This is a genomic window from Pseudomonas parafulva (assembly GCF_002021815.1).
Lineage (GTDB): Bacteria > Pseudomonadota > Gammaproteobacteria > Pseudomonadales > Pseudomonadaceae > Aquipseudomonas > Aquipseudomonas parafulva_B.
The window spans coordinates 269,667-326,599 of record NZ_CP019952.1 but is presented as its reverse complement, the minus strand read 5'-3'; the positions used below and the strand labels follow the sequence as shown (position 1 = coordinate 326,599).

Annotated in this window: 51 protein-coding genes, 2 tRNA genes and 1 pseudogene (2 of these 54 cut by a window edge); 36 read left to right on the top strand and 18 right to left on the bottom strand. The window is 62.3% G+C overall.

Annotated features, from left to right (window positions below; translation table 11 throughout):
• Window positions 1-1,194, bottom strand: partial view of an OFA family MFS transporter gene (locus B2J77_RS01410; protein WP_078477843.1) — the 5' portion only. It extends 468 nt beyond the left edge of the window; the window shows 1,194 of its 1,662 coding nt (coding positions 1-1,194); it begins with the start codon at window positions 1,192-1,194; the stop codon falls past the left edge of the window.
• A 284-nt stretch (window positions 1,195-1,478) separates the two neighbouring features.
• On the opposite strand from B2J77_RS01410, the gene B2J77_RS01405 reads away from it, so the two are divergent.
• From B2J77_RS01405 to B2J77_RS01380, 6 genes are all read left to right on the top strand, one after another.
• Entirely contained in the window at window positions 1,479-3,734 is a 2,256-nt protein-coding gene (locus tag B2J77_RS01405) for an AsmA family protein (protein WP_078477842.1), read from the top strand.
• Window positions 3,731-4,795, top strand: coding sequence for an A/G-specific adenine glycosylase (mutY, locus tag B2J77_RS01400; RefSeq protein ID WP_078477841.1), 1,065 nt, complete (start codon window positions 3,731-3,733; stop codon window positions 4,793-4,795). Before B2J77_RS01405 ends, mutY begins: the two co-directional genes overlap by 4 nt.
• The gene (locus tag B2J77_RS01395; protein ID WP_058639172.1) at window positions 4,795-5,067 is read left to right on the top strand and encodes an oxidative damage protection protein; all 273 of its coding nucleotides are present in this window, start codon (window positions 4,795-4,797) and stop codon (window positions 5,065-5,067) included. The genes mutY and B2J77_RS01395 overlap by 1 nt, the downstream gene beginning before the upstream one ends.
• Before the next feature lie 91 nt (window positions 5,068-5,158).
• A tRNA-Phe gene (locus B2J77_RS01390) sits at window positions 5,159-5,234 on the top strand.
• Between the two features lie 224 nt (window positions 5,235-5,458).
• Window positions 5,459-6,439 (top strand): polyphosphate kinase 2, encoded by a 981-nt coding sequence (ppk2, locus tag B2J77_RS01385; protein WP_078477840.1) that lies wholly within the window; start codon window positions 5,459-5,461, stop codon window positions 6,437-6,439.
• Between the two features lie 87 nt (window positions 6,440-6,526).
• The gene (locus tag B2J77_RS01380; protein WP_058639911.1) at window positions 6,527-6,970 is read left to right on the top strand and encodes a hypothetical protein; all 444 of its coding nucleotides are present in this window, start codon (window positions 6,527-6,529) and stop codon (window positions 6,968-6,970) included.
• A 631-nt stretch (window positions 6,971-7,601) separates the two neighbouring features.
• On the opposite strand, the gene gabP is transcribed toward B2J77_RS01380, so the two are convergent.
• Window positions 7,602-8,987: a GABA permease gene (gene gabP / locus B2J77_RS01375; RefSeq protein ID WP_078477839.1), complete on the bottom strand. Its 1,386-nt coding sequence runs from the start codon at window positions 8,985-8,987 to the stop codon at window positions 7,602-7,604.
• 638 nt (window positions 8,988-9,625) lie between these two features.
• Between gabP and B2J77_RS01370 the strand changes: the two genes are divergently transcribed.
• From B2J77_RS01370 to B2J77_RS01350, 5 genes are all read left to right on the top strand, one after another.
• Entirely contained in the window at window positions 9,626-10,399 is a 774-nt protein-coding gene (locus B2J77_RS01370) for an ABC transporter ATP-binding protein (protein WP_058606102.1), read from the top strand.
• A gap of 11 nt (window positions 10,400-10,410) precedes the next feature.
• Window positions 10,411-11,163: an ABC transporter substrate-binding protein gene (locus B2J77_RS01365; RefSeq protein ID WP_058639938.1), complete on the top strand. Its 753-nt coding sequence runs from the start codon at window positions 10,411-10,413 to the stop codon at window positions 11,161-11,163.
• Between the two features lie 54 nt (window positions 11,164-11,217).
• Window positions 11,218-11,913, top strand: a complete 696-nt coding sequence (locus tag B2J77_RS01360; RefSeq protein WP_058606101.1) for an ABC transporter permease — start codon at window positions 11,218-11,220, stop codon at window positions 11,911-11,913.
• Window positions 11,910-12,599, top strand: coding sequence for an ABC transporter permease (locus tag B2J77_RS01355; RefSeq protein WP_078477838.1), 690 nt, complete (start codon window positions 11,910-11,912; stop codon window positions 12,597-12,599). Before B2J77_RS01360 ends, B2J77_RS01355 begins: the two co-directional genes overlap by 4 nt.
• 113 nt (window positions 12,600-12,712) lie before the next feature.
• On the top strand, window positions 12,713-13,918 hold the full coding sequence (locus B2J77_RS01350) for a methyltransferase (RefSeq protein ID WP_078477837.1): 1,206 nt from the start codon (window positions 12,713-12,715) through the stop codon (window positions 13,916-13,918).
• A gap of 426 nt (window positions 13,919-14,344) precedes the next feature.
• Here the strand turns inward: B2J77_RS01350 and B2J77_RS01345 are convergent, their stop codons facing one another.
• Window positions 14,345-14,635, bottom strand: a complete 291-nt coding sequence (locus B2J77_RS01345) for a DUF3077 domain-containing protein (protein WP_058639967.1) — start codon at window positions 14,633-14,635, stop codon at window positions 14,345-14,347.
• 599 nt (window positions 14,636-15,234) lie between these two features.
• Between B2J77_RS01345 and B2J77_RS01340 the strand changes: the two genes are divergently transcribed.
• The 5 genes and pseudogenes from B2J77_RS01340 to B2J77_RS01320 all read left to right on the top strand — a co-directional run bounded on the left by B2J77_RS01340 (window position 15,235) and on the right by B2J77_RS01320 (window position 17,322).
• The gene (locus tag B2J77_RS01340; RefSeq protein WP_078477836.1) at window positions 15,235-15,483 is read left to right on the top strand and encodes a hypothetical protein; all 249 of its coding nucleotides are present in this window, start codon (window positions 15,235-15,237) and stop codon (window positions 15,481-15,483) included.
• Between the two features lie 98 nt (window positions 15,484-15,581).
• A tRNA-Thr gene (locus B2J77_RS01335) sits at window positions 15,582-15,657 on the top strand.
• A gap of 163 nt (window positions 15,658-15,820) precedes the next feature.
• Window positions 15,821-16,021: pseudogene (locus tag B2J77_RS21570) on the top strand (integrase); the annotation flags it as partial.
• 455 nt (window positions 16,022-16,476) lie between these two features.
• Window positions 16,477-16,788, top strand: coding sequence for a type II toxin-antitoxin system HicA family toxin (locus B2J77_RS21745; RefSeq protein WP_323368212.1), 312 nt, complete (start codon window positions 16,477-16,479; stop codon window positions 16,786-16,788).
• A gap of 87 nt (window positions 16,789-16,875) precedes the next feature.
• Window positions 16,876-17,322 carry a type II toxin-antitoxin system HicB family antitoxin gene (locus B2J77_RS01320; protein WP_058638931.1) on the top strand — a complete coding sequence of 149 codons (447 nt, stop codon included), beginning with the start codon at window positions 16,876-16,878 and terminating at the stop codon, window positions 17,320-17,322.
• 297 nt (window positions 17,323-17,619) lie between these two features.
• On the opposite strand, the gene B2J77_RS01315 is transcribed toward B2J77_RS01320, so the two are convergent.
• Window positions 17,620-18,777: a sensor histidine kinase gene (locus tag B2J77_RS01315; protein WP_078477834.1), complete on the bottom strand. Its 1,158-nt coding sequence runs from the start codon at window positions 18,775-18,777 to the stop codon at window positions 17,620-17,622.
• Window positions 18,770-19,582, bottom strand: a complete 813-nt coding sequence (locus B2J77_RS01310) for an alpha/beta fold hydrolase (RefSeq protein ID WP_078477833.1) — start codon at window positions 19,580-19,582, stop codon at window positions 18,770-18,772. Before B2J77_RS01310 ends, B2J77_RS01315 begins: the two co-directional genes overlap by 8 nt.
• A 337-nt stretch (window positions 19,583-19,919) precedes the next feature.
• Here B2J77_RS01310 and B2J77_RS01305 point away from each other — a divergent pair, with 337 nt between their 5' ends.
• Window positions 19,920-20,126 (top strand): DUF3079 domain-containing protein, encoded by a 207-nt coding sequence (locus tag B2J77_RS01305; RefSeq protein ID WP_078477832.1) that lies wholly within the window; start codon window positions 19,920-19,922, stop codon window positions 20,124-20,126.
• Between the two features lie 70 nt (window positions 20,127-20,196).
• On the opposite strand, the gene B2J77_RS01300 is transcribed toward B2J77_RS01305, so the two are convergent.
• On the bottom strand, window positions 20,197-22,497 hold the full coding sequence (locus tag B2J77_RS01300) for a TonB-dependent siderophore receptor (protein ID WP_078477831.1): 2,301 nt from the start codon (window positions 22,495-22,497) through the stop codon (window positions 20,197-20,199).
• A 140-nt stretch (window positions 22,498-22,637) separates the two neighbouring features.
• Between B2J77_RS01300 and B2J77_RS01295 the strand changes: the two genes are divergently transcribed.
• Both B2J77_RS01295 and B2J77_RS01290 read left to right on the top strand, forming a co-directional pair.
• On the top strand, window positions 22,638-23,360 hold the full coding sequence (locus tag B2J77_RS01295; RefSeq protein WP_058638936.1) for a response regulator: 723 nt from the start codon (window positions 22,638-22,640) through the stop codon (window positions 23,358-23,360).
• Window position 23,361: 1 nt separating this feature from the next.
• A complete protein-coding gene (locus tag B2J77_RS01290; RefSeq protein WP_078477830.1) occupies window positions 23,362-24,729 on the top strand; it encodes an ATP-binding protein in 1,368 nt (455 codons plus the stop codon).
• 69 nt (window positions 24,730-24,798) lie between these two features.
• On the opposite strand, the gene B2J77_RS01285 is transcribed toward B2J77_RS01290, so the two are convergent.
• Window positions 24,799-26,118: an OprD family porin gene (locus B2J77_RS01285; protein ID WP_078477829.1), complete on the bottom strand. Its 1,320-nt coding sequence runs from the start codon at window positions 26,116-26,118 to the stop codon at window positions 24,799-24,801.
• 460 nt (window positions 26,119-26,578) lie between these two features.
• Between B2J77_RS01285 and B2J77_RS01280 the strand changes: the two genes are divergently transcribed.
• A complete protein-coding gene (locus tag B2J77_RS01280) occupies window positions 26,579-28,681 on the top strand; it encodes a TonB-dependent receptor (RefSeq protein WP_078477828.1) in 2,103 nt (700 codons plus the stop codon).
• A gap of 74 nt (window positions 28,682-28,755) precedes the next feature.
• Here the strand turns inward: B2J77_RS01280 and B2J77_RS01275 are convergent, their stop codons facing one another.
• The gene (locus B2J77_RS01275; protein ID WP_078477827.1) at window positions 28,756-28,953 is read right to left on the bottom strand and encodes a hypothetical protein; all 198 of its coding nucleotides are present in this window, start codon (window positions 28,951-28,953) and stop codon (window positions 28,756-28,758) included.
• A 177-nt stretch (window positions 28,954-29,130) separates the two neighbouring features.
• Window positions 29,131-30,237 (bottom strand): agmatine deiminase, encoded by a 1,107-nt coding sequence (gene aguA / locus B2J77_RS01270; protein WP_058605942.1) that lies wholly within the window; start codon window positions 30,235-30,237, stop codon window positions 29,131-29,133.
• Between the two features lie 268 nt (window positions 30,238-30,505).
• On the opposite strand from aguA, the gene rfbC reads away from it, so the two are divergent.
• Genes rfbC through B2J77_RS01250 form a run of 4 tightly spaced genes read left to right on the top strand, consistent with a single transcriptional unit; the run spans window position 30,506 to window position 34,763 of the window.
• Entirely contained in the window at window positions 30,506-31,051 is a 546-nt protein-coding gene (gene rfbC, locus B2J77_RS01265; RefSeq protein WP_058638940.1) for a dTDP-4-dehydrorhamnose 3,5-epimerase, read from the top strand.
• A 42-nt stretch (window positions 31,052-31,093) separates the two neighbouring features.
• Window positions 31,094-32,908 carry a sensor histidine kinase gene (locus B2J77_RS01260; protein WP_078477826.1) on the top strand — a complete coding sequence of 605 codons (1,815 nt, stop codon included), beginning with the start codon at window positions 31,094-31,096 and terminating at the stop codon, window positions 32,906-32,908.
• Window positions 32,905-34,308, top strand: a complete 1,404-nt coding sequence (locus B2J77_RS01255; RefSeq protein WP_078477825.1) for a sigma-54-dependent transcriptional regulator — start codon at window positions 32,905-32,907, stop codon at window positions 34,306-34,308. Before B2J77_RS01260 ends, B2J77_RS01255 begins: the two co-directional genes overlap by 4 nt.
• A complete protein-coding gene (locus B2J77_RS01250) occupies window positions 34,308-34,763 on the top strand; it encodes a YiiD C-terminal domain-containing protein (RefSeq protein WP_078477824.1) in 456 nt (151 codons plus the stop codon). The genes B2J77_RS01255 and B2J77_RS01250 overlap by 1 nt, the downstream gene beginning before the upstream one ends.
• Window positions 34,764-35,005: 242 nt before the next feature.
• On the opposite strand, the gene cysQ is transcribed toward B2J77_RS01250, so the two are convergent.
• Window positions 35,006-35,824, bottom strand: coding sequence for a 3'(2'),5'-bisphosphate nucleotidase CysQ (cysQ, locus tag B2J77_RS01245; RefSeq protein WP_058637088.1), 819 nt, complete (start codon window positions 35,822-35,824; stop codon window positions 35,006-35,008).
• The gene (gene nudE / locus B2J77_RS01240; RefSeq protein WP_058605999.1) at window positions 35,821-36,387 is read right to left on the bottom strand and encodes an ADP compounds hydrolase NudE; all 567 of its coding nucleotides are present in this window, start codon (window positions 36,385-36,387) and stop codon (window positions 35,821-35,823) included. Before nudE ends, cysQ begins: the two co-directional genes overlap by 4 nt.
• Before the next feature lie 63 nt (window positions 36,388-36,450).
• Between nudE and yrfG the strand changes: the two genes are divergently transcribed.
• Complete coding sequence (yrfG, locus tag B2J77_RS01235) at window positions 36,451-37,113, top strand: GMP/IMP nucleotidase (protein WP_058605998.1); 663 nt, start codon at window positions 36,451-36,453, stop codon at window positions 37,111-37,113.
• Between the two features lie 59 nt (window positions 37,114-37,172).
• Here yrfG and lysM read toward each other — a convergent pair whose 3' ends face one another.
• On the bottom strand, window positions 37,173-37,613 hold the full coding sequence (gene lysM / locus B2J77_RS01230; protein WP_058605997.1) for a peptidoglycan-binding protein LysM: 441 nt from the start codon (window positions 37,611-37,613) through the stop codon (window positions 37,173-37,175).
• A 191-nt stretch (window positions 37,614-37,804) separates the two neighbouring features.
• Between lysM and fdhD the strand changes: the two genes are divergently transcribed.
• The 3 genes from fdhD (at window position 37,805) to B2J77_RS01215 (ending at window position 41,661) form a co-directional block, all read left to right on the top strand.
• Window positions 37,805-38,635, top strand: a complete 831-nt coding sequence (gene fdhD, locus B2J77_RS01225; protein WP_058637086.1) for a formate dehydrogenase accessory sulfurtransferase FdhD — start codon at window positions 37,805-37,807, stop codon at window positions 38,633-38,635.
• 5 nt (window positions 38,636-38,640) lie between these two features.
• On the top strand, window positions 38,641-40,986 hold the full coding sequence (locus B2J77_RS01220; RefSeq protein ID WP_058605995.1) for an FdhF/YdeP family oxidoreductase: 2,346 nt from the start codon (window positions 38,641-38,643) through the stop codon (window positions 40,984-40,986).
• Between the two features lie 195 nt (window positions 40,987-41,181).
• The gene (locus B2J77_RS01215) at window positions 41,182-41,661 is read left to right on the top strand and encodes a glycine zipper domain-containing protein (protein ID WP_058605994.1); all 480 of its coding nucleotides are present in this window, start codon (window positions 41,182-41,184) and stop codon (window positions 41,659-41,661) included.
• Between the two features lie 224 nt (window positions 41,662-41,885).
• Here B2J77_RS01215 and B2J77_RS01210 read toward each other — a convergent pair whose 3' ends face one another.
• The 3 genes from B2J77_RS01210 to hslO all read right to left on the bottom strand — a co-directional run bounded on the left by B2J77_RS01210 (window position 41,886) and on the right by hslO (window position 45,079).
• On the bottom strand, window positions 41,886-42,323 hold the full coding sequence (locus B2J77_RS01210; protein WP_058637084.1) for an acyl-CoA thioesterase: 438 nt from the start codon (window positions 42,321-42,323) through the stop codon (window positions 41,886-41,888).
• Window positions 42,324-42,458: 135 nt separating this feature from the next.
• Window positions 42,459-44,000, bottom strand: coding sequence for a phosphoenolpyruvate carboxykinase (locus tag B2J77_RS01205; protein WP_023535742.1), 1,542 nt, complete (start codon window positions 43,998-44,000; stop codon window positions 42,459-42,461).
• Between the two features lie 179 nt (window positions 44,001-44,179).
• On the bottom strand, window positions 44,180-45,079 hold the full coding sequence (hslO, locus tag B2J77_RS01200; RefSeq protein ID WP_058637083.1) for an Hsp33 family molecular chaperone HslO: 900 nt from the start codon (window positions 45,077-45,079) through the stop codon (window positions 44,180-44,182).
• 105 nt (window positions 45,080-45,184) lie between these two features.
• On the opposite strand from hslO, the gene B2J77_RS01195 reads away from it, so the two are divergent.
• Window positions 45,185-45,979, top strand: coding sequence for a phosphatase PAP2 family protein (locus tag B2J77_RS01195; RefSeq protein ID WP_058604727.1), 795 nt, complete (start codon window positions 45,185-45,187; stop codon window positions 45,977-45,979).
• Between the two features lie 24 nt (window positions 45,980-46,003).
• Here the strand turns inward: B2J77_RS01195 and B2J77_RS01190 are convergent, their stop codons facing one another.
• Entirely contained in the window at window positions 46,004-46,405 is a 402-nt protein-coding gene (locus tag B2J77_RS01190; protein WP_058637081.1) for an RNA-binding S4 domain-containing protein, read from the bottom strand.
• A 109-nt stretch (window positions 46,406-46,514) separates the two neighbouring features.
• Between B2J77_RS01190 and B2J77_RS01185 the strand changes: the two genes are divergently transcribed.
• Together B2J77_RS01185 and rimK are read left to right on the top strand one after the other, a co-directional pair.
• A complete protein-coding gene (locus B2J77_RS01185; protein ID WP_023535750.1) occupies window positions 46,515-46,997 on the top strand; it encodes an ATP-dependent zinc protease in 483 nt (160 codons plus the stop codon).
• Entirely contained in the window at window positions 46,994-47,899 is a 906-nt protein-coding gene (rimK, locus tag B2J77_RS01180) for a 30S ribosomal protein S6--L-glutamate ligase (RefSeq protein ID WP_027914119.1), read from the top strand. Before B2J77_RS01185 ends, rimK begins: the two co-directional genes overlap by 4 nt.
• Window positions 47,900-47,983: 84 nt before the next feature.
• On the opposite strand, the gene B2J77_RS01175 is transcribed toward rimK, so the two are convergent.
• The gene (locus tag B2J77_RS01175; protein ID WP_058604725.1) at window positions 47,984-49,297 is read right to left on the bottom strand and encodes an ATP-binding protein; all 1,314 of its coding nucleotides are present in this window, start codon (window positions 49,295-49,297) and stop codon (window positions 47,984-47,986) included.
• Between the two features lie 13 nt (window positions 49,298-49,310).
• Window positions 49,311-50,051 carry a two-component system response regulator OmpR gene (gene ompR / locus B2J77_RS01170; RefSeq protein ID WP_058637080.1) on the bottom strand — a complete coding sequence of 247 codons (741 nt, stop codon included), beginning with the start codon at window positions 50,049-50,051 and terminating at the stop codon, window positions 49,311-49,313.
• A gap of 216 nt (window positions 50,052-50,267) precedes the next feature.
• Between ompR and B2J77_RS01165 the strand changes: the two genes are divergently transcribed.
• The 5 genes from B2J77_RS01165 to B2J77_RS01145 all read left to right on the top strand — a co-directional run.
• The gene (locus B2J77_RS01165; RefSeq protein ID WP_058637079.1) at window positions 50,268-52,592 is read left to right on the top strand and encodes a Tex family protein; all 2,325 of its coding nucleotides are present in this window, start codon (window positions 50,268-50,270) and stop codon (window positions 52,590-52,592) included.
• Window positions 52,592-52,975, top strand: a complete 384-nt coding sequence (locus B2J77_RS01160; RefSeq protein ID WP_058637078.1) for a PaaI family thioesterase — start codon at window positions 52,592-52,594, stop codon at window positions 52,973-52,975. Before B2J77_RS01165 ends, B2J77_RS01160 begins: the two co-directional genes overlap by 1 nt.
• A 139-nt stretch (window positions 52,976-53,114) precedes the next feature.
• Entirely contained in the window at window positions 53,115-54,707 is a 1,593-nt protein-coding gene (gene gshA, locus B2J77_RS01155; RefSeq protein ID WP_058637077.1) for a glutamate--cysteine ligase, read from the top strand.
• A complete protein-coding gene (locus B2J77_RS01150; protein ID WP_078477823.1) occupies window positions 54,707-55,342 on the top strand; it encodes a TetR/AcrR family transcriptional regulator in 636 nt (211 codons plus the stop codon). The genes gshA and B2J77_RS01150 overlap by 1 nt, the downstream gene beginning before the upstream one ends.
• Before the next feature lie 79 nt (window positions 55,343-55,421).
• A protein-coding gene (locus B2J77_RS01145; protein ID WP_078477822.1) for a hypothetical protein crosses the window boundary here: on the top strand, window positions 55,422-56,933 show its 5' end (the start). 3,972 nt of this gene lie beyond the right edge of the window; the window shows 1,512 of its 5,484 coding nt (coding positions 1-1,512); it begins with the start codon at window positions 55,422-55,424; the stop codon falls past the right edge of the window.

Here is a 56,933-nt window from a genome sequence, read left to right as displayed (position 1 = left end):
CAGGATGATGCAGAACGCCGCCACGAACAGCGCCACGTTGCCCAAGTGGCCCATGTTCGGGATCAGGCTGTACAGGCCAACGCCCAAGGCAAAGAAGGCGAAGTAGGTATTCTTGCGCCCGATATAGTCGGAGAACGACGCCCAGAAAAACCGCCCGCCGATGTTGAACAGGCTCAACAAGCCGGTAAAGCCCGCCGCAATGGCGGCAATCTGCGCCAATTGCGCGGCATTGAGCTGGCTGAAGGTGAGTTCATTGCCCAGCAGCTTGCCAGCGAACACTTCCTGCAACAGCGGCGAGGCCATGCCAAGAATACCGATACCGGCCGACACGTTCAGGCACAACACCAGCCAGACCAAAACGAACTGCGGGGTTTTCCAGGCTACGCTGACGTGCACATGGCGATCGGTGACCATGCCGTTGCCCGCCTTCTTGGCCGGTGCGCTCCAGCCTTCGGGCTTCCAGCCGGTGGGCGGGATGCGATACGCCAGGGCGCCGGCCGTCATGAACACGAAGTAGATCGCGGCCATGACCACGAAGCTCTGCCATACGCCCACCTCGTGCGCGTTGCCAAAATGGCCCATCAGCGCCGTGGCCAACGGTGCACCCACCATGGCTCCGCCGCCGAAGCCCATGATAGCCATGCCGGTGGCCATGCCGCGCTTGTCCGGGAACCACTTGATCAGGGTGGAAACGGGCGAAATGTACCCCAGGCCCAAGCCAATGCCGCCGATCACACCGGAGCCCAGCCACATCAGCCACAGCTGATGGGTCTTCACCCCGATGGCGGAAATCAGCATGCCGCCACACCAGCACATCGCCGAGACCAACCCGGCCTTGCGCGGGCCGGCGTGCTCCAGCCAACCGCCCAGCACGGCGGCCGAACAGCCGAGGAAGACGAAGAATAGGGTGTAGATCCAGCTGAGCATCGAAATGGGCCAGTCGCACTCGGCGCTGAACAACCGGGCAATGAAGCTCATGTCTGGCGCGCATGCCACCGGCGCCGTAATGCCCAAGGCTTGCGACAACGGCAGCCAGAACACCGAGAAGCCATAGGCCATGCCGATGCACAGGTGAATGGCCAGAGCAGCCGGGGGCACCAGCCAGCGGTTGAAGCCCGGCCGGGCGATGATGCGTTCCTTGGAGAGGAAGCCTGGCGCACTGGCCAGGGCATCCGCCGTCACGGTACGGCTCATGGAGATGATCCTTTTTTATAAGTTGTAGAGGCAGACAAAGCGGCGCAAGGGTGCAGTATCCGATCACATGAAAGCAATCTGATATCGCCCATTTTAGTTCGGCTGACACGGTCAGGCGCTGTAGCCGATCTTTCTGAACTGCCATGATCACCGCTGTCGAAAGCCGTAGCATCTGCTTGGCATGTAGGAAATGGCCGGTATATCCAGGCGAATAAACAGGGACGGCCGCTGCGGCGCTATACTCTCGCGCTTGAATTCACATTCCGATAGTTAAGGACTCGCCCATGAAAGCGTTCGGCAAAATCCTGGGCCTAGGGCTTCTCGGGTTGTTGCTGATCATCGTGGCGCTGGGCTTTGCCCTGACCCACCTGTTCGATCCCAACGACTACAAAGACGAGATTCGCCAGTTGGCGCGCGACAAGGCTCATGTGGAGCTGACCCTCAACGGCGACATTGGCTGGAGCCTGTTCCCATGGCTGGGGCTGGAGCTGCATGACGCCAGCATCGCCACCTTGAATGCGCCCAAGTCGCCCTTTGCCGACTTGCAGATGCTGGGCCTGTCGGTGCGGGTACTGCCGCTGCTGCGCCGCGAGGTGCAGATGAGCGATGTGCGCGTCGAAGGGCTGAACCTGATCCTGACCCGTGACGAACAGGGGCATGGCAACTGGGAGGACTTCGGCAAGCCATTGCCCGCGTCGGCCGAAGGCAAGACCCCTGCGCCAGGGGATACGCAGGGCACCGAAAACAGCGATCAGCGCTCCGGCACCGCCAGCGCAGACCGACCGGTCAAGCTCGATATCGACAGCTTGACCGTGAACAATGCACGCGTGCAGTACACCGACGCACGCAGCGGCGTCAGCTACAACGCCGAAAGCATTCAGCTCAGCACTGGCGCGGTGCACGAAGGCGCCAGTATTCCACTCAAGGCCAGCGCATTCATCAGCGCCAGCCAGCCCAACATCAAGGCGCGCACCGAACTGGCCGGCGAGCTGCGCCTGGACCGTGCGCTCAAGCGCTACAGCTTCGAAGACATGCGCCTGTCGGGTGAAACCTCCGGCGAGCCTACCGGCGGCAAGACCGTGACCTTCGCCGCCCAGGGCCAATTGCTGCTCGACCAGGCCGCCAACGTGGCGTCATGGAACGGCCTGAAACTGTCGGCCAACCAGCTGCGCGCCCTGGGCGAACTCAACCTGCGTGAGCTGGACAAGACGCCGCAGCTAAGTGGTGGCCTGTCCATTGCGCAGTTCGACCTGCGCACGTTCCTGGACGGTATCGGCCATCCGCTGCCTGCTACCCAGGACCCGGCCGCCTTCGGCAAACTCGAACTGGTCACGCGCCTGCAGGGCACCCCTGCCAGCATCGCCCTGGAAGACTTGTCGGTGAAACTGGACAGCAGCACCCTCACCGGGCGCGTGGCGATCGAAGATTTCGCCAGGCAAGCCCTGCGCCTGCAGCTCAAGGGCGACAGCTTCGATGCCGACCGGTACCTGCCGGCCAAAAGCGAAGAGGCCAAGGGCGCCACTGCTGCGCGCAAGGCCCAGGTACAGCAGCAGGAAGCCAGTGCCGTGGCCGGTGCAGGCAGCACACCGCTGCCCGACGCCCCCACCCAGGGCGCCTGGAGCACCGACAAACTGCTGCCGGTGGACCGTCTGCGCGCCCTCGACCTGCAGGCAGACCTGAGCTTCGGTTCGCTGACGCTGGACAAGCTGCCCATCGGCAACGCCCGCCTGACAGCCAATGGCCAGGGTGGGCTACTGACCCTGCAAACCTTGCGCGGTGACCTGTACAACGGCACCTTCGAGGCCAAGGGCACGGTCGATGTGCGCCCCGCCGTGCCACAGCTGGGGGTCAATACCCGCATTCAGCGAGTACCGGTCGAGCACTTCATCAAGACCGACGACAAAAACAAGACGCCGCCGGTCAAGGGCCTGCTGACCCTGTCCAGCGACCTGACCGCCACCGGTAACAGCCAGAAAGCGCTGGTGGACACGCTCAACGGCACGGCCAACTTCACCATCAATGACGGTGTGCTGGTCAATGCCAACCTCGAACAGCAACTGTGCCAGGCCATCGCCACGCTCAACCGCAAGTCGCTCAGCGGCGAGCCGCGCGGCAAGGACACCCCGTTCCAGGAGCTGCGTGGCAGCGTGGTGATTCGCAATGGCGTGGCCAGCAACCCTGACCTTAAGGTGCGAATCCCAGGCCTGACCGTCAACGGCCATGGTGACGTGGACCTGCGGGTATTGGGCATGGACTACAACGTGGGTGTGATCGTCGAGGGCGACCAGCGGGCCATGCCCGACCCGGCCTGCCAGGTCAACGAGCGCTATGTGGGTGTGGAAGTACCGCTGCGCTGCCGTGGCCCGTTGGAGCTGGGCGCCAAGGCTTGCCGTCTGGACAAGGACGGCATGGGCAAGGTCGCTGCCAAACTCGCAGGCAATCGCCTCAAAGACAAGATCGACGAAAAGCTCGATGAAAAACTCGGAGACAAAGTGAGCCCGGAACTCAAAGACGCGCTCAAGGGGCTGTTCAAGCGATGACACCCGAGCAGTTTTCCAGCGCTGTGCTGGAGTGGTACGACGCACACGGTCGGCACGATCTGCCCTGGCAACAGGGCATCAACCCGTATCGTGTATGGGTGTCTGAGATCATGCTGCAACAGACCCAGGTCAGCACGGTGCTGAACTATTTCGACCGCTTCATGCACGCGCTACCGACCGTGCAGGCGCTGGCCGAGGCGCCCGAGGACGAGGTGCTGCATTTGTGGACGGGCCTGGGCTACTACACCCGCGCCCGCAACCTGCAGAAGGCTGCAAGAATCGTGGTCGAGCAGCATGGCGGGGTGTTTCCGCGCAGCGTCGAGCAGCTTACCGAGCTGCCGGGTATCGGCCGCTCCACAGCCGGCGCCATCGCCAGCATCAGTATGGGCATTCGTGCGCCGATCCTGGATGGTAACGTCAAGCGGGTGCTGGCCCGGTTCACCGCCCAGGCCGGTTACCCCGGTGAGCCGAAGGTGGCCAACCAACTGTGGGCCACCGCCGAGCGCTTCACGCCCAAGCTTCGTGCCAACCACTACACCCAGGCAATGATGGACCTGGGCGCGACGCTGTGCACCCGCAGCAAACCCACCTGCCTGCTCTGCCCGGTACGGCGCGGCTGCGAAGCGCACCTGCACGGCGAAGAAACCCGCTACCCCGAGCCCAAACCGCGCAAGGCGCTACCGCAGCGGCGCACGCTGATGCCGCTGCTGGCCAACGACGACGGCGCCATCCTGCTGTACCGTCGCCCGTCCAGTGGCCTGTGGGGCGGGCTGTGGAGCTTGCCGGAGCTCGACGACATCGGCCAGCTCGACGACCTGGCCGACCAGCACGGCCTGCGCCTGGGCCGCAGCCGCGCCCTGGACAACCTGACCCACACCTTCAGCCACTTCCAGCTGGCCATCGAGCCTTGGCTGGTGCACGTCGACCCGGTCGGCGAGCACATGGTCGAGGCCGACTGGCTCTGGTATAACCTGGCCAACCCACCGCGCCTGGGCCTGGCCGCCCCGGTGAAGAAGCTGCTCAAACGCGCAGCCGACGAACTGATTGCAGGAGATGCCTGATGACCCGCACCGTGATGTGCCGCAAGTACAACGAAGAACTGCCCGGCCTGGACCGCCCACCCTATCCGGGGGCCAAGGGCCAGGACATCTTCGATCACATCTCGCAGAAGGCTTGGACCGACTGGCAGAAGCACCAGACCATGCTGATCAACGAAAAGCGCCTGAACATGATGAATGGCGAGGACCGCAAATTCCTCCAGGCCGAGATGGACAAGTTTTTCGCCGGCGAAGAATACGCCCAGGCAGAAGGCTACGTCCCGCCCTCGCAGTGACCTCGGAGAACGTAAGCGACGGAATTAATTTAATATTTTTTTCAAAAAGTCGTTGACGAGCAGTCTGAAAGTCTATTTAATTCACCTCGTCGCCCAGATAGCTCAGTCGGTAGAGCAGAGGATTGAAAATCCTCGTGTCGGCGGTTCGACTCCGTCTCTGGGCACCACCTTCAGCTTCTGGTGGTTGCAAAGTTACCCGAAGCGACACAAGAAACCCGCCCAGTGCGGGTTTTTTGTTGCCTGTCGAAAAGTGCTGGTGGACCTCCCTTCGTCATGGGTAGCCTTCGAGCAGCAGCACTCATCCCGGCCAAGTTGACCAACATCAAAAAGCCAGCCCCCTGTCGTCCTTAGCATTCAAGGTAAACATTCGAACCACCTTGCAAGGACCTCCATGAGCGAAGACGCCCCTCTCCAGACTCCCCCTCCCCTCGAGAACGCTGCCCCCAAGGCCAAGCCGCGCACTCGCCGCCCCCGCCCGCGCAAACCCGAACCTGCCATCACCGCGATCAGCCAGGCGCCCGCCGCATTGGAAGTCGCCACCGCCCCCAAGGGCAGCAGCGAAGACAGCACATCGGCGCGCTTGCCATTAGGCTACCCCTACCCGCAGCGCTTGCGTCGACAAGAGTACGAAAGGGCCAAGCACGCCCTGCAGATCGAGTTGCTCAAGGTGCAAAGCTGGGTGAAAGAAACAGGTCAGCGGGTGGTGATTCTGTTCGAGGGGCGGGACGCTGCAGGCAAGGGCGGGACCATCAAGCGGTTCATGGAGCATCTGAACCCCCGGGGCGCTCGCATCGTTGCGCTGGAAAAGCCGTCGGAGCAGGAGAAAGGCCAGTGGTACTTCCAGCGCTATGTGCAGCACCTGCCCACGGCGGGAGAAATGGTGTTCTTCGACCGCTCCTGGTACAACCGCGCCGGCGTCGAGAAGGTGATGGATTTCTGCTCGCCCCTTCAGTACCTGGAGTTCATGCGCCAGGCGCCGGACCTTGAGCGGATGCTGTGCAACAGCGGCATCCTGCTGTTCAAGTACTGGTTTTCGGTGAACCGCGAAGAACAACTGCGCCGTTTCATCTCGCGCCGTGACGACCCCCTCAAGCACTGGAAACTGTCGCCCATCGACATCAAGTCCCTGGACAAGTGGGACGACTACACCGCCGCCAAGGAGGCCATGTTCTTCCATACCGACACCGCCGACGCGCCGTGGACGGTGATCAAGTCTGATGACAAGAAGCGTGCGCGCATCAACTGTATCCGCCACTTCCTGCATTCGCTGGACTACCCGGACAAGGACTTGAGCGTGGCCTACGCGCCGGACCCTCTGCTGGTCGGCCGGGCATCGCGCGGGTTCGAGGAGGACGACGCCATCGCCAGTTGACGGCCACTGGTGCGTGCATGGCACTTGGGTTTCGCGGGCAACTGCGCTTCAATACGCGCACTTTCAAGCCCCACCCAAGGATTGCCCATGGCCACCTCTACCAAGCAACAAAAACGCGCCAAGCGCGCCGCCACCAAGGCCAAGCAGAACCGCATGGTACGCAGCGGCCAGGCCGTGAAGGCCAGCGCAGGCGATAGCGCCAGCGTCGAGCAGGTGTTCGACAAGGCCATGGCGTCGGCCAGTTACGACCCTCTGTTCAAGAAAATGAAGGAAGCCCAGGAAGGCGGCCTGGTGCCGATGATCTCGGTATTCCTGGTGGACCCGCTGCTGGCCTTGGTGCTCAAGGGCCACAAGGAAGAACACGCGACCGACTATATCGTGATGGTATTCAACGCCTACCGTGCATGGCTCGATGGCGCGGACGAAGACACGACCATGGCGTGGCTGGAAAGCGATGAGTTCCAACAGGCTTACCTGGCTGCGTCCGAGCTGGTGGCCAAGCAGCAGCAACAGCAGAAGCAGTTTGGTTGATTGCTGTCAGGGGCGGTTCGTTGCAGGGCGAACCGTCCCGGCAAGTAGCTGGGAGGGCTGAAGCTTTTTTGAAGGACTCCCCGGCACACAGCTGGAAACCATCCCATGTGTGGGCCTTGCCGGGGCGCCTGATCGGCCCTGATGGGCTGCGCGGCAGCCCCAGGATTTCAGCTTCTGAATTGATATTGTCGGGGCCGCTTTGCGGCCCATCGCGGCACGAGGGCCGCTCCCACAAGAGCGGGTTATCCTGCAGATACAGTTGATCCTGCAAGGCAAAACGACAAGCTGGTGAGCTGCCGATGACCTCAATGCTGCAGGGTCAGTAGCGGCTTGCAGTGCCAACCTATCGCTGAGTCAAAAGCCTTGAAAGGTTATGGCACTCTGCTTCAAGGAAGTGCCATGCATGGCGATGGCGACTACATACAGCAGATAGCTTGCTGACGCCATCTTGTAGGAGCGGCCTCGTGCCGCGATGGGCCGCACAGCGGCCCCAGGTTTTCAGCTTCGGAGCAGATATGTCGCGGCCGGCCCGGCCACTCGGCAAGGACCGCTACATGGCATTGTGCAAGCTTGCAGATTTCGCGTAGAGCCGCTGCTTGCACCAGAGGGCAAGCGAGCGGTCGCCGCTGCCTTACTTGACCACTGCCGCCTGGCCACCAGCTTCGCGCTTGCGGTGCACCAGCAGCCCCGCAGCCACCACAGCGATGCTCAGCAGTGCCGTCGCGATGATCTCGATGCGGTGGTCCTCACGCAGTGCCATTACCCCCAGTACCGCCACGATAAAGGCAATGGTCGCCCAGGTCAGCCCTGGGAACAGCCACATCTTGAACGCGATCTGCTCACCGCTGGCCTCGCGCTTGGCACGCATGCGCAGTTGCGAAACGGCAATCACCAGGTACACCAGCAACGCGATGGCGCCAGAGCTTGCCAGCAGGAACTCGAAGACTTGGGCCGGCGCGAGGAAGTTGGCGAAGACGCACAGGAACGCCGCCGCAGTGGACAGCAACACCGCCACGTAAGGCGTAGCCGCCTTGGTGGTGCGCTGGGCCATCGCCGGGGCATCGCCACGCTTGCTCAGCGAGAACAGCATGCGCGAGGAGGTGTACAGCGCCGAGTTCAGGCAGCTGGTCACGGCGATCAGTACCACGATATCGACGATCAGCTTGGCATTGGGCACACCGATGCGGCTGAGTACGGTCTGGTACGAGCCGACTTCGGCCAGCGCCGGGTCATTCCATGGCACCAACGCCACGACCAGGAAGATCGACACCAGGTAGAACAGGCAGATCCGCCAGATCACCGAGTTGGTGGCGCGGCTGATCTGCTTGCCCGGGTCCTTGGACTCGGCAGCGGCGATGGTGACGATCTCGGTGCCCATGAACGAGAACATGGTCGTCAGCATGGCAGCCAGCACGGCGCCAAGGCCGTTGGGCATGAAGCCCTGGGTGTCGAACAGGTGGCTGGCACCGCTGACCTGGCTGGTGGGTACCAGGCCGAACATGGCCACGCAACCGACCACGATGAACGCGATGATGGCCAACACCTTGAGCAGGGCGAACCAGAACTCGAACTCACCGTAATTCTTCACGCTGAACAGGTTGGTCACGGTCAGCGCCAAGGTGATCAGCAGGGAGAATGCCCACAGGTCCACGGCCGGGAACCAGGCATGCAGGATGGCTGCAGCGGCGTTGGCTTCCAGCGGAATGACCAACACCCAGAACCACCAGTACAACCAACCGATCGTGAACCCTGCCCAGCGCCCGATGGCGCGGTCGGCGTAGGTGGAGAACGAACCGGTGTCGGGTGAGGCCACTGCCATTTCACCGAGCATACGCATGACCAGCACCACCAGCGTACCGGCAGCTGCATAGGCCAGCAGCACCGCCGGGCCCGCCGCTGCAATGGCGTGGCCGGAACCGACGAACAGGCCTGCGCCGATGACGCCAGCGATGGACAGCATGGTCACATGCCGTTGTTTAAGCCCCTGAGCGAGGTCATTGGAATTGTTGCCGCTCATAAAACTACCTTTGCAAGGAGTAGATCACGTCGGTTGCAGATGCGCGGCTCGCGTCTGGAGCATGCACAGCGGCAACCCTTGATTGGAGACTGGCAATAACCGCGCCATGTGCTACGCGCGCTCGACCAGACCACTCTCAAGACCAACAACGGCGGGGGCTAGGGCAAAAAACGCCACCGCGTGGCCGATTAGCCATGAAAAGCGCTCATTACCGAAATACTCACTTACAAATGCACCAAAGGTGCCCCTCGGTAACACCTGCGCACCATCACAATGCAAACAGGGCGCAACCCTTCGGTACAACCCTAGGCCAAGGCGGCGGTCAAAAAGGCTGCACCAGGGTGGCTGGACAGGCTGCCCGGACAGTCAGGTTTCACGGGCACATGGTCCGAAAGCGCTTCCCTGGAACCGTCAAAACTGGCACCATCGCGCCTTTTTTCATCATGGCTCTGGTGCCGGGCAACCTCCCTTGTGGACATCTGCGCGACGTTGCGCTGCAACGATGCGACAAACTGCCCCACCAATGCCCAGAGTGCCCGGCGACCCTGTTGGCCGTCATAATGCCGCTATGCTAGCTTGGCGCACGCCAGGAAGGCCGCCAACAGCTGGGAACGCACCCGAACACATGAGGACCGCACATGGCTCAGGCCACGCCCGCGCTGGAAATCCGCAACCTGCATAAACGCTATGGCGAGCAGGAAATTCTCAAGGGCATTTCGCTGACCGCACGCGACGGTGACGTGATCTCCATCCTGGGGTCGTCCGGCTCCGGCAAGTCCACCCTGCTGCGCTGCATCAACCTGCTGGAAAACCCGCACCAGGGCGAAATCCTCGTGGCCGGGGAAGCCCTCAAGCTCAAGGCGGCGAAGAACGGCGACCTGATGGCTGCCGACAACCGCCAGATCAACCGCCTGCGCAGCGAAATCGGCTTCGTCTTCCAGAACTTCAACCTGTGGCCGCACATGTCGATCCTCGACAACATCATCGAAGCCCCACGCCGCGTACTTGGCCAAAGCAAGGCCGAGGCCGTCGAGGCAGCCGAAGCGCTGCTCAACAAGGTGGGGATCTACGACAAGCGCCACAGCTACCCCGCCCAGCTTTCCGGTGGCCAGCAGCAGCGCGCCGCCATTGCCCGTACCCTGGCCATGAAGCCCAAGGTCATCCTGTTCGACGAGCCCACCTCGGCCCTCGATCCGGAAATGGTCCAGGAAGTGCTTAACGTTATCCGCGCATTGGCCGACGAAGGCCGTACCATGCTGCTGGTGACGCACGAGATGAACTTTGCCCGCCAGGTGTCCAGTGAAGTGGTCTTCCTGCACCAGGGCCTGGTCGAAGAGCAGGGATCGCCGCAGCAGGTCTTCGAGAACCCGACCTCGGCGCGTTGCAAGCAATTCATGTCCAGCCACCGCTAACGGAGCAATACATGCACACCTACAAGAAGTTTCTCCTGGCAGCCGCTGCCACCCTAGTGATGTCGGCCAATGCCATGGCCGCGGAAAAACTGCGCATGGGTATCGAAGCCGCCTACCCACCGTTCAACAACAAGGACGCCAGCGGCAACGTCGTCGGTTTCGACAAGGACATCGGTGATGCCCTGTGCGCCAAGATGAAGGTCGAGTGCTCGGTCGTCACCTCCGACTGGGACGGCATCATCCCGGCCTTGAACGCCAAGAAGTTCGACTTCCTGATCTCGTCGCTGTCGATCACCGACGAGCGCAAGCAGGCGGTGGACTTCACCGACCCGTACTACTCCAACAAGCTGCAGTTCATCGCGCCGAAGAACGTCGACTTCAAGACTGACAAGGACTCGCTCAAGGGCAAGGTCATCGGCACCCAGCGCGCCACCCTGGCCGGCACCTACCTGGAAGACAACTACAGCGGTGTGGACATCAAGCTGTACGACACCCAGGAAAACGCCTACCTGGACCTGGTCTCCGGCCGTATCGACGGCATCCTGGCCGACAAGTACGTGCAATACGAGTGGCTCAAGAGCAAGGATGGCATGAACTACGAGTTCAAGGGCGAGCCGGTGATGGACAGCGACAAGATCGGCATCGCCGTGCGCAAGGGTGACACCAAGCTGCGCGACGACCTGAACAAGGCCCTGGCCGAAATCAAGGCCGACGGTACGTACAAGAAGATCAACGACAAGTACTTCCCGTTCAGCATCGAATGATCCGCCCCGATTGGCGCGCCCCGGTGGCGCGCCACTCCCTAGAATGACCTGCCCATGAATATCGACTTGCACGGATTCGGTCCGGCCATGATGGCCGGCACCCTGATGACCGTAAAACTGGCGCTGTGCGCCTTGCTGTTAGGGCTGGTGCTGGGCCTGCTCGGCGCCCTGGCCAAGACTTCCCCGATCAAGCCGTTGCAGTGGCTTGGCGGTTTCTACTCGACCCTGGTACGGGGCATTCCCGAACTGCTGTGGGTGCTGCTGATCTACTTCGGCACCGTGGGCCTGATGAACGCCCTGGGTGAAGCCCTGCACATGCCCGGCCTTGAGCTCAGCGCCTTTGCCGCTGGCGTCATTGCCCTTGGCCTGTGTTTTGGCGCCTACGCCACCGAAGTGTTCCGGGGCGCCATCTTGGCCATCCCCAAAGGCCACCGCGAAGCCGGGCTGGCGCTGGGCATGTCCAAGGGCCGCATCCTGTCGCGGATCATCCTGCCGCAGATGTGGCGCATCGCCCTGCCTGGCCTTGGCAACCTGTTCATGATCCTGATGAAGGACACCGCGCTGGTGTCGGTGATCGGCCTGGAAGAAATCATGCGCCACGCCCAGATCGGCGTGACCGTGACCAAGGAGCCGTTCACCTTCTACATGGTGGCGGCCTGCATCTACCTCAGCCTGACCGTCATCGCCATGACCGGCATGCATTTCCTGGAACAACGCGCCGCTCGCGGCTTCGCGAGGGCCGAACAATGAACTGGGAAGTGATCATCAAGTGGCTGCCACGCCTGGCCCAGGGCGCTACCCTGACCCTGGAGCTGGTGGCCATCGCGGTCGTGGCCGGCCTGATCCTGGCCATTCCGCTGGGCATCGCCCGTTCATCGCGGCACTGGTACGTGCGCGCCGTGCCGTTCAGCTACATCTTCTTCTTCCGCGGCACCCCGCTGCTGGTGCAGTTGTTTCTGGTGTACTACGGCCTGGCCCAGTTCGACGCCGTGCGCGCCAGCGCGCTGTGGCCGTACCTGCGCGACCCGTTCTGGTGCACCGTGCTGACCATGACCCTGCACACCGCCGCCTACATCGCCGAAATCCTGCGCGGCGCCTTGCAGTCCATTCCCAAAGGCGAGATCGAGGCTGCGCGGGCGCTGGGCATGTCCCGGGCCAAGACACTGATCTACATCATGCTGCCCCGGGCTGCCCGCATCGGCCTACCGGCCTACAGCAACGAAGTGATCCTGATGCTCAAGGCCAGCGCACTGGCCAGTACGGTTACCCTGCTGGAACTGACCGGCATGGCGCGGACCATCATTGCCCGCACGTACTTGCCGGTGGAGATCTTCTTCGCCGCTGGCCTGTTCTACCTGCTGATCTCGTTCATGCTGGTGCAGGGCTTCAAGCTGCTGGAGCGCTGGTTGCGCGTGGACGCCTGCCAGGGGCGCTGATCCTTTACCGGCCGCAGCCGGCTGGCCCGTGTTTGCCTAGCATGTGGATGCAAGGGTGAAAGCGGGTTCAGCCGACAGCACGGCCTGAACACCTTCTATCGACAGCGCTCCCAATGCCTACCTCCCTCCACAGCCACCTTCTGCTCGAACGCTTTCAGGCGCTTGATCGGTTTTTGATTGAGCATCAGGCGCTGTGGAAACCCAGGCCGTTCACCCACCTGCGCTTGGATTGGGAAGGCACCTACCCGGATCTGGCGCGACATCTGCGCCAAAACACCCTGGCCGATGCCGAGGGTGAGGTCGACCCGCACGCACTGCCCGCACCTTATCCACAGCTGGCTGATGCCGCCCAGACGCTCAGCGCTCTGGGTAACCTGCCAGCCTCTGCGCTCCGCGCCGCCGCGCACCGGCTTGACGTCAATGTGCCCGGCCGCAAATGGCAGCAGATCGAAGCCTTCGCCAGTCACCTCGCCTTCCGGGCACCCTCGCGTCACTGGCTGGACTGGTGTTCGGGCAAAGGCCATTTGGGCCGGCGTTTGCTGCAACCCGGCCAGCGCCTGACCTGCCTGGAGTACGACCCCGAGCTGGTGGCTGCTGGCCAGGCCCTCAGTGCCCATCACCACTTGCCTGTGCAACACATCCACCAGGACGTGATGGCCCCCGGCAGCGCCGAGCATCTGGATGCGGACACCAGCGTGGTCGCCCTGCACGCCTGCGGCGACCTGCATGTTCAGCTGCTGCGCCTGGCCAGCCAGCAAAACTGCCCACAACTGGCCGTGGCCCCGTGCTGCTACAACCGCATTGCCACCGCCCAGAACCAGGCGTTATCCACAGCTGCCCGTGCCTCGGCCTTGCAGCTGTCGCTGGATGACCTTGGCCTGCCCTTGAGCGAAACCGTCACCGCTGGCGCCCGCGTATGCCGCCAGCGCGACACGTCCATGGCCCGCCGCCTGGGCTTCGACCTGCTGCAACGCCAGCAGCGCCAGACCGACCAGTACCTGTCTACGCCATCGCTGCCGGTGGCCTGGCTGGCCAAGCCCTTCGAGCAGTATTGCCGTGACCTGGCGGCGCTCAAGCAACTGGACCTGCATGGGGATATCGACTGGGCAGCCTTGGAGTCGGCAGGGTGGGAGCGCTTGGCGCAGGTACGCAACCTCGAACGCCTGCGCAACCTGTTCCGCCGCCCGCTTGAGCTCTGGCTGGCATTGGATCGTGCCCTTTTTCTGACCGAACAGGGCTATGACGTGCGTTTGGGCGTGTTTTGCGACTATACCCTTACCCCACGCAACCTGATGATCCTTGCCGAGCGCGACAGATAGCCGCAGAACAACCTGTGGATAAGTCTGTGAACAAGCTTGGGGTTACCTGTTGGTGTACGCGGCCATCCAGATGGATTTGCTTATTCCAAAATCACGTTCAAGACCAGCAAAAACAGGCATTTGCGCAAATTCGGCTGGTTGAGGCCTGAGTTATGCCATTAGCACAAGCATTCGATGCCGCTTGTGCATAAGCAATTTTTCGGGGGCGATCTTTTGTTGATTTCAGAGAGGTTTGGTGCGTAGGGGTGGGGTTGCCATGCCGGAATTGGGAATGGCTTCAGAACCTGCCACGGCCTTGAGATTTTGAAGTCTGTTGTCTTCGAGCCGTTTCAAAGAACTGGGCGGGTACCTGAAAACGGGTTGCCTATCCGCTTGGCACCCTGGCCCTATCGTCATCCATGCAGCCGAGGTTCCGGTGGGCCTCCGCTAGTGGCGCTTGCCTTTGGCGATTTCGATGTCGTTCAGCAAGGCGTTGGCCATGTCGCAGAGGTAATCCGCAGCACCGAGCAGCTTATGGTCATCCTCCATGTCCCCCTCACGCACCAGGTGCCTGATGTAACCCATCAGGATCGAGACGTGCTCGTACGCAGCATCCACCGGGATGCCGGGTTGAACGCGAAGGAGGTTTACGGGTGGGGTGCCGGCTTGGAGGAAGGTTTCTACGCCTGCGGTGGTGACAGCGCTCTCAACGGGTGGGTCAGGAACAATCGTTTTCATATGAACCCCCTATGTTCAAAGGAGTTGCCACATTCATGCTTCTCACGGGACAAAGGCGGCAACCGTGCACAGGGTGAGAAACCGAGTGAACATAGGAAGCCCGGCCAGACCGAAGTCTGCCCGTGCACGGTCGCCATTGAGCAGCCGCTAGGTTCAAAGTCGGGTTCTCACACCCGGTCGCCAGAGCGACGGGGCAAAGGTATCCGTGAGGTATTTCCCAGACAACGGCGATACTTCGGCAGAGCGCGTAGGATACGTCCGATGACTAAACTTGCAGAAGTCTCCAGCTGGAGAGTCCAGACATTTCCTACAAAACCAAGGCTCGCAAGCTACAACACTCCAGCCCAACTCATCCCCATGTGGGAGCGGCCTCGCCGGAGCGCCGGACCGGCCGCGATGGGCCGCAGAGCGGCCCCAAAACTCCCACCCCAAACCACATATCCCCCCCTACACACACACCGCAACAGCCCACCCCTAATCCCCGCCCCCACAACCGTGTATCATGCGCCCCCCAATCATTAAAAAGTGACGTCGCGCGCTGCCTGCCAGCCCTGCGGCCATCTGGCGTTGCGCCAGATTCGACAACGGACCTGACTCTCGTGACCCAAGCCAAGCCCCTCGCCCTGCTCGCTTTCGCCCTGGCCCTCACCGCCTGCGCCAGCGCCCCCTCGCACCCCGCCCCCGGCAACCTCGGCTGGAACCACCCCGGCATGCAGCTGGGCGGCGACCGAGGCCTGCCCCTGCGCGCCGACAACACCTGCCGCAAGCGCGGCTGCGACAACGACAAGCTGTTCTTCAACCCCGGCAAGACCGAGCCAAGCGTCACCACCATCCACCGCGGCTGGTAAGAAAATTCCCCTTTTGGGTCGGTGACTTAGGTCATTTTCAAACAATCGCAATGAAGTGGTTTACACACGCCAAACGATCGTTATAATGACGCCCCATTGCCGGTATAGCTCAGCTGGTAGAGCAACTGACTTGTAATCAGTAGGTCCCGGGTTCGATTCCTGGTGCCGGCACCATTCAAGGTTTCAGAGAAGGGTTTCAAAATCTCTGGAATTCACGAAAAACCCGCCTTTTGGCGGGTTTTTTCGTTTTGGCGTTCCGTCGAATTCCGGGAATAGCCAGCGCTAATAAGGCTAGTTTTAAGGGTAGAGGTCCGTTTCGATATCGGAGACTATCCTTGTGGCCCGCAAAACTGCCCCGCCTACCGGTACCCCCTGTCGCACGGCAAATCCCAGAAAGCGCGAGTACAAGCTCTTCGATGGGGGCGGTCTTGACCTGCTTGGGCAACCCAACGGCCGCAAAGGAGGGCGGCTCAGGTACGTGAAACCCGATGGCCGAGAAGGCCTGACTGCCCTAAGCAGTTATCCAGTGATCCGTCTGTTTCACTGGGAAGAGACGGGCGCTCTTGACAGTGCTGCAGCCCTTATCGCATTCGGTTTTGCGGCAACTTCACTCCTGACATAGGCGTGACAGACGCCAATGGCTCCAGCAGCAGCGCTGTAGGGGATGGCCCCGCAGACCAAGGGACGGAGTGCACCTGACTAACAGTCGGGCATGCCCCGGTCATCGCATTGCTGCATTTCATCCGACTCAGGATCTCGCAGCACTGGTCTCGTCAGCCAATGCAGCCTCTACCCGCCCACCTTTAACGGCTTAAACAGGCCAGATTATGAGATGCCCTCGTTCCAGGACGTCAGGAGCCGCCAGCCCCAGGCTAGAGGACATCCCTTACAAATCGCAGGGGCCATCCCTGATAACACTCAGCATTCTGGGCAGGATACGGTGGGTCGAGGATTAGCAAACGGAGGTGAAGCGTATGCAACTAGGGTCGATGTGTGCTCATACCCTGGTGTGGGGAACAAGCGTTGGGTTATCGGATCTTAGACATTGTGTACTGGTGTGTACAATCCTCTGAATCGTTGTGTAGTATACACACATCTGCGGCAAGCTTTGAGGAGGTACCCGTGCACAGCCGAGACATCATCAAGCGGCTAAAGGATGACGGTTGGGTCAGAGTTAAAGGGACTGATGGGAGCCACCAGCAGTTCAAGCATCCAACCAGGAAGGGACGGGTTACGGTTCCTCATCCGAGTAAAGATGTGGCAATCGGGACGCTTCGAAACATCTGGAAGCAAGCCGGTCTCTGACCGGCTTTACACTTGCTGGTAGATCGTAAGCTTGCTGTTAGCAATAGTGAAATCGAATCGCCGAACTTTTTCGGAGGGATGTTTAAAATGAAATACCCAGTTGTTTTGCACAAAGATGAAGATTCCGATTACGGAGTGACAGTTCCAGACGTACCGGGCTGCTTCTCTGCTGGCGAAACGATCGATGAAGCATTGAGCGAAGTCCAACTTGCGTTAGAGATGCACTTTGAAGGTTTGGTAGAAGATGGAGAGCCTCTGCCGCAACCTCAAAACATCGAACTTCATAGGAAGGACCCGGCTTATGCCGATGGCATCTGGGCTTTCGTAGAATTCGACGTCACCCCCTACTATGGGAAGTCGGTTCGCTTTAACGCGTCTTTACCAGAAGGTCTCCTCAAACGCATAGATGATCGCGTGAAAGAAGACAGCTCTTATGCGTCCAGATCAGGATTTTTAGCCGCGGCGGCGCTGCACGAGCTGGCGAAAAACTTAAACGAAGGCATAGACGCTTTAAAAACCAGAAAGACAGTATGACTTGAAAACATTAAGGGCGCCCTACGGGCGCCCTAATAATGACTAGGTATACGAGCAAGAAACGCAACTGAAGCACTGAACCAACTTTGCAAGACTTGAGAGCTCACAGGGTATCCATTGAACTTCTGAAATGCCTTGTTGAGGCTGCTGTGCAGCTCATCGCGGCGCGAGGCCGCTCCCACCCTGGGATTCGCTCGGTTCCGGATGCGGTATTGGGTGGTTGCTCGTATGGGACGGCGCTTACGCAAGATAAGGGTTAGGATTCCCGGCTCATTGAACGCACCTGCCCAAGGCCCCTCATCCCAACCAAACCTCAAACCGTGTCCCCAACACCTCATCCGAGCACATGCTCACACTCCCCCCATGCGCCTCGGCAATCTTCTTCACGATAAACAACCCCAGCCCCACCGACCGCACCGTGTCCTGGCAATCGCTGCCTCGGGTCATCGGCTCGAACAACGTGGGCAGCAGCGCGTCATCGATCGCAGCACCATGGTTATGCACACTCACCACCGCCCCGTCATCCGAGAAGTCCGTTGTCAGGGTGATGGGGTAGCGAAGGTCGCCATAGGCCACGCCATTGGCCACCAGGTTGCCAATCAACTGCTGCAACCGATCCGGGTCGACCTGCACCACGCGTCGGCCGCGGGCGTAGTGCCGAATCTGTGCGTCAGGGAAGGCCACCTTCAGCTCACTTATCGAATAATCCACGGCACGTACCAGGTCCACTCGCTCGCGGCGGATGGTCATGCCGGGGCCGAGCCTGACCGAGGCGAAGTCGAGCAGGTCGACGATCATGCGCAGCGCGCGCTCAGTCGAGTTGTCGATGCCGGCCAGTAACCGCCGCGCACGGTCGTTGGGTAGGTCGCGCTTGAGCATGGACGCGGCCATCTGGATGGCGGTCAGGGGGTTCTTCAGGTCGTGGCTGGCGATGGCGACCATCTGTTCGGAGAAAACAGCGCGGCGCTGCACCTCCTGGTAGGCGGCGGCGAGTTCGGCCTGGGCGCGTTGCAGGGCGCTTTCGGCTTCTATCTTCTGCGCCAGCATTTCTTCGGCGCGTTGCATGGCTTCCAGGGCGGCCTTGCCACTGCTGGTGCTTTCGAGGGCGCTGAACAGCGCCAGGTGGTAGCGAATGCCGTCATCACTTTCGCGGCGTACGCCGCTGAGCAGCATGGGCAGCTTGCGGCCGTCGCGGTGGCGCAGGGCAATCTTCACTTCGGAGATGGACCCTTGCATGTTCAGCAGTGGGCCCCAGTGGGTCAGCAGGAACACGCGGCCGTCGGCGGGCAGCAGTTGGTCGAAACTCATCGCGTGCAGGGTGGCGCTGTCGTATCCCAGCCAGTCGGCCAGGGTCTGGTTGCAGCGCACCAGGGTGCCGTCGGGCGCCATCACCACCAGGGCACAGGGTGCGTGCTCGAAGAAGGCCTGGGTGGACAGCAGCGCCGTGTTATCCATGGTCGAGGCCAAGGTGGGTGAAGAACTCGTCCATCGCGGCAGCACAAGCGCCTGACGCGCTCAGCTGGGGGTAGTGGCCCATGTTCTCGATGATGCTCAGCTGGCTGCTCGGCATGACGGTGTTGAGGTATTTGCCCACCGCCACAGGCACCACGGGGTCGCCCGTGCATTGCACGATCAGGGTAGGCAGTTGCAGGCCCGTCACGTCCTTGCGGTGGTCGGACAGGAAGATCACGCGGGCGAAATGCCGGGCGATCTGGGCGTCGGTGCGGCTGAAACTGCTGGCCAGTTCCTGTTCCAAGGCCGGCTGGCCGGGGGTGCCCATCAGCACGGGGGCCATGGAGCTGGACCAGCCCAGGTAGTTTTCGTCGAGGGTGGTCAGCAGGTCGTGCACTTCTTCGGGGGTGAAACCGCCGGTGTAGGCCTCGTCGTCCACATAACAGGGCGAGCCGCCCACCATGACCAGCCCCATCAGGCGGCCTGGCCGCTGGCGTTCGGCCAGGGCAGTGATCATGGCGCTGACCGAGTGGGCGACCACGATGACCGGGCCTTGGGCGTATTCGTCGATGATTTCGTTGAGGTCGCTGGCGTAGCCCCACAGCGTGGAGTACTTGTCGTGCTTGTAGGCACTGAGGTCCGAGCGCCCTGCCCCGACCAAGTCGTAGGTAACAACCCGAAAGCGCTCGAGAAAGTGCGGCAGTAGCAGCCGCCACATGGATTGGTCGCAGCCTAAACCATGGGAAAGAACGAGGGTCACGTCACCCGCTCCGGCTACCTGGACGTTGTTACGTTTTTGCAGGGTCATACCTCTCCCGAATACCGTTCAACGTCATGCTGAGCTGTCACGATCCGTTTAAGTCCTTGCTGAGAATAGTTGAGAGAAGCCCTTCGGGTAGGTGCCGTTGAGCAACGCGTCAGCGCCCCGCTAAGTGCTTAGTGGGGTTTTGTGCAGAAACAGTTCACGGATCGGGACGCCCACCTTACGCTATATAGGCAAGCGACGTAGAAATTTCTGCCAGTTTTCTGGGGCCAAAGGGTCCGGTGATGATCCGGATGCCCCTGGCTGGTGCTTGACTTCAGTCAACCTGAACAGAGCCAGGAGGGTTAGGCTCAGGTCATGTACTGCTTGCCGGAGGCCCCTCATGGCCAAGAAATTCCCGAAGCACCCCAGTCACCCCGAGCGCATTTGCTGGGGCTGCGATCTGTATTGCCCAGCCAAGGCGCTGGCCTGCGGTAATGGTGCCGACCGGACCATGCACCCGATGGAGCTGTTCGGCGAGGACTGGGACAGTTTCGATGACCGGTTCGAGCCGCCCGCTGTGGATAACGCGAAGCCCCCCACCTTCTGAGTGCCTCCACCCCTGCATGAAACACCTCACCCGCTCGGCGCGGGTGAGGTGTTCGTCCTTGCGACTTAGATCAGAAGGTGGTGTTGACGGTCAGCGACAAGCTGCGCGGGTCACCGTATACGGCACCTGCATAGAACCCGTAGCGGGTGTAGTAGTGCTTGTCGAACAGGTTGTTGGCATTGAGGGTCACGCTGGTGTCATCGGTCACTTGGTACTTGGCCATGGCGTTCCAGATGGCGTAGCCGGACCAGTTCACGTCGGTGGCACCGCTGCTCACGCCGTTGACAGGCTGGCCCGCCGGGCTGGATATGGCGCGAATGTTGGATTGCGCGGTAACGCCGGCGCCTACGGTCAGGCGGTCGAGTGGGCCGCTGAGGTGGTAGGTGGTGGAGGCCTTGAACAGGTGCGAAGGGTCGCTGCGCCCGTCGCTGTCAACGCGGCGGAAGTGCAGGTAGGTGTAGCCGGCGTATACGTTCCAGTCCGGGGTCAGGGCGCCGGCGATTTCCAGGTCGATGCCGTCGGTTTCCTGGCCTGAGCCTGCTTTGTAGGCATCGCCACCGGTCGGGGTGGACAGGCCGCCGTCCAATACCGCCTTGTTTTCCTGTTTGGTGCGGAAGTACGCCGCAGAGGCGTTCAGGCGACCGTCGAACCAGGCGCCTTTGATGCCCGTCTCGTAGCTTTGCCCCCGGATCGGCTCGACCCGGCTGCCAGCGCTGGTTTCCTGGGTTTGCGGGTTGAAGATGTCGGTGTAGCTGGCGTACAGCGAGTAGGTGTCGTTCAGGTCGTACACTGCGCCCAGGTAGGGGGTCACGACGCCGTTTTCTTCCTGGCTGGTGCGCTCGGCATCCACGCTGCGGGTGATGGCCGAGTAGTCGGTGGTGCGCACGCCCAGGATCACCGACAGCGGGTCGGTGATGCTCAGGCGGGTCGCGGCGTACATGCCTTGCAGGCGGGTGGTGGTCTTGCTGTGCTTGCCGGTCTGCGAAGCCAGCATGGCATAGTCCCCGTCCACGCCGTTGCGCCAGTCGTTGATGGGCAGGCGATTGTCGGCGCGAAACAGGCAGCCTACTCCCGAGTCGACAGCTTTACCGCCCCCAACCATGCTGCACCGGTACTCCGGCGACCACTGCACGGTACGGCTGTCGTTGTAGCCGACCATGGCCTGATGAGTACGGCCAAACAGTTGGAACGGACCAGACAGGTCGATTTGCGCCGACTGCTGGGTGGTGTCGCTCGAGCTGTGCATGCCGTTGAGCTGCGCGCCGCTACCGTCCTGATCCCAGTAGCCGCTGAAACCGCGGCCGCGCCCTGCCGAGTTGACCTTGCCCAGGCCTCGGTGATTAAGGGCATCTGTCGTGCTCTGGGACGCCTTCAGGTCCAGCGACCAGTCGTTGTCGAAGCGGTGCACCAACGAGCCGAAGGCGGTGCGGGTGGTGTACTCGACGAAGCTCCAGCTCGGTACCAGATTGGAACTGCGTGGCAGGTCGGTCTTGCTGCCGTCGCGGTACCAAATGGGGATGTTCGCGCCCCAACCGCCGCCCACCACCTTGTTGTACTCGTACTGGTAGCCGGCGCCCAGGGTGGTGGCATCGTCCAGGTCGAACTCGAAGTTGGCCAGGGCCGCGCGTGAACGGTCGGACTGGTAGTCACGGAACGAGTTGGCATCCTGCTGGGTCACCACGAAACGCGAGCGCTGGCGGCCGTCTTCGGACAGCGGCAGGTTCAGGTCGGCGCCCAGACGGCGCTTGTCCCAGCTGCCGTAGGTGGCGTACGCGCTGCCGCCGAAGGTGCGGGTGGGCGCCTTGCGAATCAGGTCGATGGTGGCGGACGGGTCGCCGGTTCCGCCGAGCAGGCCGTTGGCACCGCGCACGATGTCGATGCGCTCGTAGAGGTCCATGTTCAGGGCGTTGCCGCTACCGCTGAAGTCCGACGCGCCGGGTGCTTGCAGGCCGTCGATTTTCCAGTTGGTGATGGAGTAGCCACGGGCCCGGTAATCGGTGCGTCCGCCCACTTCGGATTTGCTGGCGGTCACCCCTGGGGTGGTTTCCAGCGCCTGCTCGATGCTGTGGATGGCGCGGTCATCCATCTGCTGACGGGTGATGGTGGTAACCGACTGCGGCGTCTGCCGTGGGGTCAGCGCCAGGCCGGTGGAGCTGCGCGTGCGTTCGACGGTGTAGCCCAGCTGGCCGGCATCGTCTTGGGGCAGCAGGGCGCTGTCTTCGATTTGCGTGGCATCGAGTACCAAGGGTGCGCTGTCGGCGGCCATGACGCCACCGCTGATGGCAAGGCCGACGAAGAGGGCGATGGGCTTGAGGCGGGGGCCGCCACAGGTGAACGCGGTGAAGGTGTTGGCGATGCTTGAGGGATTCATTTGGGAAGGCTTCGTATTTGCAGATGATTTTTTGTTAGGATTCTAGGGATCAGTCCTCCGGGCTCTACACCCGACATGTACGGGGATGTAATGCAACGTAATGGGCGCTAATGACGCCCGTCTCACAGGTGTTTTTTCAGATGAGCACAACCCTGCTGGTTGTTGATGACGACGACGAGATTCGCGAGCTGCTGTGCGATTACCTGACCGATGCAGGCTATGCCGTACTGGCGGCTGCCGACGGCAAGCAGATGCACGAGCACCTGGCGCGGCAAAAGGTGGACCTTGTGGTGCTGGACCTGATGCTGCCCGGTGAAGATGGCTTGAGCCTGTGCCGTCAGTTGCAGGCCCTGCCGGGGCTGGCGGTGATCATGCTGTCGGCCAAGGGCAGTGCACTGGACCGCATCATCGGCCTGGAAGTGGGGGCCGACGATTACCTGGCCAAGCCTTTCGAACCCCGGGAACTCATTGCCCGGATCAAGGCCGTGCTGCGCAGGCCCCATCGGTTGGAGGCTGCCGTACAGGAGCCGACCCAGGTCGAAGCTCATGTCTTTGCAGGCTTTCGCCTGGAACACATCAAGCGCCTGCTGACGCGCCCCGATGGGCAGACCTTGACCTTGCCGCGCTCCGACTACCGGGTGCTGCGCGAATTGCTCGAAGCCAACAACCGTGTGGTGTCTCGCGACCAGTTGACGCGCAGTGCCTTCAGCCGCGACCACCTGCCAGACGACCGCTCGGTCGACATGTGCGTCAGCCGCCTGCGCCAGCACTTGCGCCATGCGCCCGGCGATGTGGCGCAGATCCTCACCATCCGCAATGAAGGTTATCTGCTGAGCATTGCTCAGAGCCAGGCCACGGCCTGACATGCGCTGGGCTCGCCGACTGTGGCCGCGCACGCTGTTCGGGCAGCTGATGCTGATCATGGTGGGCGGCACGCTGGCCATCCAGTTGATGTCCAGCAGCATCTGGTTCGATGTGCGCTTCGCCCAGGTGTTCGAAGCCCCCGTGCGCTTGATTGCGGCGCGCAGCGCCCCGCTCATCCAGCAGGCCAGCTGTCATGCCGGCGTGCTCAAGTTGCCGGCCCATTACCAACTACGCTGCGCCGAGCAGCTGCCCTCACCGCAGCAGGACGAACGGCGCGGGCGCAAACGGGTCGAGTTGCTGCTTCACCAGGCACTGAAATACGAGCTTGGCCGTGAGCCGCAGGTGCATTTGATGAAGGTGCAGTTGACCGACGAACTGGGCCAGCCGATCGTCTGGCGCAGCCTGTTCGGCCTGCGCACGGCCCAGGCCCATCTTCAGTTTGCGGTGCCGTTGGCAGACGGGCATTGGTTGACCATCGACGGGCAGGAACTGCAAGGCTGGAGCGGCGAGTCCGCCTGGCTGCTGATCAGCGACTACCTGTTACGGGTGTACGCGCTGCGCATTGTCGCCGTGCTGGTGGTGTGCCTGATCGCCGTGCGCCTGTGCCTGCGTCCGCTGCGCCGCCTGGCGGATGCAGCGCTGGCGCTGGGCAGCAACCTAGAACAACCGCCGCTGGCGCTCGACGGCCCCGACGAGGTTCGTCAGGCCGCGCAGGCCTTCAACGCCATGCAGCAGCGCCTGATCGCCATGGTCAACGACAAGGCTTACTTTCTCGCCGCCGTCTCCCATGACCTGCGCACCCCGTTGACGCGCATGCGCCTGCGCCTGGAGCGCATGCCCGATGACGAACACCGGAAGCGGTTGCGGCAGAACATTGCCCAGATGGACGACATGATCGGCCAGGTGCTGGACTACCTGCGGGCGGGCGAGCAGCAAAACCTGCAGCCGGTCGACATTGATCGCCTGGTTGCACGCCAGTGTGCGGAGCTGGCCACTGCCGACGAACCCATCCCTGTGCACGGTCATGGCGGGGTGGTGAGCGTCGATGCCCTGATGGTGCAGCGTTGTCTGCAAAACCTGCTGGTCAATGCATTGCGCTATGCCAGTCAGGTGAGTGTGTCGGTGGAGCGCGTAGGGCCACGGGTGCTGGTTCACGTCGAGGATCGAGGCCCAGGCATTGCGCCGCACCTGCTGGCGACCGTCACCGAACCGTTCGTACGTGGAGAGCGTTCGCGTAACCAGGCATCGGGCGGGTATGGGCTCGGGCTGAGTATCGTCGAGCGGATCATGACCAGCCATGGGGGGGCGTTGCGGATGCACAACCGTGAGGGGGGCGGGTTGCGCGTGACCATCGAGCTGCCGGTCTAGACATGGGCAGCCCGTGGGCTCAGGCCACCGGCGCACGCGGTGCAAAGGTGGCCTGCGTGGGTGACCGGATCAGAAGATGCTGATCGGGTACTCGACGAATACGCGGACTTCGTTGCCGTCGTCGTTGTAACCGTTCTGGCGCACGGCATTGTTGGTGCGCAGGAACGAGCTGCGCAGCTTGACCGACAGGTCCTTGGCCGGGCCTTCCTGGACCACGTAGCGGATCTGGTTGAAGATCTCGCGCTCCTTGCCTTCGCCGAAGCCCTGTGGGTTGGCGACGTTGCGGGTATTGATGTTGTCACCCACCACGTAGGCCAGCTTGTAGGTCAGGCCAGGAATGCCGTAGGCACCGAAGTCCAGGCCATAGCCCAGCTGCCAGGAACGCTCGTCCTCGGCATTGAAGTCGGACCAGTAAGAGTTGGCCAGGAAGATGGTCGAGCCACCGTCACCCACGCCGCCCTGGTTCTGGTACCAGCCGTAGTTGTAGCCGGTGCTACCGGTGCTGCGCTGGTGAGCGAGGGTGAACGAGTGGGCGCCGTAGGCGTAGGTAGCAGCCAGGCTCCAGATGGTGTTCGAGTCACCGTTCAGGCCCGCTTCACGCACGTACTTGTTGTCGATGCTCGACTTGTAGCCGTTGAAGTCCAGGGTCAGGGACTGATCGTCGGCGATGGCATAGACGTAGTTCAGGCCCAGGTAGTGCTTCTTCATCACGTCTTCGGTGTCGGCGGTGTACAGCGACGCAGTGAAGTTGTCGTTGAACTTGTAGCTACCGCCCAACACGTTGATCGACTTCAGGCCACCGCCATCACGGCGTTCGGCGCTCTTGCGCGCTTCCTGGGTGAAGCGACCGGCGTTCAGCTCCAGGCCTTCGATTTCCTTGGAGGTGATCAGGGTGCCGGTGAAGCTTTCCGGCAGCAGGCGCGCATCGTCGTACTGGAGCACTGGCAGTGCAGGCATCTGGTCACCGTACTTGAGCACGGTGTTGGAAATACGGAACTTCACGGCAGCACCGGCACGGGCCAGGTTGTGCGGCGAACGGGCATTGCCATCGGCATTGGTGGTGTCGTGCGGCTTGAAGAAGTCGACGCCGCCGCCACCGTTGTGGCCCTTGCCGCCGTCCAGGCGCAAGGCGTACAGGCCGAATGCATCGACGCCGACACCGACGGTGCCTTGGGTGAAGCCGGACGAGAAGTTGCCGATGAATGCCTGGCCCCACTCGATCTGGTCATCGGTGCCGTGCTTCTTGTCACGGTTGATGTAGGCGTTGCGCAGAAGGACGTTGGCGTGGCTGTCCTCGATGAAGCCGTTGCTGGCGGCCTGGTCATTGGCCTGGGCCTGGGTCGCGGCGATCATCGCCAGGGCGACCAGGCTGATCCTGGTATTCAACATGTTATTTTCCTTATTTCTTGATCGAAAACGCGCTGCGTAATGACGCCATGAACCAACGCCCCTTCGTAGGTTCGACGCTATGCAGGTTCTGCCAGAAGGCCCTTTGCCGGTAAACGCGGCCGGCCCTGGCAACAGCATGGCCAAACGGATTGGCCAGCAGGCGTGGCCGAATCCTAGCGGCGTGCGATTACAAATGTCAAAAAAACGTGAAATTCAGGTTGATATAACTAAAAACCGAGCGTTCATGAGGCATTTCCTTTAGAACTAAAGCTGTAGGAGGATATTCCTTCTCGGTATTGAAAACTCATCTTGATCAAGGCGACAAGTTCACTTAGGTCCCCATTCTGACTAGTCACAAAGTGATACAAACGTAAAAATCCAGAAACCATAATAGGCGAGCGTTAGCAAATAGCACCCATTATCATTCGCGCCTTCATTACTGCCCGGTCAAACGCGCGTCATGCCTGCCCCTTCTCGCCTCGCTCCTATCACGCTCTCCATTTCATGCCTGCTGGCTGCCAGCCCCACAAGCGCCGCTACTACCACACTGCCTGAGCTATCCGTCACCGCCGACAGCGAGCGGGACAAAGACAGCCCGCGGGTGCGTGAAGTCAGTACTGCGACCCGAACCGCCACCGCCGTACGCGCCGTGCCGCAGGCGGTGGATACGGTCAAGACCTCGCAGGTGCTGGACTACGGCAGCAACACGTTGGGCAAGGCGCTCGAAGGTATCCCCAACGTCAGCAGTGGTGCCGACACGCGCTTCGATAGCGTGCGCATTCGCGGCTTCGAAGCCGGCAATGACTTCTACCTGGACGGCGTGCGCGATGACAGCCAGTACATCCGCGACCTGCACAGCATCGAACGGGTCGATGTGCTCAAAGGCCCTGCGGCCGTGCTGTATGGACGGGGCGGCCAGGGGGGTATCGTCAACCGCATCAGCAAGGCGCCCGAGGCGGGCCGTCGTTCCACCCTGGAGGCACGGGCAGGCAGCGAGGACCTGCGCAGCCTGTATGCCGACCTCAGCGCAGACCCCAGCGACACGGTCAGCCTGCGCCTGAACATGGGCAATCAGGACAACAACAGTTTCCGTGACGGTGTCGACGGTAGCCGCCAGCTGTTCGCGCCCTCGGTCAGCTGGCAGGTCACGCCGGCGCTGAACTGGCTGGTGCAATACGAGTACAGCCGCTTCAACCGCACGCCGGACCGCGGTATCCCCGGCGTCGATGGTCGCCCCGCGAATGTCAGCCGCAGCACGACCTACGGCGATACACAGCGTGACTTCATCGATGACCGGGCGCAGTCCTTGCGGTCACGCCTGAACTACGAGCTCAACGATGCATGGCAACTGCGTCATACCCTGAGCCTGTTCAAGCTCGACAGCGAATTCGACAACACCTACCCCACCGCCTACAACCCCAGCAATGGCACAGTGACGCGCCAGCGCTGGCAGCAGGACCTGAACACCCGCAACCTGTTCAATACCCTGGAAGCCGAAGGCACCTTCGACACACTGGGCCTAGGGCACACGCTACTGCTGGGCCTGGAATTCGGCAGCCAACGCCGCGACCCCACTTTGTACACCGCGGCTGCGGCAAACGCCGGCGGCAGGCCTGTGCCGCCCGTGGACTTGTACGACCCTGACCGGAGCAGGCAGCACAACGGTCGCATGGTGATGTCGAGCAATAACCACACCGTGGTGCAAAGCCGAGGCCTGTACCTGCAAGACCAGCTTCGCCTGAACGATCAATGGCAGTTGCTGGCAGGCGTGCGTTTCGATGAATTCGACGTTCAGACCACCAACAAGGTGCGCAGCCTGTCCGAAAAACAGAGCAGCCGAACCACCAGCCCTCGCATCGGGGTGGTGTATACCCCGTGGCAGGACCACTCGTTCTATGCGTCATGGAGCAAGACCTTCTCGCCAGTAGGCGGTGGCCTGATCGGTATAACGCCGGGCGCACCGGGCAACAGCAACGAGACAGCACCCGAGCTGACGCGGCAAAAGGAGGTTGGCGTGAAGAGCGACTGGTTCGACCAACGCCTGACCACCACCCTGGCGGTCTATGAGCTCGAGCTGTACAACCGTCGTACCCGCGACCCGCTTGACCCGGAAGTCACCTTGCTCAGTGGCCTGCAGCGCTCGCGCGGCATCGAGTTGACCGCCATGGGCAATGTGGTTGGCAACTGGTACGTGCGTGGCGGGGTTGGTCTGCAAGATGCCACGATCGTCAAGGACAGCAATGGCCAGCAGGGTAACCGGATCAATGACGTGGCCAAGCGTAACGCCAGCCTGTTCGTCACCTGGAAGCCAGAACTGGGCTGGTACGCAGAAACAGGCCTGACGCTGGTCGGTCAGCGGTATGCCGACAACCAGAACACCACGGTCCTGCCAGGTTATGGCCGCTGGGATGCGCTGGCCGGGTACCGCACCCAGGAGTGGGACGTGCGGGCGGCGCTGAGCAACATTGCCGACCGGACTTACTACAGTTCGGCGACCAGTGCAGCGCAGATCCAGGTCGGCGACCCGCGCAGCCTGGTCGTCACAGGCACCTACAGCTTCTGAACGTCAACAGGGGCAGCCTTTGCGAGGCTGCCCCTGCCGGTGTGCTACAGGGTTTGAGGAACGTTGGATCGCGGCTAACGCCACACCGCCATCAACGCATGAAGCTCAGCCTCGCTGATCAGCCCTTCGGGGTAACGCCCGGCAAGTAGCCGTCGTGGGTCGGTCGTCCTGACCCTGCTGCTTCCATGGTGCTTCAACCACTTCGCCAAACGCTCGAGCGATGCATGGTCTAGTGCCAATGGGCGCAATGCCGACTCACTTGCTGCATTCATTTCTACACGTACTCCTGGCCCGTGAGCAGCTAACCTACGCAAGTAGTGTTACAAGCAGACAACCCGATGACACCGGGCTATCTGTTTGAAAAACAATACAAAAGCTATGCCACTACACGTGCCAGGCGTCGCCGGGCTGGGAAGCGAGCGTACACCCTCGCCGCGCCCCACGGGCCATCAACGGTGCACAGGCGCCGGCTGCTGCTGGGTCAGGCAATGAATGTTACCGCCGCCCAACAGCAATTCCCGCCCAGGGATCATCACCACCTCATGGTCAGGAAAGATGCTCGACAGTATGGCCTTGGCCTCGGCATCGGCCGGGTCGTCGAAGCTCGGCGCGATGATGCCGCCGTTGACGATCAGGAAGTTGACGTACGAGCCTGCCAGACGCACCGAAGGGTCACGCTCCTGGCTGCCCGACACCTGGTCGACGCCGGCACATTCCTCTTCGGTGGCGTACAGCGGCCCGGGTATTGGCATCTTGTGCACGACGAAGGCCCGTCCCCTGGCGTCGCGGGTGGTCTGCAGCACTTCCATGGCCGCGTGGCAACGCGCGTAGTTGGGGTCGTTCGCGTCATCTGTCCAGGCCAGTAACACTTCACCTGGGCGCACGTAACAGCAGAAGTTGTCGACATGGCCATCGGTTTCGTCGTTGTACAGGCCGTCGGGCAGCCAGACCACGGTATCGACCGCGAGGTTGTCGCGCAGCACAGCTTCGATCTGCTCGCGGTTCAGGTGTGGATTACGGTTGTGGTTCAGCAGGCACTCTTCGGTGGTGATCACCGTGCCTTCGCCGTCCACATGGATCGAGCCGCCTTCGAGCACGAACCCTTCGGTGCGATAACGCTGGCAGCGCTCCATCTCCAGCACCTTGCCAGCCAACGCCTCGTCTTTGTTCCACGGTGCGTACAGGCCACCCTCGAAGCCGCCCCAGGCGTTGAAGTCCCAGTCTACGCCGCGCACTTCGCCGTTGTCGTTGACCACGAAAGTGGGGCCGGTATCACGCACCCAGGCATCGTCGCTGCTGAGTTCGACAACCCGGATATTGGGCTGGTCCAGCAGGCGACGCGCGTTTTCATACTGGCCGGCAGAGACGCCCACGGTGACCGGTTCGAAGCGCGCGATCGCCTTGGCCAGGGTGACATGGGCCGCCTGTGCCGGCTTGCCGCCCAGGCGCCAGTTATCCGGCCGCTCGGGCCAGACCATCCAGACCTGGGTTTGCGGGGCCCATTCGGCGGGCATGTGGAAACCATCGGCACGGGGCGTGGAAGTGAGGGTTTTCATCGTTGACCTCTGTCATGGCCCTGCCCGGAAGGGTATGGGCGTAAAAAGCGTTTATAACCGATATAAATCCGTGTTGAAACAGAATAATGCCGCAAGACCCTGATAAGCCCGACACAATATTTCGATAATAATCGGCAAATACGTGACGCCGGTCGGGCGCAACCTTCACCCTAGCATTGACCAGAGCAGTGCCGCGCGCCTTGCTCGACAGGACAAGCACGCTTCTGCCAGCTAGGGTCATAACGCACAGCATGCAGAGTGTTTCCCGATGAACGTGATACCCACTACCCTTCCCGAAGTGCTGATCATCGAACCCAAGGTCTTCGGCGACAGCCGAGGTTTTTTCTTCGAGTCCTTCAACGCCCGCGAGTTTGCCCGGCTGACCGGCGCCAAGGTCGAGTTCGTCCAGGACAACCACTCGCGCTCTGGCCGGGGCGTGCTGCGTGGGCTGCATTATCAGGTGGCCAATACCCAAGGCAAACTGGTGCGCGTGGTACAGGGCGAGATCCGCGATGTGGCCGTGGATGTGCGCAGGCACTCGCCCACGTTCGGCCAGTGGGTGGCAGTGCACCTGTCGGCGGAAAACCATCGTCAGCTGTGGATCCCGGCAGGCTTTGCCCATGGCTTTGCGGTGATGGGCGATTCGGCGGAGTTTCTGTACAAGACCACCGACTACTACAACCCACAGGCCGACCGCTGCATCCGCTGGGACGACCCGACACTGGCCATCGACTGGGGTCTGCAACAGCCGCCTGTGCTCTCAGACAAGGACAAGCTGGGCGTGTCGTGGGCAGAAGCACAAGTGCTGCCTTAACTAGCGCATAATTGCTTCAGACCCTTCTGACGCAATGATGTGATGATCGCCAAGAACACCCCTCCTCGCCGCCCTCGCTGGCGCAGCCTGGCTTTACTGGCGCTGTGCCTGGTGCCGCTGCTATGGCCGCTGCATCACCTGGCTGAGCGCTATTACCGGCAAGAGTTGGCCTCGCAGAACCGGCAGACCCTCGACCTGTATGTCGCCAACCTGCTGGGCACGCTGCACCGCTATGAAACCTTGCCGCAGATCCTTGGCGATTTGCCAGCCCTGCGCGGGGTGCTGGCCGACCCGTTTCGCCTGGAAGCGGTCACCAATGCCAACCGCCTGCTGAAAAACATCGTGCAGCAGACCGGCGCCGAGGTGATGTACCTCATGGACGTCAGCGGCAATACCCTGGCGGCCTCAAACTGGGACAAACACGACAGCTTCGTAGGGCGCAACTTCGCGTTTCGCCCCTACTTCAACGAAGCCATGGCCGGGCACCTCGGTCGTTTCTTCGGCCAGGGTACAACGTCCGCGAAGCGGGGTTATTTCTTCGCCGCCGCCGTGCGCGACGGCGAACGCACCGTCGGTGTGCTGGTTGTCAAGGTTGACCTCGATCATACCGAGACCTTATGGGGCCGCACGCCCGAGCAACTGTTGCTGACCGATCACAACGGCGTGGTCATCCTCACGTCACGCCCGGAGTGGCGTTTTCGCGCTACCCGGCCGCTGACCGCAGCCGAGCGCCAGGCCATCATCGCCATCCAGCCGTACCCAACCCAGGCCCCCCAGCCGCTGGTGATCAGTGACGATGCCTGGATCACCCAGACCCGGGCCATTCCAGAAACCGGCTGGCAGGTCAGCATACTTGCGCCGCGCATCCTGGTGGACCGCTCCGCGCAGACGGTCACGGCCATCGGTGCCGGCGCTCTGCTGGTCATCGTGCTGCTGACCGGCCTGGTGATGCAGCGGCGCCGTCATTATATGGACCGCATCGATTTCGAGGCCCGCGGGCGCCAGCAACTCGAACAGCGGGTGGCCGAGCGTACCGCCGACCTCGAAGGGCTCAATGCGCGCCTCAAAAGCGCCGTGCTCGAACGCGAGAATGCCCAGCAGGAGGCCGTGAGGGCCCAGGACGAACTGGTGCAGGCAGGCAAGCTGTCGGTGCTGGGCACCATGTCGGCGAGTATCAGCCATGAGCTCAACCAGCCCCTGGCAGCCATTCGCAGCTATGCCGAAAACGCCGAGATCCTGTTGGACCACCAACGTACCGAAGACGCGCGCGGCAACCTGAAACTGATCGGCGAGCTGACCGGGCGCATGGCCTCGATCATTGCCCACCTGCGCGCCTTTGCCCGCCGCGACCGCCACGCTCCGGAGAGCGTAGCCCTGCAACCGGCCCTGGACGACGCCCTGGCCCTGCTTGCCAAACGTCGCCGGGCAATGGCGGTTGAGCTGGTGCGCGACCTGCCGGAAGCCACGCTGTGGGTACAGGCGGGCGAAACCCGCCTGCGCCAGGTACTGGGCAACTTGCTGGCCAATGCCCTGGACGCGTTGACCGAGAAGGCCAACCCGCGCCGGCTGTGGATAAGTGCCGAACAGCAGGACGATTGCGTTTATCTCTCCATTCGCGACAACGGCCCCGGCTTCAGCCGTCAGGCACTGGAGCATGCCAGGGAGCCCTTTTTCACCACCAAGACCCGCACCCAGGGGCTGGGCTTGGGCCTGGCCATATGTGACAGCCTGATGCGCACCCTAGGGGGTGAGCTGCTGCTGGCCAACCACCCCGAGGGCGGTGCGTTGCTGACCTTGAAAATGCGCGTAGCCCCACCGGGTGCCACCTTGCCCAATTCAGAGGATTCTTCGGCATGAGCCCCGAAACACTGATCGACAGTCGCGCCCAGGTGATCCTGGTCGACGACGACGCACACCTGCGCCAGGCCCTGAGCCAGACGCTGGACCTGGCCGGGCTCAAGGTCGTGGCATTGGCCGATGCCCATGGCCTGGCCGAGCGTATCCCGGCAGACTGGCCAGGCGTTGTAGTCAGCGATATCCGCATGCCGGGTATCGATGGCCTGCAGCTGCTTGAGCAATTGCATGGCCTGGACAGCGAGCTACCGGTGCTTTTGATCACCGGGCACGGCGATGTCCCGTTGGCGGTACAAGCCATGCGCGCCGGTGCCTACGACTTCCTGGAAAAGCCCTTTGCCAGCGACGCCCTGCTCGACAGCGTGCGCCGCGCCCTGGCACTGCGCCAATTAGTGCTGGAGAACCGCAGCCTGCGCATGGCATTGAGCGACCGCCAGCAACTGGCCACACGTTTGGTGGGCCAGTCTGCGGCCATGCAGCGCCTGCGCGAGCAGATCGGCGCACTCGCCGGCACGCGAGCCGACGTATTGATCCTTGGTGAGACCGGGGCTGGCAAAGAAGTGGTCGCCCGCGCCCTGCACGACCTGTCGAGCCGCCGGGACGGGCCCTTCGTGGCCATCAACGCTGGCGCTTTGGCCGAATCGGTGGTCGAGAGCGAGCTGTTTGGCCACGAGCCCGGCGCCTTTACGGGCGCGCAAAAACGCCGCATCGGCAAGTTCGAATTCGCCAATGGCGGTACGTTGTTCCTCGATGAAATCGAAAGCATGAGCCTGGATGTGCAGGTAAAGCTGTTGCGCATGCTCCAGGAGCGCGTGGTCGAGCGGTTGGGTGGCAATCAGCTGATACCGCTGGACATCCGCATCATCGCCGCCACTAAGGAAGACCTGCGCCAGGCCGCCGACCAGGGGCGTTTTCGCGCCGACCTGTATTACCGCCTGAACGTCGCGCCCTTGCGCATTCCGCCGCTGCGCGAACGTGGCGACGACATCCTGATGCTTTTCCAGCATTTCGCCGATGCCGCCAGTCAGCGCCATGGCCTGGGGCCGCACGCCCTGCAACCCGCGCAACGGGCTTTGCTGCTGCGCCATGACTGGCCGGGCAACGTGCGCGAGCTGCAAAACGCGGCCGAACGCTTCGCCCTCGGGCTGGAACTGGCGCTCGATGGCCAGGCGCCGCCTGCAACCCACGCTCCCGCCCCCGTCACCGGCAACCTGAGCGAGCAGGTCGAGCACTTCGAGCGCTCGTTGATCACGGCTGAACTTGCTCAGCCGCACGGCTCGCTGCGTAGCCTTGCCGAAGCGCTGGGTGTTCCACGCAAGACGCTGCACGACAAGTTGCGCAAGCATGGCCTGAGCTTCGAAGGCGGTAGCGGTGGCCACGACGACCATGAGGAAACCCGTTGATGAGCGAGCCGATTCACCCGCTGCAGACAGTGCTTCACACCGATATTCCATTGACCCGGGACATGAGCCTGGAGGTACTGGACTGGCAACAGCATACCCTGCGCCTGCAACTGCCCTTGGCCGCCAACGTCAACCACAAGAACACCATGTTCGGCGGCAGCCTCTACTGCGCAGCGGTACTGGCCGGCTGGGGCTGGTTGCACCTGCGGCTACAGGAACTGGGCATCGATGATGGGCATATCGTCATTCAGGAGGGGCAGATCAGCTACCCGCTGCCGGTTACCGGCGCTGCCGTGGCCAGTTGCGCTGCTCCGGACGAGAAGGCCTGGTCGCGATTCCTGACAATGTATCAGCGGCGTGGGCGGGCACGGCTGACGCTGGAAACAACGGTGAGCAATGTGGGCAGTGATGAAGTGGCGGTGATGTTCAGCGGGCAGTATGTGTTGCACAGGTGAGCGGCGGGTTGATCGCGGGAGATCAACAGGCGGTCTTGACGCCGCGAATCTGGGGCCGCTTTGCGGCCCATCGCGGCACAAGGCCGCTCCTACACGGGGAGCGACTGCCTAGCGGCACATCTGGAGGCTAGCCGATTTCCGGGTAGGAGCGGCCTTGTGCCGCGATGGGCCGCAAAGCGGCCCTTTCGGTCCTCTACCCATGAACAATTTTCCACCCCTAAAGCCACACTTACCCTCGCCAATCAAACGAGCCCAAGCAAGGCCTCTCGCCAACGGGCCCCCGCCGGCAGGGCAAGGAAGTAGGGATTGAGCAACGATTCGCGCGCCGGATACCGGAAGGGTTGGCCGTCGACCTCAATCACCTCGCCCCCGGCACCCTCGACCACACCCTGGGCGGCCGCCGTGTCCCACTGGGAGGTCGGCGCCAAGCGTGGGTAGCAGTCGGCGCTGCCTTCGGCCAACAGGCAGAACTTCAGTGAACTGCCCACCGAAACCAGCTCAAGCGGCCCCACCGCAGTACTCAACCCGTTCAGCAAAGCCTCTTGCCGAGGGCTGGAGTGCCGGCGGCTGGCAACCACGGTGAACGGCGACCCGGCAGGCGGGGTGGCGCGCACCTGGATGGCCTGCGCGGTTTCACTCCGCTCCGCTCGCCAGGCACCCAGTGCCCGCCCTCCAAAGTAGCAACGCCCCGAAGTGGGCATCGATACTACCCCAAACACCACCTCGCCCTGATCGATCAAGGCAATGTTGACCGTGAACTCCTCGCTGCCGGCAATGAACTCCTTGGTGCCGTCGAGCGGGTCGACCAACCACCAACGGCGCCACGTCTGGCGCTCCGCCAACGGGATATCGCAGTCTTCTTCGGACAGGACGGGAATGTGCGGGGCCAGGGTCTGCAAGCCCTCTGTAATTACCTGGTGTGCTGCCAGGTCGGCAGCCGTGACGGGCGAGTCGTCGGCCTTGTTGACGACGGCCACATCAGCGCGCCAGAACGGCAGGATCGCCTCGCCCGCCGACAGCGCCAACGCCACCACGTCCTGCATCAATTGCTGATCGTTCATGGTGCCAGTACCCCGCGCTGGATCAGCAGGTCACGCGCCAGGTACAAGGCAGCCAGCGCACGCCCTTCGCTGAACTGCGGGTGCATGGCCAAGGCCGACAGCTCCCGCAGGTTGACCTTGTCCACGCCCATCGGCTCCGGCTCATCGCCCTCCAGCCGTTCCTCATACAGGTCGGTGGCCAGTACCACCTGGATCTTCTGGCTCATGTAGCCCGGGGACAGGGAAAGCTCGGTCAGGTGCTCCAGTTGCCGTGCACCAAAGCCGGCTTCTTCCTTGAGCTCCCGGTCAGCTGCCGCCAGCACGTCCTCGCCCGGTTCGATCAAGCCCTTGGGTAGCGACAGTTCATATTCGTCAGTCCCGCCGCAGTACTCTTCCACCAGCACTGCGTGCTCGGCATCGAGCATGGCCACGATCATCACCGCACCATAGCCATTGCCCCGGCCCACCAGCCGCTCGTAGGTGCGCTCCACGCCGTTGCTGAAGCGCAACTCGACGGCCTCGACTCGGAACAGGCGGCTGCTGGCGACGATCTCGCGGCTGAGGACGGTAGGTTTCTGGCGCATGGGGGGCTCCTTGGCGTGAACGGGTTACTATACCGTGGCTTGCCGACCGAACGAGAGTTTCCCATGCCTGTTCTTCCCTGGTCCGCCATCGATACCGTCCTGCTGGACATGGATGGCACACTGCTCGACCTGCATTACGACAACCGCTTCTGGCTGGAGCACCTGCCGCAGCGCTATGCAGAGCTGCACGGCGTAAGCCGGGCGATGGCGCAGCTGGAACTCGAGCCGCTGTTCGAGCGCAACGCCGGTACCTTGAACTGGTATTGCCTGGACTTCTGGAGCCGTGAGCTGCGCCTGCCGATCCGCGAGCTCAAGCGCGAAATCGCCGACCTGATCGCCTTGCGGCCCGATGCCGATACCTTTCTGGCCGCGATCGGCCAGGCAGGCAAGCGAGTGATCATGATCACCAATGCACACCGCGATTCACTCTCGCTCAAGCTCGAACGCATCGAACTGGCACCCTACTTCGACCGCATGATCAGCTCCCATGACTACGGGTTTCCCAAGGAGAGCCCGCAGTTCTGGGATGCCTTGCAGGCCGATATCGGCTTTGAACCTGCCCGCAGCCTGTTCATCGACGACACGCTGCCCATTTTGCGCAGTGCCCGGCAATTCGGCGTGGGCCACTTGCTGGCGGTGCGCCAGCCGGACAGCCAGGCGCAGCCTCGAGACACCGCAGAGTTCGCAGCTGTCGAAGACTATCGGGAATTGCTGAACGGTCTTTGAACGCAAACCCGCGCCATGGGCGCGAGTTGCGGTGACAAGCCTCTGGATGGGCCTATCGGTTACTCGGGAATACGCAGCACCTGGCCCGGATAGATCTTGTTCGGATCCGACAGCATGGGCTTGTTGGCCTCGAAGATCTTCTGGTACTTGTTGGCATCGCCGTAGACCTTCTTGGAGATGGCGCTGAGGGTATCGCCCTTCTCCACGGTCACGAAGCGCGCCGCCTGGGCTACGGGGCCGGTGACGGTGATCTGGTCGTCGACGCTGGCCACGCCTTCAATGTTGCCGGCTGCCAGAATGATCTTCTCTTTCTCTTCCTGGCTGGCCACCTCGCCCTTGAGGGTCACCTTGTCGCCTTCCACGGTGGCAGTGATGTTGGGGTTACCCAACCCGACGTTTTCGACGTGCTTCTTCAACTGCTCCTCGGCCTTGGCATTGCCGGGGGTCAGCAGATCGATCAACTTCTCGCCTGCTTCCTTCACAAAGCTGAATAGACTCATGACGCTCTCCTTGTTGATGTGAAACCGTTGGACAATGAAGTCTGGGCCAAGACTCAATCGGTCATCGCACTGCGACCTATCGACGCGGTCTATCACTGCATAGACCCTAGCAATTAGACGTCGCCGGCAGGCAAGCCTAGGCTTGTAGCCTCAGTAAGCCGGCGCCCGTCGCCGATCAAGAGCACGCCTGGATGAACAGCAAGCCACCGCTGTGTGCGGCCTCGTTACCGTTAGCCATGCCCGCCGCCAGCACTACCTATGATTACGTCCAGCTCGGCGATGGCCAGCCCGGCAGCACGCCACTGGCCGAAGAAGTCGCCCTGGCGATCGTGTACAACGGCCTGAACCAGGCCGTCATGCTCGTCAGCCCGACCGACCTGGAAGATTTTGCCGTTGGCTTCAGTGTGGGCAGCGGCATCGTTGAAAGCACTGCCGAAATCTACGACGTCAAACTGTCGGGAAGCGGCGCTTCGATGTATGCAGACCTGGAAATCTCCAGCCGCGCCTTCTGGAACCTGAAGAACCAACGCCGCCAACTGGCCGGCACCAGCGGCTGTGGCCTGTGCGGCGTCGAAGCCCTGGAGCAGGCGCTGCCGGACCTGGCCAAATTGCCGGGCGCACCGTTGCCCCCTGCCCAGTGGCTGGTCGGCCTGCGCCAGCGGATCGACGCCTTTCAGCCGCTGGGCCAGCACTGCGGCGCCGTGCATGCGGCCTTGTTCATGGACCGCCATGGCGAACTGCTGCTGGGCCGCGAAGACATTGGCCGGCACAACGCCCTCGACAAGCTCATTGGCGCACTATTGCGTCAGGGTATCGACAGCGACGGCGGCCTGGCCATCGTCACCAGCCGTTGCAGCCTGGAATTGATCCAGAAGGTGCTGCGTGCCGGCATCCAGACCCTGGTCAGCCTGTCGGCGCCTACGGGCCTGGCCCTGCAATGGGCACGCAGGCACAACCTCAACCTCATTCATTTGCCCAAACACAGCGCACCGCGGGTCTACAGCCCGGCGGCGGAGTCGTAACAGCCGTGACCTCGTACCAGCCTATTCCGAAAAACGCCCCAGCCTCCTCTCCTCGCTACAAGCCCTACCACGGCCCTGCCGGCGGCTGGGGTGCACTGCGCAGCGTGGCCAAAGCCTGGGTGGGCAGCGACAACCCGCTGAAGAATATCCGTGCCCTGCTCAAGACCAACCAGAACGGCGGCTTTGACTGCCCAGGTTGCGCCTGGGGCGACTCGCCTGAAAGCGGCATGGTCAAGTTCTGCGAAAACGGCGCCAAGGCGGTCAACTGGGAAGCCACCAAACGCCGCGTGGACGCTGCATTCTTCGCCCGCTACAGCGTCACCTCGTTGCTGCAGCAAAGCGATTACTGGCTGGAGTACCAAGGCCGACTGACCGAGCCGATGGTGTACGACGCCGCCACTGATCGCTACCAGCCCATCAGCTGGGACGCCGCGTTCGCCCTCATCGGCCGAGAGCTGAACAAGCTCGCAAGCCCTGACCAGGCCGAGTTCTACACCTCCGGGCGCGCCAGCAACGAAGCGGCGTACCTCTACCAGCTCTTCGTGCGCGCCTACGGCACCAACAACTTCCCGGACTGCTCGAACATGTGCCACGAGGCCAGCGGTGTGGCGCTGGGGCAGAGTGTGGGGGTGGGCAAGGGTACCGTCACGTTCGAGGATTTCGAGCACGCCGATGCGATCTTCGTCTGGGGCCAGAACCCGGGCACCAACCATCCGCGCATGCTGGACCCGCTGCGCGATGCCGTGAAACGCGGCGCGCAGGTGGTGTGCATCAACCCGCTCAAGGAGCGCGGCCTGGAACGCTTCCAGCACCCGCAAAACCCGCTGGAGATGCTGACCAACAGCGACCGCCCCACCAATACGGCGTTCTTCCGCCCGGCCCTGGGTGGCGACATGGCCATGCTGCGGGGCATGGCCAAGTTCGCCCTGCAATGGGAGCGTGAAGCGCAAGCCAAGGGTGAGCCGGCGGTCTTCGACCACGCCTTCATCGCCGAGCACGGGCACGGCCTGGACGACTACCTGGCGGTGGTCGATGCCACGCCTTGGGCGCATATCCAGCAGCAGTCGGGCTTGGCACTCGAAGACATCGAACTGGCCGCCCGCATGTACTGCCGGAGCCAGCGCGTGATCATGTGCTGGGCCATGGGCATCACCCAGCACCGTCACTCGGTGCCGACCATCCAGGAACTGGTCAACCTGCAAATGCTGCGCGGCAATATTGGCGCGCCAGGGGCCGGGCTGTGCCCGGTCCGCGGTCACAGCAACGTGCAGGGCGACCGCACCATGGGTATCAACGAGCGTCCGCCGGCCGCCCTGCTCGACGCCATCGAAGCGCGCTTCGGCTTCCCGGTGCCGCGCAAGAACGGGCACAACACCGTCGAGGCCATCCATGCCATGCTCCAGGGGCACGCCAAGGTGTTCATCGGACTAGGCGGCAACTTCGCCCAGGCCACGCCTGACACCGAGCGCACCGCGCGAGCGCTGCGCAACTGCGAACTGACCGTGCACATCAGCACCAAGCTCAACCGCAGCCACCTGGTTCACGGCAAGCAGGCGCTTATCCTGCCTTGCCTGGGCCGTACCGACATCGACATGCAAGCGGACGGGCCTCAAGCGGTCACCGTCGAAGACTCGTTCAGCATGGTCCACGGCTCCAACGGCCAGCTCAAGCCACTGTCCCGGCAGATGCGGTCTGAGCCCGCGGTCATCGCTGGCATCGCTGCTGCCACCCTGGGCAAACACCCTGTGGACTGGCAATGGCTGGTGGCCGACTACGACCGTATTCGGGCTCTGATCGCCGACACCATTGCAGGCTTCTCTGATTTCAATCAGCGCATGCGGCAGCCTGGGGGATTCTACCTGGGCAATAGCGCCGGCCGGCGTGAGTGGGCCACGGCCAATGGCCGCGCCAACTTCAAAGCCAACCTGCTGCCAGATTCGCTGCTCGACGAGCGCGTGCGTGCCAGCGGCCAGGTGCCGGACTTGGTATTGCAATCGATGCGCTCGCACGATCAGTACAACACCACCATCTATGGCCTGGACGACCGTTACCGAGGCGTGCGCGGCCAGCGCGACGTGTTGTTCGCCAACGAAGCCGACATCGTTCGGCTGGGCTTCAAGCCTGGTCAGAAGGTCGACATCGTTTCACTGTGGGGGGATGAGCATGTTCGCCGAGTGCGCGGCTTTACCCTCCTGGCGTTCGACATACCTGCCGGGCAGGCAGCGGCCTATTATCCAGAAGTGAATCCGCTGGTACCGCTGGAGAGCATTGGCGAGGGTAGCCACACGCCAACGTCCAAGTTCATTGCCATCAAGCTGGAACGCGCCGAGGACGACGGACGAATTCTCTGAATGAAAAAGCCCTGGTCCAATGCAGGATCAGGGCTCTGTCACAAGAGCATAAGACCGCAGGAAAAAGATAAAGTTTCACTTATAAATCAATGAGTTGACGAATTGTGTACAACCCGTGCAATTCGTCGGATATTCGTTGCCACTGGATGCAGATAGAAGCACATTCGCCTCGTCATCCCTTTGAGGCTCTCTTGAATGAAGAAGTACTCCTCGATTCTGTTGTTGTCTTTTGGCTTGCTCAGCGGCGTTGCCATGGCAGGCGGCTCCACCGAGGCCGGCATTGGCGGCGCATTGGGTGGGGTACTGGGCTCAGTCGTAGGCCAGTCCATTGGTGGTAGTACTGGCGGCGCCATTGGCGCAGGCCTGGGCGGAGCCGCCGGCAGTGCGGTCGGCGCCGACAAGCGTCAGCGCGGCGAAGCGGCCATCGGCGGTGCGCTCGGCGCAGCAGGCGGCAACGTAGTAGGCCGTAGCGTTGGTGGCACCACCGGCAGTTACATCGGTGCAGCCGCTGGCGGTGGCGCAGGCGGTGCCCTGGGCAACTACATGGGCAACAAGGCCGATCAGGATGATCGCCGCGACCATCGCCGCTACCGCCGCGACTACGACGACCGTCGTCACTGGGACCGTGGTCACCACTATGGCCACCGCAAGCACGGCCGTCACCGCCACCCTTGATGAGTCAGGGTAGCCGCTGCGCGTATGACCCCGCCTTGAGGGCACTGTTCACTTAAGAACGGCGGGGCCGTTTCACGGCCCATCGCGGCACAAGGCCGCTCCTACAGTGACCGAGTGCCGGCTGAGTTAGTCGGTTCACAGGGCAGGGTAGGAGCGGCCTTGTGCCGCGATGGACCGTGAAGCGGACCCTGAATGAACAGGACTAAACCTCGAGGGCGGGATTTTCAATGGGTCCGCTCTAAAAGCGCCGCTAACTTCGCCATCAACTGCGCCGGTAGCGCAACCGGCTGACCACTGGCGCGGTCGATGAACACCTGCACCACCGTCCCCGCTGCACACGCCTGGGCTTCACCAGGGCGATAGAGCGCCAGCCGGTACTCCACGGTGCTCCCAGCCAGACGCGTCACCCCCAGCGCCACCTCCAGTACGTCCGGAAAGCTCGGCAGGGCATAGAAGTCTGCCGCCGAGCTGACAACGAACGCCGCCAGTTCGCCGTCGCGCAGGTCCAGTTCCGCGTGTTCGATCAGAAAAGCATGGATGGCCGTTTCAAAGTACGCATGCACGGTCGAGCCGGCGATATGGCCGTTGGCGTCGTTGTCTTGCGCGCGGGTCAGGATCGGATGCACGTGGGAAAAGGCAGTGCGCTGGGGAGGCTGGATCATCGGGCGGGCTCACGGCTTCACATTGGGTGTACACAGTGAACCAGAAAATGAGCCGTTTGATCGAATTAACCCTTTTGAAGCCCCCAGCAAAAAGCCGCCCCGAAGGGCGGCTCTTTTACTACAACCTGCTTCAGCTTACAGCTGAGGACCCGCAGCCTTGATGGCGTCGGATACATCGAACTTCTTGAAGTTTTCGATGAACAGGTTGGCCAGACCTTTGGCGGCTTCGTCGTAGGCAGCCTTGTCAGCCCAGTTGGTGCGCGGGTTGAGCAGGTCAGTCTCGACGCCTGGTACCGACTTCGGCACGTCCAGGTTGATGATGTCCAGGTGCTCGGTTTCAGCACCGACCAACGCGCCGCTCTGGATGGCAGCGATCACGGCACGGGTGGTCGGAATGCTGAAGCGCTTGCCCACACCGTAGCCACCGCCCGTCCAGCCGGTGTTGACCAGGTAGACCTTGGAGTTGAAGCCGTTGATGCGCTTGATCAGCAGCTCGGCGTACTCACCAGCAGGGCGCGGGAAGAACGGCGCGCCGAAGCAGGTGGAGAAGGTCGACTTGATGCCGCCGCCCGAGCCCATTTCGGTGGAACCGACCAGCGCGGTGTAGCCGGACAGGAAGTGGTAGGCCGCCTGCTCGTTGTTCAGGATCGATACGGGCGGCAGTACGCCAGTCAGGTCGCAGGTCAGGAAGATGACCGCGTTCGGCTCACCACCCAGGTTAGCCTCGGAGCGCTTGGCCACGTGTTCCAGCGGGTAGGCGGCGCGGCTGTTCTGGGTCAGGCTGACGTCGCTGTAATCGGCGTGCTTGTTGGCATCGAGCACGACGTTTTCCAGGACGGCGCCATGCTTGATGGCTTTCCAGATGACCGGCTCGTTCTTCTCGGACAGGTCGATGCACTTGGCGTAGCAGCCACCTTCCATGTTGAAGACGACACCTTCACCCCAACCGTGCTCGTCGTCACCGATCAGGTAGCGGCTCTCGTCGGCCGACAGCGTGGTCTTGCCGGTGCCGGACAGACCGAAGAACAGGGTGACATCACCCTCTTCGCCGATGTTGGCCGCGCAGTGCATTGGCAGTACGTCGGCAGCCGGCAGCAGGAAGTTCTGTACCGAGAACATGGCTTTCTTCATTTCGCCAGCGTAACGCATGCCAGCGATCAGCACTTTCTTCTGGGCGAAGTTGATGATCACGCAACCATCGGAGTTGGTGCCATCACGCTCAGGCTCGCAGACGAAGTTGGCGACGTTGAGGATCTGCCACTCGCCACGACCAGCCGGGTTGAACTGCTCCGGGTTGATGAACAGGCAACGCCCGAACAGGTTCTGCCAGGCCGTCTGGGTTGTCATCTTGACTGGCAGGTAGTGCTCGGCCGCCGCCCCTACGTGGACGTAGGAAACGAAGTGATCCTGGGCGTTGTTGAACGCCTCGACGCGGTCCCACAGGGCATCGAACTTGTCGGCCGGGAACTTGCGGTTGATCGGGCCCCAGGCAATGGCGTCCTGGGTGGAAGGTTCTTCGACGATGAAACGGTCAGCCGGGGAACGGCCGGTACGGTGGCCGGTCTCCACGACCAGTGCACCCGTGTCGGCTAGTACACCTTCACCGCGTTGCAGCGCTTCTTTTACCAGCTCATCGACGCTCAGGTCGGTGTACACGGTGTTGTTGGCTTGCGTCATGAGATACCCCATCCGGCCCGAGGCCGAGTGCTCCAAACGTTTTGTAGTCGTTTCAGAAAAACTACTACAGCGAAAAAAGTGGCCGGATTATGCCAGAAACGCCCAAAAAAAGTAGGCCCCTCCTGTCAGAACCGAGCTTTTGCGCAATTCGACAGGAGAATCTCCTGTAGTGAAACGTTTCAGTGAAGAGTTTCTGAGGCAGAGTCCGTGCCGCCGCCCGCAAAGAGCTGTGCGACATCGCTGGCATCGAAGAAATACCGCTCATTGCAGAACTGGCAGTCGATCTCCACCGTACCCCCGTATTCCTCTACCAACGCCTTGGCATCGGCTTCACCCAGGCTTACCAGCGCATTGCCGGAACGCTCGCGCGAGCAGCTGCAGTTGAAGCGCAGAGGCTGGACGTCGAACAGGCGCACGGCATCTTCGTGGTACAGGCGGTGCAGCAGGGTTTCGTTGGCTTCGGCCCACTCTTGCGGCTTGAGGGTCTTGGCCAGGGCCACTACATGCTGCCAGCTGTCTTCACGCTCCTCGTCGTCGGGCTGACGGTCGCGCGGCAGTTGCTGCAGCAGCAGGCCACGGGCCTTGCCCGCCTCGGCGTGCAGCCAGAACCGAGTGTTCAGCTGCTGGGATTGCACGAAGTAATTGGTGAAGCATTCCGAGAGGTCGGCACCATCGAGCTCGACAGTGCCCTGGTAGCGCTGGCCCTTGACCGGATCGATGGTCAGCGTCAGGTGCCCGCCTGGCATCAGACTGGACAGGGTGGCATCGGCTGCAATCTGGTCGGCCTCGTAGCGGGCCATGCCGCGGATGTCTCGGTCCCCGGAGCACTCGACCATCAGCAATGGAATAGGCCCTGCCGAGCGCGCCTGCAGGATCAGCAGGCCGTCGAACTTGAGGGCACCGACCAGCAGCGCGGTGGCGGCCATCAGCTCGCCGAGCAAGGTCGCGACCGGCGCCGGGTACTCGTGACGCGCCAACACCGCGGCGTAGCTGTCATCGAGAGACACCCACTCGCCGCGCACATCGCGCTCGTCGAAGATGAAACGTTGGGTGAAATCTGTATCTGGCAAATCGCTCATGGTTGTCTGGCTATCTGAAAATAATGACAAGATAATTGCCGGGATTTGCAATCCCGTCGTCGAGCGTTTCGGGCGCTCATTCCCGTTAGGAGATCGAGGTATCTTATGGACAATCGACCACTGTTCCAAGCGAGGTGGTCCTGGGGGCCATTGGTAGCCTGTACGCTACTGCCCATCGCACTACTGTGTTTCTGGTTATGGCCTGTTGGCCAGATGCTGTGCCTGACATTCGACGAATGGCTGTTCCACAGCCTCAACGCACCGCTGGCTGAAAGCACCGCCTGGCGCTACATCTGGACCGTCGGCAGCCTGCGCCCGTTCGACATTGTCGTCGGCCTGATCCTGCTGGCCACGCTGATCCGGGGCGACTGGGTGTTCAAGGCCGCCCAGGTTCGCCAGGCATTTTTCGGCTTTCTGGTCACGCTACTGCTCTTAGTGGTGATTCGAGCACTGTTTTCCAAGTGGGTCGACGCTGCCGGTTGGCAACACAACAGCCCGTCGATGATGCTCGATGGCGCCGTGCACCTGAGTGACTACTACCCACACCTGGAGGCAACCTGGGAGCTCAAGGACCGTTCCAGCAAGAGCTTCCCGGGCGATCATGCTTCGGTACTGCTCATCTGGGCGCTGTTCATGAGCGTCTTCAGTCGCCGCGTCGGGCAGTACCTGGTGATCTGGGGGCTGGCGGTGCTGTTCATGCTGCCACGCCTGGTCGCGGGCGCACACTGGGGCCAGGATGATTACATCGGCGGCCTGTTGATGGCGGTGCTGGCACTGGGCTGGAGCCTGTACACGCCCCTGGCGGCCAGAAGCAGTGCTGCGCTGGTGCGCTGGACCGCCCCGCTGTTCAGGCTGCTGGGCAGGTTGCCGTTGGTCGGTCGGATGGCCGTACTGCGCTAAGCCTGGGCCGCCTGGCGGCCCCGGCTACTCGAAGCTTCCGTGCAATTGATGTATCTGGCGGCGCTGCTTCTTGGTCGGCCGCCCATCGGTGGTGACACCGGCGGCACCGGCCTTGCGCAGCGCCGCAGCCTGCTCGCGCCGGCGCACGCTTTCTTCGGTTTCTTCATACAGGGCCTGCGCTTGCGGTGCACCGCGGCGTACGGCCGACAGCGCCTTTACCACCACCGTGCGCTCGTCGAAGCCCGTACGCAGGACGAATTCATCGCCCACCCGCGGCTCCTTGCCCGGTTTGCATCGCTCGCCACGGCAATGCACCTTGCCACTTTCGATGGCCGCCTTGGCCAGCGCACGCGTCTTGTAGAAACGCGCCGCCCACAGCCATTTGTCCAGGCGAACCTTGTCGTCATCTTCGACTTTCTGTGCCATCCCGATACCTCGAATTCCGTGACTGGGGGAACTGTACTACCGTAAGCATCGGATGCAAAAATTCCCCGCCATGCTTACAGTTCACTCTCTCATCCGCTGGGTGCGTTTCGTGAAGACATTTGACCATCTGACTGTAATTGGCCTGCGGGAATGGGTAGCCTTGCCCGAGCTGGGCGTGGCAGGGCTACGCGCCAAGATCGACACCGGCGCCAGCACCTCCAGCCTGCATGCCACCGAGATAGAACCTTTCGAACGCAATGGCCAGCCGTGGGTCCGATTCACTGCGCACCTAGGTTCGATCGTGCAATTGCGTCACCGCCGCTGCGAGGCGCCGCTGGTGAGCATGAAAACCATTCGAAGCTCCAATGGCCACGCCCAAACCCGTTATGTCATTCGCACCACGCTCGCGTTGGGTGACAGGGTATGGGCCGTCGAATTTACCCTGGCTTGCCGCAAGAGCATGCGTTACCGCCTGTTGCTGGGTTCCAAGGCCCTGATTCACGGCCAGTTGGTCGTCAATCCGGGCCTGAAGTACGTACAAGACAAACCTGCCTTTCCGGCCACCCACACTACCTTGACAGGTGCTGCATGAAGATCGCTGTGCTTTCGCGTAATCCGCGTCTGTATTCCACCCGCCGCCTGGTCGAAGCCGGTACCCAGCGTGGTCACGAGATGGTGGTGATCGATACCCTGCGGGCCTATATGAACATCGCCAGCCACAAGCCGCAAATTCACTACCGCGGCAAGCCACTGGAAGGGTTCGATGCAGTCATCCCGCGCATTGGTGCCTCTGTCACTTTCTATGGCTGCGCTGTGCTGCGCCAGTTCGAAATGATGGGGGTGTACCCGCTCAACGAGTCGGTCGCCATCGCACGTTCGCGCGACAAGCTGCGCTCGTTGCAATTGCTGTCACGCCGCGGCATTGGCTTGCCGGTAACTGGCTTCGCCCATTCGCCCGATGACATTCCGGACCTGATCCAGATGGTCCACGGCGCCCCGCTGGTGATCAAGGTCCTCGAGGGCACCCAAGGCATTGGCGTGGTGCTGTGCGAAACCACGAAGGCAGCCGAATCTGTGATCGAAGCCTTCATGGGGCTCAAGCAGAACATCATGGTCCAGGAGTACATCAAGGAAGCCGGTGGCGCTGATATCCGCTGCTTCGTGGTGGGTGACAAGGTGATCGCGTCGATGAAACGCCAGGCCAAACCCGGCGAGTTTCGCTCCAACCTGCACCGTGGTGGGGTTGCCAGCCTGATCAAGATCACCCCGGAAGAGCGCATGACGGCTATTCGCGCAGCCAAGGTAATGGGCTTGAGCGTGGCCGGCGTCGACATTCTGCGCTCCAACCACGGCCCACTGGTGATGGAGGTCAACTCGTCACCGGGGCTGGAGGGCATCGAGGTGACTACCGGCAAGGACGTAGCCGGCATGATTTTCGAACACCTGGAGAAGAACGGCGGGCCCAACCAGACCCGAACCAAGGGCAAGGGCTGATCGCCCCGCTGGCTGCCTACCAGGCCAGCCTGCTTCCTCGGTGGCTGATCGGCCCCTGGAAGCACGCCAGTGCCAGACTTGCGATCAGACAGCGTTGCGCGGCAATAGCAGCCCCAAGGGTAACCGTACCCGCGCTTCGATACCGCCCCCAGAACGATTGCGCAGCTCGACGTTGCCGCCATGCTGGGCGGCGATTCGCTTGACGATGGCCAGGCCCAGCCCGGTGCCTTTGCCGCCTCGGGCACGGTCACCCCGAATGAACGGGTTGAAGATGGTCTCGAGCTCGGATTCGTCGATTCCTGCCCCTCGGTCAAGCACGCTCAGCACCACATACGGGGCGCTTTCGTCCCCCGAGACATAGGCTGCAACCTCGACGCCCTTGCCCGCATGGTGCAGGGCATTGCCAATCAGGTTGCCCAACATGCGCTTGAGCGACACCCGGCGCAATGGAAACGGCGGTATGGGCTCCAGGCACAAGCGAACACGTTCCTCGGGCTGGTTGTAGGGTGCGACCACTTCACGCACCAACGCGCCAAGATCGACTTCTTCGAGGGGCTCGTCCCGCCCGTCGCGAATGAACGCCAGGAACTGGTCGAGAATGGCGTCCATGTCTTCGATATCGCGCACCATGTCGTCGCTCAGCTCACTGTCGCTGCCGAGCAAGGACAGTGAAAGTCTCAGCCGGGTCAGCGGGGTGCGCAAGTCGTGGGAGACGCCAGCCAGCATCAACTCGCGCTCGCGCCCGGCTTGCTCGACATCCTCGGCCATCTGGTTGAAGGCTTTGTACACCTCGGTCATTTCGCTGGGCGTGTCGCTGACCGGCAGGCGCACACTGCGCCCCTGGCCAAGCTGGCGCGCGGCGAACACCAGGCGTTTGAGCGGCTGGTTCAACTGACGCACGAATATCCAGGCTGAGGCAGTGGACAGCAAGCCAATGGCCAGGAACCAGCCCAGCACGTTCCAGATTTTCTGCCCGCGCAACGGGTGGGGATACAACGGCACTTTCAGCCAGCCCGGGCCCAGGCTGGGCGCGTTGACCCACAAGGCAGGCGGTGCATGGATGCGCAGCCGTACCTCGGTGTCCTCGCCAAGCTCGGCCTGCATCTGCCGTTGGTAGATTTCGCTGTAGGGCCAGTGCTGCTCGCCCTCCGGTACGCCAGCACCGGTTACCCGGATCAGGCCTGCCGCCTCGGCGATCTGGTCACGGTTCTCTTCATCGGCCGCCCAATAGGCGCGCAAGGTCAATGCCACGCCGTGGCTGTACTGCCGATCGACCAAAACGTCCTCGTTCATCAGCAGGTAGACCAGGGTCAACGCCTTGGAGAACAGGACGACGATCAGCACCAGCCACAAGGTGCGCGCGAAGAAACTCTGCGGAAACCACAGCGGCGTCTTCATCTAGGCAGCAGCGTCATTTGCCGGCGTTTCCATCCGGTACGAACACATAGCCCACACCCCATACCGTCTGGATGTAGCGCGGTTTGGACGGGTCTGGCTCGATCATGCGGCGCAGGCGCGAGATCTGTACGTCGATGGAGCGCTCCAGCGCATCCCATTCACGCCCGCGTGCCAGGTTCATGAGTTTGTCGCGGGTCAACGGTTCGCGAGCATGCATCACCAGGGCCTTGAGCACGGCGAATTCGCCCGTGGTGAGCATGTGCACCTCGTCGCCACGCTTGAGTTCGCGAGTGGCCAGGGACAGCTCGTAGTCGCCGAAGGTGACCGACTCGTCCTCGCTGCCCGGCGCACCGGGTACCGAAGGTGCCTGGCGGCGCAGCACGGCCTTGACCCGGGCCATCAGCTCGTCGGGGTTGAACGGCTTGCCGAGGTAGTCGTCGGCGCCCAGTTCAAGGCCCTTGATGCGGCTGAGCTCGTCACCTTTGGCCGTGAGCATGATGATGGGGATCTGATTGTTCTGTTGGCGCAGGCGCTTGCAGGCGGACAAGCCGTCTTCGCCCGGCAGCATCAGGTCGAGCACCACCAGGTTGAACACTTCACGCTGGAGCAGGCGGTCCATCTGCTCGGTGTTGGGGACCGCGCGGGCACGATAACCCTTGCTGGTGAAGAAACGTTCAAGCAGGCTGCTGAGCCCTGGATCGTCGTCGACGATCAGAATTTTTTCACCTTCAGCGGTAGTTGGCGTGCCGGTCATGAATTACTCCTCTGGTATCGCTGCGCATTATGGCGTAGCCGCTGCAACGCGTGCCGTGAGCATTGTTAGCAGATTTTTCCCGGGACGCCACTTCCAACTGGCGCCAGGCCATCACCGCAAGCCGTTTGCGATGGGTATAATGCGCCGCTTTCATCCAGCGCCGCCGGGCGAAAGGCCCACCGGCGACTCCGTATTCAAGAACGTCAGGTGGTTTACATGGACAGCATCAACAGCCGTATCGCCGAGGAACTGGGCGTACGCCCACAACAGGTCGAGGCGGCCGTGGGCCTGTTGGACGAAGGCTCTACCGTGCCTTTCATCGCCCGTTACCGCAAAGAGGTGACCGGCAGCCTGGACGACACCCAGCTGCGCCACCTGGAAGAGCGCCTGCGCTACTTGCGCGAACTCGACGAGCGCCGCATCAGCATCCTTGCCAGCATCGAGGAGCAAGGCAAGCTGACGCCGGAACTGGCGCGCGAGATCAAGCTGGCCGACACCAAGACGCGCCTCGAAGACCTCTACCTGCCCTACAAGCAAAAGCGCCGCACCAAGGGCCAGATCGCCCTGGAAGCTGGCCTGGGCGAGCTGGCCGACAGCCTGTTCGCCGACCCGTCCCTGGCCCCGGAAAGCGAAGCGGCGCGCTTTGTCAGCGCCGACAAGGGCGTGGCAGACGTCAAGGCTGCGCTGGAGGGAGCCAAATACATCCTCATGGAGCGTTTCGCCGAAGATGCAGCCCTGCTCGACAAACTGCGCAGCTTCCTCAAGCAAGAGGCGGTGCTCAGCGCGCGCGTGGTGCCCGGCAAGGAAGAAGAAGGCGCCAAGTTCCGCGACTACTTCGCCCATGACGAGCTGCTGCGCAGCGCGCCGTCGCACCGCGCGCTGGCGATCTTCCGCGGGCGCAACGAAGGCGTGCTCAGCGCCTCGCTGAAAGTGGGCGAAGAGCTGCCGGGTACCCTGCACCCGTGCGAATTGATGATCGGTGAGCACGTCGGCATCGAGAACCGCGGCCGCGTGGCCGATAAATGGCTAGGCGAAGTGGTGCGCTGGACCTGGAAGGTCAAGCTCTACACCCACCTGGAGACCGACCTGTTCGGGGAACTGCGCGACAATGCCGAGGGTGAGGCAATCAACGTCTTCGCCCACAACCTGCATGATCTGCTGCTGGCAGCGCCTGCTGGTCCGCGCGCCACACTGGGCTTCGACCCTGGCCTGCGCACAGGCTGCAAGATCGCCGTGGTCGATGCCACTGGCAAGCTGCTCGACTACACCACTGTGTATCCCCATGCACCCAGAAACGAATGGGACCGCACGCTTTCGGTGATGGCTGCGCTGTGCGCCAAGCATTCGGTCGAGCTCATCGCTATCGGCAATGGCACCGCCAGCCGCGAGAGCGACAAGCTGGTGGCTGACCTGGTCAAGCAGTACCCTGCCCTGAAGATCACCAAGGTCATGGTCTCCGAAGCCGGCGCCTCGGTGTACTCGGCATCGGAGCTGGCGGCTCGGGAATTCCCCGACCTGGATGTATCGATCCGTGGCGCGGTCTCAATTGCACGTCGCCTACAGGATCCACTGGCCGAGCTGGTCAAAATCGATCCCAAGTCCATCGGCGTGGGCCAGTACCAGCACGACGTGTCGCAAGTGAAGCTCGCACGCGGCCTCGACGCCGTCGTCGAGGATTGCGTGAACGCCGTCGGCGTGGACGTGAACACCGCGTCGGTCGCCCTGCTCACGCGTATTTCGGGCTTGAACACGACCCTGGCACAGAACATCGTGGCCCACCGTGATGCCAACGGCCCGTTTGCCACCCGTGCGGCCTTGAAGAAGGTCAGCCGGCTGGGTGAGAAGACCTTCGAGCAGGCCGCAGGCTTCTTGCGCGTGATGAACGGCGACAACCCGCTGGACGCCTCTGCCGTGCACCCCGAGGCTTACCCGCTGGTGCAGCGCATCGCTGCCAATACCGACCGGGACATCCGCTCGCTGATCGGGGACAGCAGTTTCCTCAAGCGCCTGGACCCGAAGAAGTTCACCGACGAAACCTTTGGCCTGCCCACGGTGACCGACATCCTGCAGGAACTGGACAAGCCTGGCCGCGACCCGCGCCCGGAGTTCAAGACGGCCACCTTCCAGGACGGGGTCGAGGACCTCAAGGACCTGGAGCCTGGGATGATCCTGGAAGGCGTAGTGACCAACGTCACCAATTTCGGCGCGTTCGTGGATATCGGCGTGCATCAGGATGGGCTGGTGCACATCTCGGCGCTGTCGGAAAAGTTCGTCAAGGACCCACGCGAAGCGGTCAAGGCTGGCGATGTGGTCAAGGTCAAGGTCATGGAAGTGGACATTCCGCGCAAGCGTGTTGGCCTGTCCATGCGCATGAGCGACACGCCGGGCGAAAAGGTCGAAGGCAACCGGGGTGGCGGACGTGGCCAGGGGGGTGGCCGTCAGCAACCGGCGCCCCGTCAGCGCGAGACCGCCACTGCAGCGCCGGCCAACAACGCCATGGCTGCCCTGTTCGCCAACGCCAAGCAGTTGAAGAAGAAGTGATGGACGTGGCGCCGGAGTACGTACAAAGCGCCTTCAGCCAACTGCTGGGCTGCAGCCTGCAACGCCTGGAAGCGGGCGTTGCCGAGGTAAGCCTGGCGGTGGCGCCGCACCTGCGCAACCGGGGCCAGAAGCTTCATGGCGGGGCGATCTTCAGCCTGGTGGACATCGCCATGGGGCTGGCCTGCTCGTCCAGCCACGGCTTCGAGCAGCAGAGCGTCACCCTCGAATGCAAGATCAACTACCTGCGCGCCGTCAGCGATGGCGAGGTGCTATGCACCGCTCGGGTATTGCACGCAGGGAAGCGCACGCTGGTGGTCGACGCTGACGTAGTTCAGGGCGACAAGCTGGTGGCCAAGGCGCAAGGAACCTTCGTCGCTCTCTAGCTCACAAAGCACTATCTGCGGTAATTTCGGCAGTGCGCGCGCACTGCTGGGGCCGCGGTAAACCAGGCGACAACGCCCGTTCCCTTCCACCTACCCTTGTAGACCGTCCTCTCTACCCCCATATTGGGGCGACTGACGCGTGAAGGAATACATCTTGAGCACACTCCTCAACCGCCGCCTGAGCTTGCTCGGCGCCAATCTCCCCTTGCTCAAGCAGTGTCTGCACGGCATTGAGCGCGAATGCCTGCGCGTGACAGACAGTGGCCGTCTGGCCCAGACACCGCACCCTGAAGCACTAGGCGCGGCGCTGACCAACGAACAGATCACCACCGATTATTCCGAATCACTGCTTGAATTCATCACCCCCGCGCTGCCTGACGCCGCTGCGGTGCTGGAAAACCTCGAGCAGATTCACAGGTTCGTCTATACCAAGCTTAGCGATGAGTACCTGTGGAGCCCGTCGATGCCGTGTTCGCTGCCGGCTGAAGAAGATATCCCCATCGCCGAGTACGGCACCTCCAACATCGGCAAGCTCAAGCATGTCTATCGCAAGGGCCTGGCCCTGCGCTACGGCCGCACCATGCAGTGCATCGCCGGCATCCATTACAACTTCTCGCTGCCCGAGGCCCTGTGGCCATTGCTGCGCGAAGCCGAAGGCAGCACTGAGAACGAACGGGATTACCAATCGGCCGCCTACATTGCCTTGATCCGCAATTTCCGTCGCTACAGCTGGCTGCTCATGTACCTGTTCGGCGCCTCGCCCGCCTTGGACAAGGGCTTTCTGCGGGGTCGCGCCCATCAGCTCGAAGAGCTCGATGGCGAAACCCTCTACCTGCCCTACGCCACTAGCCTGCGCATGAGCGACCTGGGCTACCAGAGCAATGCCCAGGCGGGCCTGACGCCCTGCTACAACAACCTGGCCAGCTATACCGACAGCCTGCGCAAGGCGGTGGGCACGCCGTACCCACCCTATGTGGAGGTTGGCACCCATGTCGATGGCGAGTGGGTACAGCTGAACACCAACATTCTGCAAATCGAGAACGAGTACTACTCCAACATCCGTCCCAAGCGGGTGACCTACTCAGGCGAGCGCCCAATCCAGGCGCTTACCTCGCGCGGGGTGCAGTACGTGGAGGTGCGCTGCCTGGACATCAACCCGCTCCTGCCGGTGGGCATCGACCTCACCGAGGCACGCTTTCTCGATGCGTTTCTGCTGTTCTGCGCGCTGGACGACAGCCCGCAGCTCAACAACAACGAATGCAGCCAGTGCACCAGCAATTTCCTGAGCGTGGTCAAAGAAGGCCGGCGTCCAGGCCTGAAGTTGCAGCGTGATGGGCAGCCTGTACCTCTCAAAGACTGGGCCAGCGAGTTGATTGCTCAGATCGGTCAATTGGCCAACCTGCTCGACCAGGCCCAGGGCGGAGATGATCACGTGCAGGCCCTGCAAGCCCAGCAGGCGAAAGTCGACGACCCTGAGCTGACCCCATCGGCCCAGGTGTTGGCGCGCATGACCGAGCATGACGAGAGTTTCATCGCGTTCTCGCTGCGGCAAAGTCGTCTCCACGCCCAGACACTGCGCGAGCAGCCCCTGAGCCCCGACCAGCAGCAGGCCTTCGAAACACAGGCGCGCGAGTCCCTGGCCAAGCAATCCCAGATGGAACAGGAAGAAGTGGGCGAGTTCGACACCTTCGTGGGCGCCTACCAGGCCAGTATCCTGGCAATCAGCAACTGATGACCCGCAACACCTCAGCGCGCAAGCCACGCGCCAGCAGCCAGGCCCGGATCGAAGCGATCCTGGCAGCTGCCCGCGAGCTCCTGGCAGAGGGCGGGGTGGCTGGCCTGTCGATCTACAGCGTGGCCGAGCGCGCGCAAATCCCGCCGTCGTCGGTCTACCACTTCTTCGCCAGCGTGCCTGCGCTGCTCGAAGCCCTGACTGCTGACGTTCACCGGGCATTTCGCGAAGCCCTCAGCGCGCCCATCGATAGCAGCGCGCTCACCACTTGGCACCAGCTGTCCCGGCTGATCGAACAGCGCATGCTGGACATCTATCATCAGGACGCCGCGGCCAGGCAGCTGATTCTGGCCCAGCATGGGCTCAGTGAAGTGGTGCAGGCCGACCGCCGACACGATATGGAACTGGGCGAACTGATGCACCGCCTGTTCGACCGGCACTTCCAGTTGCCGAGCCTGCCAGACGATGTACACGTGTTCGCCCTGGCCATGGAGCTGAGCGACCGGGTCTATGCCCGGTCGATGCAGTTGTTCGACCAGATCACCCCACGCATGGCCGAAGAAGGCATGCGTGTGTTCGAAGCCTATATGTCCCTCTATCTGCCGCCCTTCCTGCCACCGCGCAAGGCGAGCTGAACCTATACATCTACCACCGGCTGAACCATCGCGATGCTTTCAATGGGGGCACCACATGCCGACCCATTAGGACATCACCATGCCCACCACTCCCGCCCAGTCGGAACTTATCAAGACGTTCTCCGCCTCGTCCCTGACCGCCGTACCCGAACGTCTGGCCGGCAAAGGTAATTTGCTGGTCGCCGCACAGCCGGCCTTGACAGCCTGCACCACGCAGCTCAGAGCACTGTTCGGTCAGGCGCCCAGCCTGCGTCAGACATTGCTCGATACGCTGCAGGCTCAGTTACGGATAGACCCAACCCATTGCGGGCTGCGTGATGAGACCAGGCAGATCACCTTGCTTTCATTCGCAGCCCGCCTGCTGACGAACCCAGCGTTCACCCGCCCGTTTGCCAGCTGGACAACGTGGGGCTTTGCACAGGGCAGTGCTCAGGCTCAGCTGAACGCCGCTGACTGGATACGTTACCTTGGGCCGCTGGCAAGCACCGCTAGGCTGCGGGCTACCAATGGTTACTGGGCTGCCCGCATGCCGGGTACTGCCGTATCACGCCAAAGCCACGCAAGCACCCTGCTGCGCGAGCATTTCGAGCGCAGCCTGGACATTGCTTACGGACTGGGAAAGCTGGAAATCACTGCCTGGCTGACTGCAAGGCGAGCCACACCAAGCTTTGCTCAACTGCAATGGCAGCCCACCGGCGCGCCAACGCTTAATAGTGTTGCGGCGATAGTTGTAGAGCCCGAACCAGAAGCCACCGGCTGGTTGCTGTACATCCCAGGACTCACGACCTGTACTGTGCCTTTCAATGACCTGCAGCACCTGCGCACTTGGGTATTCGAGAACCGTCATATCTTTTGGTCGGACCCGCGATGGCCCATCACCCTGGGCAGCAGCGACAATGTACTCATCACGCCGCTACACGGCGATGGATTCAGCGCTCTGATGGCAGAAACGCTGGCGCAGCAAGAGGGCCTCATCGACCACCACCTGCTGCAGGCGTGCCAAACCCACGCCATTGACCCACTGGACTGGACAGACCTGCAGGCATGGGAGAATAAGCGAAACGCCATCGTGGCAGGGGCTCTGCCCGAGAACCTGACGGAACAAATCGCTCAGGTATGTGCTGACGACGCCGCCATGGCTGCGCAGGAGGTACACTTCGCCTGCCTGGAGCAGCACCTGCCCATCGCCTGGCGCCAGCAGCTTGTCGAACAGCAGGAAGCCCTGCTGGAGGGTTACCTGAAAGGCGACACTGCACCGACTTCGGCCAAAGTGACACTGTTGCGCGAACAACAGGCGGCGCAGGACCTGTTGAAGAGCACGCTGGACACCTACCTACTCGCCCTGCCAGAGCCTGTGAGTAGCGCCATGCTGCAACAGCCGGCCGGCGACATCCCCAGGCGCACACAGATTGCAGAGGGGCTATGCAAGGCATTGCTGGCCGAAGCACGGCTGCAACACACGCTGGGCGAGTTGACAGCTACCCATCTTGGCTGGGTGGAAAACCTTGTGGACAGGCCTGAGCCAAGCCTGCAAAGGCCTGTACAGGTTCGCGCCTTGGCAGTGACCAACGCCGGTGAGCGCTGGGTATTG

Coding starts and splice junctions, on each gene's coding strand:
- B2J77_RS01380 (WP_058639911.1), top strand. CDS start 6,527: ATGGCCACCTCTACCAAGCAACAAAAACGCGCCAAGCGCGCCGCCACC.
- B2J77_RS01395 (WP_058639172.1), top strand. CDS start 4,795: ATGACCCGCACCGTGATGTGCCGCAAGTACAACGAAGAACTGCCCGGC.
- B2J77_RS01210 (WP_058637084.1), bottom strand. CDS start 42,323: ATGATCCAGCCTCCCCAGCGCACTGCCTTTTCCCACGTGCATCCGATC.
- B2J77_RS01190 (WP_058637081.1), bottom strand. CDS start 46,405: ATGGCACAGAAAGTCGAAGATGACGACAAGGTTCGCCTGGACAAATGG.
- B2J77_RS01320 (WP_058638931.1), top strand. CDS start 16,876: ATGAAATACCCAGTTGTTTTGCACAAAGATGAAGATTCCGATTACGGA.
- B2J77_RS01360 (WP_058606101.1), top strand. CDS start 11,218: ATGAATATCGACTTGCACGGATTCGGTCCGGCCATGATGGCCGGCACC.
- B2J77_RS01205 (WP_023535742.1), bottom strand. CDS start 44,000: ATGACGCAAGCCAACAACACCGTGTACACCGACCTGAGCGTCGATGAG.
- B2J77_RS01295 (WP_058638936.1), top strand. CDS start 22,638: ATGAGCACAACCCTGCTGGTTGTTGATGACGACGACGAGATTCGCGAG.
- B2J77_RS01310 (WP_078477833.1), bottom strand. CDS start 19,582: ATGACCCTGCAAAAACGTAACAACGTCCAGGTAGCCGGAGCGGGTGAC.
- B2J77_RS01355 (WP_078477838.1), top strand. CDS start 11,910: ATGAACTGGGAAGTGATCATCAAGTGGCTGCCACGCCTGGCCCAGGGC.
- B2J77_RS01260 (WP_078477826.1), top strand. CDS start 31,094: ATGATCGCCAAGAACACCCCTCCTCGCCGCCCTCGCTGGCGCAGCCTG.
- ppk2 (WP_078477840.1), top strand. CDS start 5,459: ATGAGCGAAGACGCCCCTCTCCAGACTCCCCCTCCCCTCGAGAACGCT.
- B2J77_RS01195 (WP_058604727.1), top strand. CDS start 45,185: ATGGACAATCGACCACTGTTCCAAGCGAGGTGGTCCTGGGGGCCATTG.
- rimK (WP_027914119.1), top strand. CDS start 46,994: ATGAAGATCGCTGTGCTTTCGCGTAATCCGCGTCTGTATTCCACCCGC.
- aguA (WP_058605942.1), bottom strand. CDS start 30,237: ATGAAAACCCTCACTTCCACGCCCCGTGCCGATGGTTTCCACATGCCC.
- B2J77_RS01160 (WP_058637078.1), top strand. CDS start 52,592: ATGGACGTGGCGCCGGAGTACGTACAAAGCGCCTTCAGCCAACTGCTG.
- B2J77_RS01350 (WP_078477837.1), top strand. CDS start 12,713: ATGCCTACCTCCCTCCACAGCCACCTTCTGCTCGAACGCTTTCAGGCG.
- B2J77_RS01215 (WP_058605994.1), top strand. CDS start 41,182: ATGAAGAAGTACTCCTCGATTCTGTTGTTGTCTTTTGGCTTGCTCAGC.
- rfbC (WP_058638940.1), top strand. CDS start 30,506: ATGAACGTGATACCCACTACCCTTCCCGAAGTGCTGATCATCGAACCC.
- B2J77_RS01405 (WP_078477842.1), top strand. CDS start 1,479: ATGAAAGCGTTCGGCAAAATCCTGGGCCTAGGGCTTCTCGGGTTGTTG.
- B2J77_RS01315 (WP_078477834.1), bottom strand. CDS start 18,777: ATGGATAACACGGCGCTGCTGTCCACCCAGGCCTTCTTCGAGCACGCA.
- B2J77_RS01345 (WP_058639967.1), bottom strand. CDS start 14,635: ATGAAAACGATTGTTCCTGACCCACCCGTTGAGAGCGCTGTCACCACC.
- lysM (WP_058605997.1), bottom strand. CDS start 37,613: ATGAGTCTATTCAGCTTTGTGAAGGAAGCAGGCGAGAAGTTGATCGAT.
- B2J77_RS01305 (WP_078477832.1), top strand. CDS start 19,920: ATGGCCAAGAAATTCCCGAAGCACCCCAGTCACCCCGAGCGCATTTGC.
- B2J77_RS01290 (WP_078477830.1), top strand. CDS start 23,362: ATGCGCTGGGCTCGCCGACTGTGGCCGCGCACGCTGTTCGGGCAGCTG.
- B2J77_RS01165 (WP_058637079.1), top strand. CDS start 50,268: ATGGACAGCATCAACAGCCGTATCGCCGAGGAACTGGGCGTACGCCCA.
- B2J77_RS01255 (WP_078477825.1), top strand. CDS start 32,905: ATGAGCCCCGAAACACTGATCGACAGTCGCGCCCAGGTGATCCTGGTC.
- mutY (WP_078477841.1), top strand. CDS start 3,731: ATGACACCCGAGCAGTTTTCCAGCGCTGTGCTGGAGTGGTACGACGCA.
- B2J77_RS01365 (WP_058639938.1), top strand. CDS start 10,411: ATGCACACCTACAAGAAGTTTCTCCTGGCAGCCGCTGCCACCCTAGTG.
- B2J77_RS01275 (WP_078477827.1), bottom strand. CDS start 28,953: ATGAATGCAGCAAGTGAGTCGGCATTGCGCCCATTGGCACTAGACCAT.
- B2J77_RS01300 (WP_078477831.1), bottom strand. CDS start 22,497: ATGAATCCCTCAAGCATCGCCAACACCTTCACCGCGTTCACCTGTGGC.
- yrfG (WP_058605998.1), top strand. CDS start 36,451: ATGCCTGTTCTTCCCTGGTCCGCCATCGATACCGTCCTGCTGGACATG.
- gabP (WP_078477839.1), bottom strand. CDS start 8,987: ATGAGCGGCAACAATTCCAATGACCTCGCTCAGGGGCTTAAACAACGG.
- nudE (WP_058605999.1), bottom strand. CDS start 36,387: ATGCGCCAGAAACCTACCGTCCTCAGCCGCGAGATCGTCGCCAGCAGC.
- B2J77_RS01370 (WP_058606102.1), top strand. CDS start 9,626: ATGGCTCAGGCCACGCCCGCGCTGGAAATCCGCAACCTGCATAAACGC.
- B2J77_RS01175 (WP_058604725.1), bottom strand. CDS start 49,297: ATGAAGACGCCGCTGTGGTTTCCGCAGAGTTTCTTCGCGCGCACCTTG.
- B2J77_RS01280 (WP_078477828.1), top strand. CDS start 26,579: ATGCCTGCCCCTTCTCGCCTCGCTCCTATCACGCTCTCCATTTCATGC.
- B2J77_RS01285 (WP_078477829.1), bottom strand. CDS start 26,118: ATGTTGAATACCAGGATCAGCCTGGTCGCCCTGGCGATGATCGCCGCG.
- hslO (WP_058637083.1), bottom strand. CDS start 45,079: ATGAGCGATTTGCCAGATACAGATTTCACCCAACGTTTCATCTTCGAC.
- ompR (WP_058637080.1), bottom strand. CDS start 50,051: ATGACCGGCACGCCAACTACCGCTGAAGGTGAAAAAATTCTGATCGTC.
- B2J77_RS01250 (WP_078477824.1), top strand. CDS start 34,308: ATGAGCGAGCCGATTCACCCGCTGCAGACAGTGCTTCACACCGATATT.
- B2J77_RS01150 (WP_078477823.1), top strand. CDS start 54,707: ATGACCCGCAACACCTCAGCGCGCAAGCCACGCGCCAGCAGCCAGGCC.
- cysQ (WP_058637088.1), bottom strand. CDS start 35,824: ATGAACGATCAGCAATTGATGCAGGACGTGGTGGCGTTGGCGCTGTCG.
- fdhD (WP_058637086.1), top strand. CDS start 37,805: ATGAACAGCAAGCCACCGCTGTGTGCGGCCTCGTTACCGTTAGCCATG.